The sequence below is a fragment of the Diaphorobacter sp. MNS-0 genome (assembly GCF_019602835.1).
In the GTDB taxonomy this organism is placed as follows: Bacteria; Pseudomonadota; Gammaproteobacteria; order Burkholderiales; family Burkholderiaceae_C; genus Diaphorobacter; species Diaphorobacter nitroreducens.
The window spans coordinates 1-55,474 of the sequence record NZ_CP080761.1 but is presented as its reverse complement, the minus strand read 5'-3'; the positions used below and the strand labels follow the sequence as shown (position 1 = coordinate 55,474).

Here is a 55,474-nt window from a genome sequence, read left to right as displayed (position 1 = left end):
CGTCCTGCAGGCCATGCAGCGCACCCGGCGGGGTGGGAAACAGCGGCGCATCACGCCAGGCGTTGAGCGGATACACCAGCAGCAGCAGCGCCAGCGGCAGCAGCCAGCCCCAGGCCGGTAGCGCCACCGCGCCGCCCAGTGCCGCCGACAAGGGAAAGCCCAGCGCGATCAGGCCGCGGCGCCACCAGCCCTGCGCCAGCAGGCTGCCCGCCACACCCACGGCGCAGGCCAGCCCGAGCGCCGCCAGCGGGGCCACGCTGCCACGCAAGCCCGCGAACAGCAGCCACGCCGCCGCCCACACCAGCACCGCCGGCAGCGGCCAGGGCAGGACGATGCGCCGCGGCGGCGGCGCGTGCAGATGATGGAGTCGGCGGGGCCGGCGCGGCATGGGCACGGGCCGCAACGATGCGGCGTCAGCCGCCGCGCAGGCGCTCGATGAGGCCGTTGAGCGCCTCCAGCGAGCCGAACTGGATGGCCAGCTCGCCCATCTCCTCGACCCGGCTGCCGCGCTTGACGCGCTTCTTGACGCGCACCTCGACCTCGGCCATGAGCAGGTCGGACAACTCTTCCTCCACGCGCTTGAGGTCGCGCGACTTGTCCTTCTTGGGCTTTTGCGGCGTGAGGGCGAACTCCGCACCCAGCTTCTTGACGAGGCTCTCGGCCTCGCGCACCGACAGCTTCTTCGCCGCGATCTGGTTGCCCGCGGTGATCTGCGCCGCGCGCTCCAGCGACAGCAACGCGCGCGCGTGGCCCATGTCGATGTCGCCGGCCATGAGCATGGTCTGCACCGGCTCGGCCAGGTTCAAAAGGCGCAGCAGGTTGCTCGCCGCGCTGCGCGAGCGCCCCACGGCCTGCGCCGCCTGTTCGTGGGTGAGGCCGAACTCGCGGATCAGGCGCTGCAGGCCCTGGGCCTCTTCCAGCGGGTTGAGGTCTTCGCGCTGGATGTTCTCGATGAGCGCCATGGCCGCGGCCGCCTCGTTGGGCACGTCGCGCACCAGCACCGGCACCTCGGCCAGGCCCGCCAGGCGTGAGGCGCGAAAGCGCCGCTCGCCCGCGATGATTTCGTACAACGGCCCACTGGCGCTGAGGGCACCCATCGCTGCCGAAGCCCCCTGCGATGCACGCTCCTGGCGGCGCTGTTGCGCCTGTTCGTCGTCAAGGCGACGCACAAGGATCGGCTGCATGATGCCCTGGGCCTTGATGGATTCGGCCAGTTCGTACAGCGCGCCCTCGTCCATGCGCGTGCGCGGCTGGTAGATGCCGGGCACGAGACGGTCCAGGGCCAGCGTGCTCACCGGCCCGTCTGCCGCACCCGCTGCGTTGGCGCCGGCGGGCGCCTTGTCGGCCACCTTGGGGCCCAGCAGTGCTTCCAGGCCGCGTCCCAGGCCCTTGGGTTTCTTGGTGACCATGTGTCTTCAGTCCTTGTTCATCAATGCGCGCAGCAGTGCGTGCCCTTCGGGCCATTCGCCCAGGTCGGAATCGGCGTTGATATGGCCGCGGGGCCCGCAGTCCACGAAGCGTGCGCCCCACGCACCGGCCAGCGTCTGCGCACGCTCAAAGCTGCAGTAGGGATCGTCCTGGCTGCCCACCAGCACGGCCGGAAAGGGCAGCACCTGGCGTGCGATGGGCGCCCAGCCGGGGATCTGCGCGGCCAGGTCGGGCCGCTCCACATCGCCCGGCGCCACCAGCAGCGCACCGCGCACCTTGTGCGCGTAGCGGGTGTGCGCCGCCCACCACGCGGTGAGGATGCACCCCAGGCTGTGCGCGGCCAGCACCACCTCGCCCGGCGCATCGGCCACGACCTCTTCCAGCCGCGCGGACCAGTCGCCGCGCAACGGACGCATCCAGTCGTGCTGCTGCACGCGCTGGTAGCCATGCAGCCGCTCCCACTCGGTTTGCCAGTGGCCGGGGCCGGAGTTCTGCCAGCCGGGCAGGAGGAGGATCTGCGAGGGGTTCATGCGGCGTTACTATTATTTATATAGCTTATAGCGCTTATCCAATAAGCCTTGGAGGCTATTTTGACCGGTAAGACCTTGGCCAGGCATCACATGCGCTTCACGCGCTCCACCATCTCGCGCGCGAACTCCAGAAAAGCCTGGCTGCCCTTGGCCGCGGGATCGAACACCACGCCGGGCAAACCGTAGCTAGGCGCCTCGGCCAGGCGCACGTTGCGCGGGATCACGGTGTCGAACACCTTGTCGCCGAAGTGGTCCTTGAGCTGCTCGCTGACCTGGCTTTGCAGCGTGATGCGCGGGTCGAACATCACGCGCAGCAGGCCGATGATCTGCAGGTCGGGGTTCAGGTTGGCATGCACCTGCTTGATGGTGTTCACCAGATCGGTCAGGCCCTCCAGCGCGAAGTACTCGCACTGCATCGGCACGATGACGCCGTGGGCGCTGCACAGGCCGTTCAGCGTGAGCATGGACAGGGAGGGCGGGCAGTCGATGAGCACGAAATCGTAGTCGGAATCCACCGCCGCCAGGGCGGCTTTCAGGCGGCGTTCGCGCTGTTCCAGCGGCACCAGTTCCACCTCTGCCCCGGCGAGTTCGCGGTTGGCGCCCAGCACGCGGTAGCCGCACTGCTCCGACAGCACGGCGGCCTCCGGCACCGAAGCCGACTCCAGCAGCACGTCGTACACCGACAGCTCCAGCGCGCGCTTGTCCACGCCCGAGCCCATGGTGGCATTGCCCTGCGGGTCCAGGTCCACGAGCAGCACGCGCTGGCCGATCTTGGCCAGGCCCGCGGCCAGATTGACGGAAGTGGTGGTCTTGCCGACCCCACCCTTTTGGTTGGCAATGCAGAAGATCTTGGCCATGCGGGGCAATTCGCTATTACTTGGAAATGGCCAGCTTGACGCCGAAGCCGATGAGGAACACGCCCGCCGTTTTCTCCAACACGCGCGCCACCGTGGGGTTGGCGCGCATGCGCTCGGCCAGGAAGTGCGTGAGCAGCACCACAACCAGGCTGTACAGGAAGGTGAGCGTGGCGATGGTGGCGGCCATGGCGGCGAAGGTGACCAACCCGCGGTGCGTGGCCGGGTTCACGAACAGCGGGAAGAAGGCCATGTAGAACACGATGGCCTTGGGGTTGAGCAGCGTGATGACCGCCCCCTGGCGGAAGTAGTGGCGCGGCGCAATGTTCAGCACGGGAACATCCCCCGGCTTGGCGGTGAGCATCTTGTAGACCATCCAGCCCAGGTAGACGGCGCCCAGCCATTGCACGGCATGGAATGCCGCCGGATACGCGGCCAGCAGGCCCGCCACGCCCGCCACCGCCATCCACATGAGCACCTGGTCGGCGGCGATCACGCCCATGCAGGCGGCCATGCCGGCGCGCACACCGCCCTTGCCGGTGGAAGTGATGAGCGCCAGATTGCCCGGCCCCGGGATGGCGAGGAACAACACGATGGCGGCGACGAATGCGCCGTAGTCTGCAATGCCGAACATGGGAGCGCCTTGCGAAGCGGGAGGGGGCTTGAGTTTACGCGACGGGGCGCAGCCAGAGGATGCAGCGTTCGGCCTGCAGGCCCGGCACAGTGAGTTGTTCCACGTGAAACACGCTTACGTCCGCCGGTAGCGCGGCAATCTCGTCGTGCGGGTGCTTTCCCTTCATGGCCAGCCACACGCCGTGCGGTGCCAGTGCCTGGCGCGACCAGGCGGTGAAGTCCGCCAGCGCGGCAAAGGCGCGGCAACTGACCACATCGAACGGACCGGCCAGCGTTTCCACGCGCGCATGGATGCCACGCAGGTTGGACAGACCGAGGGTGCCCGCCGCCTGCTGGATGAACGCTGCTTTCTTGGCCACGGTGTCCACGCAACTCACATCCACTTCCGGGCAACAAATGGCGAACACCACGCCAGGCAGTCCCCCGCCTGATCCCACATCCAGCAGCCGTGCGCCCGGGCGGGCCGCACTGCCCTGCGCCGTTTGCGCGACATGGCGGCGCAGCGGCGGGACGGCAGCCAGGCTGTCCAGCAGGTGGTGCGTGAGCATTTCCTGCGGATCGCGCACCGCCGTGAGGTTGTAGACCTTGTTCCACTTTTGCAGCAGCGCCAGGAAGTCCAACAGCTGCGTGATTTGCGCTTCCGATAGATCCAACCCCAAGGCGTTGGCGCCCTCACGCAGGGTGAACTCAAGGCTTGTGTTCGACACCACGCTCATGCGACCGTCTCCACCCCATCCGCCGGCTGCGGGGCAAACCCTTTGAAACCGCCCTTCTTCAAGTGGACCATCAGCAGCGAGATCGCCGCCGGTGTCACCCCGGAAATGCGTGACGCCTGGCCCAACGTCTCCGGCCGGTGCTTCTGCAGTTTTTGCCGCACCTCGATCGACAAGGCCGCCACCTGCATGTAATCCAGATCTTCAGGCAGACGCAGCTTCTCGAAGTGCGCGGCGCGCTGCACCTCATCCCGTTGGCGGTCGATATAGCCCGCGTACTTGGCGGCAATCTCGACCTGCTCGATCACGGGTGCGCTCAGCTCGCCCAACGTTTCACGTGAAACAGCCTCGCTTGCATACTTGCCGCCATCCATGGTCGTCAGTGCGTCGTACCCCACGTCCGGACGGCGCAACAGGTCGAAGAGGTTGTATTCATGTTCGATGGCTTTACCCAGCACGCGCTCGGCCTCCACCGTGGGCAGGTTGCGCGGGTTCACCCATGTCGATTTCAAGCGCTCTGTTTCACGTGAAACCGCATCGCGCTTGCGGCTGAAAGCGTCCCAGCGCGCATCATCCACCAAACCCAAGCGACGCCCCGCCTCGGTCAGGCGCATGTCGGCGTTGTCCTCGCGCAGCTGCAGGCGGAACTCGGCGCGGCTGGTGAACATGCGGTAGGGCTCGGTCACGCCCTTGGTGATCAGATCGTCCACCAACACGCCCAGATAGGCCTCGTCGCGCGCGGGCACCCAGGCACCCTCCCCTCGGCATTGCAGCGCGGCGTTGATGCCGGCGAACAGGCCCTGCACCGCCGCCTCCTCGTACCCTGTGGTGCCATTGATCTGGCCTGCGAAGAACAGGCCCTGGATCTGCCGCGTCTCGAAACTGCTCTTGAGCGAACGCGGGTCGAAGTAGTCATACTCGATGGCGTAGCCCGGCCGCAGGATGTGCGCGTTCTCCAGGCCGCGCATCGAGCGCACCAGGTCGTACTGGATATCGAACGGCAGGCTGGTGCTGATGCCGTTGGGGTAGAACTCGTGCGTGGTCAGCCCTTCCGGCTCCAAAAATATCTGATGGCTTTCCTTGTCGGCAAAGCGGTTGATCTTGTCCTCCACGCTGGGGCAGTAGCGCGGGCCCACGCCTTCGATCTTGCCGGTGAACATGGGACTGCGGTCAAAGCCGCTGCGGATGATCTCGTGCGTGCGCGCGTTGGTGTGCGTGATCCAGCAGGGCACCTGGCGCGGGTGCATGGCCGCCCCACCGTACGCATGCGCCATGAAGCTGAACACCGGCACAGCATCCTCGTTCACGCCGCCGGGCATGCCATCGCCGGGCTGCTCCTCACACTGGCTGAAGTCGATGCTGCGCCCGTCGATGCGCGGCGGCGTGCCGGTCTTCAAGCGCCCCTGGGGCAGCTGCAGCTCCTTCAGACGTGCCGACAGGCTTACGGCCGGCGGATCCCCCGCGCGGCCGGCCGCGTAGTTGTTGAGGCCCACGTGGATCTTGCCGTCCAAGAAGGTGCCCGCCGTCAGCACCACCGTGCGACTGCGAAAGCGGATACCCACCTGCGTGACGGCGCCCACCACGCGGTCGCCCTCCACCATCAGGTCGTCCACCGCCTGCTGGAACAACCACAGGTTGGGCTGGTTCTCCAGCATGCGGCGGATGGCCGCCTTGTAGAGGATGCGGTCGGCCTGCGCGCGCGTGGCGCGCACGGCCGGGCCCTTGCTGCTGTTGAGAATGCGGAACTGGATGCCCGCCTCATCGGTCGCCAGCGCCATCGCGCCACCCAGCGCGTCCACTTCCTTCACCAGGTGGCCCTTGCCAATGCCGCCGATGCTGGGGTTGCAGCTCATCTGCCCCAGCGTCTCGATGTTGTGCGTGAGCAGCAGCGTGCGGCTGCCCATGCGTGCGGCGGCCAGCGCGGCCTCGGTGCCGGCATGGCCTCCGCCAACGACGATGACATCGAAATCCTGGGGGTACAACATGGTGGGGTGCTCCGGGCCCGCTGCGGCCCTGTCAAACGGTGAACAAGCCCGGCTTTCACGGCGCCGGTACCGCCCCACCCTCGCGCCTGCGCTGCCGGCCCGGCGGGGACCCGTGATTTTCCCATCTTTGCCACCCCGATGCGCGGCGGGGTTTGTTTCACGTGAAACCGCGCAGGAAAAGTGTGCCCGGCCTGTGCTCCAATCCCGCGCATGAAGTTCCTCGTGTTCGCGGGCAGCACCCGCACCCAATCATTCAACCGCCGTCTGGCCGCCGTGGCCGCACACATGGCGCGCGACGCCGGCGCCGACGTCACGCTGCTGGAGCTGGCCGACTTCGACATCCCCCTCTACAACGCCGACCTGGAGACCGCGGGCACCCCGGCCGACGTGATCCGGCTGAAGGAAGCGCTGGACGCCCACCCCGCCTGGGTGATCTGCTCGCCCGAATACAACGGCAGCTACACCGGCCTGCTCAAGAACACCATCGACTGGGCCTCCAGCCCCGTGGCCGGACACGCGGAATGGAGTGATGGCACTCGCCCGTTCGCGGGCAAGGTGGTGGGGATGCTCAGCGCGTCCAACGGCGCACTGGGCGGCCTGCGGTCGCAAAGCCACCTGGCGCCGCTGCTGCTCAACCTGGAATGCTGGCTGGCGCCGCGCCATTTCGCGCTGCCGCGCGCGGCCAGTGCCTTCGACGCCCAGGGCCAGCTGGTCGACGCAAGCCAAGCCGCCCACGTGCGCGGCGTGGTGGAGCAGGTCCTGTGGGCTGCCGGGCGGCTGCACGGCACCGCGTGACAGAAGCAAAAACCGGTACCAGCGCATATCCAGCAAGCGCTGACAGCTATGAATTAAATAGCGCCATGGATTGCCGCCCCGGCTGCGGCGCCTGCTGCACGGCGCCGTCGATCTCCTCGCCCATTCCCGGCATGCCGCACGGCAAGCCGGCCGGCATGCGCTGCGTGCAACTGGACGACGACGCACGCTGCCGCATCTTCGGCCGGCCCGAGCGCCCCACGGTGTGCGCCTCGCTGCGGCCCAGCCCCGCCATGTGCGGCGACAGCCGCGCGCACGCGATGCGCTGGCTGGCGTTCATGGAACAGGCCACACAGCCGTCCACGCCCCGCTGAGGCCGCCTTGCCCACCAGGCGCAGCGCCGCGGGGAAACGCCCCCACAAAGGCCTTGGCATGGCAGACCCGCGCAGGTCGGCATAGCATGCGCTGCGGAGATTTTCTTCATCACTCTCTTGAAAGGACAAGACCGCATGAAGCTCTACTACTCCCCTGGCGCCTGCTCGCTCTCCCCGCACATCGTGCTGCACGAAGCCGGCTTGGCCCACACCTCGGTGCTGGCCAGCACCAAGAGCCACAAGCTGCAGGACGGCACCGACTACTACACCATCAACCCCCTGGGCTACGTGCCGGTACTGGAGCTGGACGACGGCACGCGCCTGCGCGAAGGCCCCGCCATCGTGCAGTACCTGGCCGACCAGGCGCCGCACAAGAACCTCGCCCCCGCCAACGGTACGCTGGCGCGCTACCGTCTGCAGGAGTGGCTGACCTTCATCGGCACCGAGATCCACAAGGGCTTCACCCCCCTGTTCAAGCCCACCACCCCCGCAGACTACAAGCCCCTGGTGCATGAGCAACTGCTCAGCCGCCTCAAGTGGGTGGACGGCGAACTGGCCCACAAGCCCTACCTCATGGGCGAGCACTTCAGCGTGGCCGACGCCTACTTGTTCACGGTGACCAACTGGGCCCCCGCCGTGAGCCTGGACATCTCCGCACTGAAGAACCTGGCGGCCTACCGCGAACGCATCGCCGCCCGCCCCGCCGTGCAGGCCGCCATGAAGGCCGAGGGCCTGCTCAAGTAAGGCCCACATGGCCGCGCCCGGCATCTGCGGGGCGCGGCTTGTGCGCGCCGGCGCCTCACCGCAAAAAATCCCCCCGCACGCCGCACGCCCGGCGCCATCCAGGGCCGCCAGCCGGCCCCACCGCCGTACCCCCTCCCTGTTTGACGTAGCACAGAACCCGTGGTTCTGCAGCGCCTGGGTGTACTGCACGCCCTGAGCGATACCGGTAACCTTTGATGCGTGCCGCACCTCCCGCGGTCCGCTTTGCAAGAAGGTACTGAAGTCGCATGACCACTCTGTTCGATCCCATCCAGGCCGGTGACCTGCACCTGGCCAACCGTATCGCCATGGCGCCGCTGACGCGCAACCGCTCGCCCCGGGCCGTGCCGCGCGACATCACCGCCACCTACTACGCCCAGCGCGCCAGCGCCGGGCTGCTGATCACCGAGGGCACGGCCATCAGCCACCAGGGCCAGGGCTATGCCGATGTACCAGGGCTGTACGCCACCGAGCAGCTCGATGGCTGGAAGCGCGTCACCGCCGCCGTGCACGCACGCGGCGGCCGCATCGTGACCCAGCTCTGGCATGTAGGTCGCGTATCGCACCGCGCGCTGCAGCCGGGCGGCGCAGCCCCCGTGGCGCCCTCGCCCATCGTGGCCAAATCCAAGACCTATCTGGTCGACCCCGAGACCGGCGCCGGCCGGTTCGAGCCCACCTCCGAGCCGCGGGAGCTCGACGCCAGCGAACTGCCCGGCATCGTGCACGCCTTCGCCGCGGCGGCGCGCAATGCGGTGGAAACGGCAGGCTTTGACGGCGTGGAGATCCATGGCGCCAACGGCTACCTGCTGGACCAGTTCCTCAAGACCGGCGCCAACCAGCGCACGGACGACTACGGCGGCAGCATCGAAAACCGCGCCCGCCTCATGCTGGAGGTAACACGCGCCGTGGCCGATGCCGTAGGCCCGGGTCGGGTGGGCCTGCGCCTGTCGCCCGTCACGCCGGCGAACGACATCGTGGACGCCAACCCGCAGCCGCTCTACGAGTACCTGGCCCGCCAGCTTGCGCCGCTGGGCCTGGCCTATGTGCACGTGATCGAGGGAGCAACGGGCGGTCCGCGCGAGGTGGAAGGACGCCCATTCGACTACGCCGCCTTCAAGGCCGCCTACCGCGAGGCTGGCGGCCGGGGGGCATGGATGGTGAACAACGGCTACGACCGCGACATGGCCCAGGAGGCGCTGGCCAGCGGCCGCGCCGACATCGTGGCCTTTGGCCGCGCGTTCATCTCCAACCCCGACCTGGTGGAGCGCCTGCGGCGGGGCGCCCCGCTCAACGCCTGGGACCAAACCACGTTCTACGGCGGCGGCGAGCACGGCTACATCGACTACCCCGCGCTGGAGCAGGCCCCGGCCTGACGCAGGCGGCCCGCCAAGCATCACGCCCGGCGCCGGGCGTGATGCTTCATGGATGGATATAAAAACCGGCCCCAGCGCTGATGGGCAAAGCGCTGGCAGCTATCAAAACAAAAGCGGGTACACCCATGGACCCGCGGGCAGCAGGGAGACATGCATGGAGACACCGGCCATCCTCGTCCTGGGCGCCGTCGTGGCGGGCTTCGTGCAAGGCCTGTCGGGCTTTGCGTTCAGCATGGTGGCCATGTCGTTCTGGGTCTGGGTGCTGGAGCCACACCTGGCGGCGGCGCTGGCGGTGTTCGGCTCGCTCACCGGCCAGGTGCTGGCTGCGGTGACCATGCGCCGCGGCTTCAATGCCCCCCTGCTGTGGCCGTTCATTCTGGGCGGTCTGGTGGGCGTGCCCGTGGGCGCCAGCCTGCTGCCCCACCTGAACGCCCATTGGTTCAAAGCACGCTGCTGGTGTGCTGGTGCCCCGCCATGCTGATGGCGCGCAGCCTGCCGCGGGTGCGTTGGGGCGGGCGCACGGCCGACGCCGTGGTGGGCCTGTGCGGCGGCGTGATGGGCGGCATTGGCGGCTTCACGGGCGTGCTGCCCACGCTGTGGTGCACGCTGCGCGGCCTGCCCAAGGACACCCAGCGCGCCGTGGTGCAGAACTTCAACCTGGCGATGCTGGCCGTGGCCATGGCCACCTATCTGGCCAAGGGTCTGGTCACGCGCGACATGCTGCCCGCCTTCGGCATCGTGGCTACGGCCGTGCTGGTGCCGGTGCTCCTGGGTACGCGGCTGTATATCGGCATCAGCGAGGTCCGCTTTCGCCAGATCGTGCTGGGCCTGCTCACGCTGTCGGGCGGTGCGCTGCTGGTGGCATCCGTGCCGCGCCTGCTGGCATCGGCATAAAAATCGGCTCTAACTCCCGCCCAGTAAGCGCTAGCAGCTACTTATTAAATAGCAATCTGCTAACTTCCTTGCGCGCCATCACAGGCCGCAAAACCAAGGGGCAAAAAAAACGCACCCGAAGGTGCGCAAGGAGGGTTTGTTGAAAACTGGCGGCGGCGCCCGGCCGCCGCGTGCGTCATGCAGCGCTCAAGCGGCGCTCAGGCGCGGCGTGTCGCCGCCCCGCAGCGCGGGGGCCGGCGCGCCGGTGCGCGTGAAGGCCGCTGGCGCGTGGCCGTCGTCGGCCAACTGGAACTGGCTCACCACCTGCGACAGGCGGGCGGCCTGCTCGCGCAGCGACTCGGCCGCCGCGGCGGACTCTTCCACCAGCGCGGCGTTCTGCTGCGTCATGCGGTCGATCTCGCCCACGGAGGCGTTGACCTCGCCAATGCCGCCCGCCTGCTCGGAGGCGGCGGAGTTGATCTCGCCAATGATGTCGGTCACGCGCTGCACGCTGGACACGATTTCCTGCATGGCCTTGCCGGCATCTTCCACGTGGCGCACGCCGCCGTCCACGGCCGTCACGCTGGAGCTGATCAGGCCCTTGATCTCGCTGGCTGCGGCCGCGCTGCGCTGCGCCAGGCTGCGCACCTCGCCCGCCACCACGGCAAAGCCGCGGCCCTGCTCGCCCGCGCGCGCGGCTTCCACGGCCGCGTTCAGCGCGAGGATGTTGGTCTGGAAGGCGATGGAGTCGATCAGGCCGATGATGTCGCCGATCTTGCGGCTGGAGGAGGAGATCTCGTGCATGCTGTTCACCGCCTGCTGCACCACCTGGCCACCGCGCGTGGCGATGCCCGAGGCCGAGGTGACGAGCTGGTTGGCCACCTGCGAGGACGACGCCGTCTGCTGCACCGTGGCGGTGAGCTGCGAGAGCGCGGCCACGGCTTCCTGTGCGTTGCTGGCGGTCTGCTCGGTGCGGGCGGACAGGTCCTGGTTGCCGGTGGCGATCTCCTGGCTGGCCGTGGCGATGTTGCTGCTCGCGTCGCGCACCTGCGCCACCATTGCGCCCAGGCCGTTTTGCATGTCCAGCAGCGCGCGCTGCAGGTCGGCCGCCTCGTCACGGCCTTCCACGTGGATGCGCTGAGACAGGTCGCCCCCGGCGATCGCCTGTGCCATCGCGCGGGCCACTTCCAGCGGGCGGCAGATGGACACCATGTTCAGCAGCGTGAGCGGCACCACCACCACCACAGTGATCAGCACCGCCAGGGCGAACAGCCACTTGGTCTGGTCGGTGACGCGGTCCTGGTGCGCAATGGCGCTGTCCACCTCGGCGGCCAGGCGCTTGTCCAGCGCGGCCACCTTGTCGGTGGCGATGTTGAACTGCTCCACCGCCTTACCACTCATGCGGTTGGCGATCGTGGCGGTGTCGTAGCCGCCAGCCTCCAGCTGACGTGCCACGTGCGCAAACTGCTCGCGGTAGGCCACCAGGTGCTTGGCGACGTCCTTCGCCTCGGCCAGGTCCTCGCCCTGCCAGATCTGGCCCAGCGTGGCCGTGACCTTGCCCGCACGGTCCAGCGACGCCAGCCACCGGTCGTGCGCGGCGCGCACCGACTCGGGGCGCTCGTAGTGGATGATCATGTCCTTCTCGTGCTGGCGGATCTCACCCATCTCGCTGCGCAACTGGCCCATCAGCTTCACCGCGGCATGCGGCTGGCTGATGAAGTCCTGGGCCAGCCCGTGGATGCGGAACATACCCAGCATGCCGGCACCGCCCAGCAGGCCCAACAGGCCCAGTACCACGCCAATGGCGCCGATCATTCGCAGGCGGATCGTGAAGAGCCGCATGAGCGCGTAAATATTCATCACCGTTTCCTTGTCGTGTGCAGCCCCCGGCGGGCCACCCTCCCATGATGTGCGTCGCGCAATCCGTCACCCTGTCAGGCGATGGCTTGCGCGTGACTTACGAACGAAGCCGCGCGCCAATATGCAACAAAACGTTGCAGTTTGCCAGAGAAATAAGAATCCTTTTGTCTCGTTTATCCCGCAATCACCCCCGCCAACGCTTGAGCAACAACGCATTCGTCATCACGCTGACCGAACTCAGCGCCATCGCGGCCCCCGCGACCACGGGACTCAGGTAGCCCAGCGCCGCCAGCGGAATACCGGCCACGTTATATGCAAAGGCCCAAAACAGGTTCTGGCGGATCTTGGCCACCGTGCGCCGCGAGATGTCCAGCGCCGCCGCCACCAGCTGCGGGTCCCCGCGCATCAGCGTGATGCCCGCCGCGTGCATGGCCACGTCGGTGCCATTGCCCATGGCCATGCCCACATCGGCCGCGGCCAGCGCGGGCGCGTCATTCACGCCGTCGCCCACCATGGCCACGACATGGCCCTGCGCCTTCAGCGCATTCACCGCCGCCGCCTTGTCGCCGGGCAGCACCTCGGCCATCACCTCGCCGGCCTCCGGCTGCAGGCCCAGGCGGCGGGCCATGGCCTCGGCCGCACCGCGGTTGTCGCCAGAGATCATCACGCAGCGCACGCCCTGATCGCGCAGTTGCGCCAGTGCCTCGCGTGCGCCGGGCTTGGGCTCATCGCCAAAGGCCAGCAGCGCGCGCAAGACATAGTGCGCCCCCGCGCTCGGCACTATCGTGTCCTCGCTGCCCCCCAAGGGAGTGCTCGCGGCGTCGGGCGACCGTGCGCCGCTCGGATCCTGGGCGACCCGCTCGGCCACCGCGGACACGGTGGCGCCTTCGGCCTGCAGCGTGGCCGCACGATCGGCCAGCGGGCCCAGGTCCACGCCCAGCTCCTGCATCCAGCGCAGGCTGCCGACCAGATAGCTGCGCGCTGCCACCTCGCCCTCGGTGCCGCGGCCGGGCACGGCGCGCACTCCGTCGGGCGCAGGAACAGGCAGGCCACGCTCTTGGGCGGCGCTCACCACGGCGCGTGCGAGCGGGTGCTCACTGCCGCTCTGCACCGCGGCCACAGCCGACAGCAGTGCCGCCTCATCCACCCCTGGTTCCACGTGAAACGCCGTCAGGCGCGGCCGGCCCACGGTCAGCGTGCCGGTCTTGTCAAAGGCCACGGTCTGCACGCGGTGGGCGGTTTCCAGCGCCTCGGCATCCTTGATGAGGATGCCGTGCCTGGCCGCCACGCCGGTGCCCGCCATGATGGCCGCCGGCGTCGCCAGTCCCAGCGCACAGGGGCAGGCGATGACCAGCACCGCCACGGCATGGATCAGTGCAGCCTCCACGCCCGCGCCCGCCCACAGCCAGCCCAGCAGCGTGACGATGGCAATCGCCAGCACCACCGGCACGAAGACGGCCGACACCTTGTCCACCAGCCGCTGGATGGGCGCCTTGGCCGCCTGCGCATCCTCCACCAGGCGGATGATGCGCGCGAGCACCGTCTCCCCCCCCACGGCCGTCACCTGCATCACGATGCGCCCATCGCCATTGATCGAGCCGCCGGTGAGCGCCCCGCCCTCCGGGCCATCGGCGCTGCGCGCCACGGGCAGCGGCTCGCCGGTCAGCATGGATTCGTCCACCTGCGTGTGCCCTTCCACCACCGTGCCGTCCACGGGGATGCGCTCGCCCGGGCGCACCACCAGCCGGTCACCCACCATCACCTCGGCAATCGGCACGTCCACCTCGCCGTCCCGGCCCAGCAGGTGGGCCACCTCGGGGCGCAGCGCGTGCAGCGCGCGGATGGCGGCCGTGGTCTGGCGCTTGGCACGCGCTTCCAACCACTTGCCCAGCAGCACCAGCGTGATCACCACGGCCGATGCCTCGAAGTACAGGTGCGGCGTGTGCCCTGCGCCATGGGTGGATTCGGCCGTGGCCCACAGCCACAGCGACAGGCCGTAGCCCGCGCTGGTGCCGATGGCCACCAGCAGGTCCATGTTGCCCGTGAGCGCCTTGGCGGCATGCCAGCCCGCCTTGTAAAAGCGCGCGCCCAGAATGAACTGCACCGGTGTGGCCAGGATGAACTGCACCCACGCCGGCAGCATCCAGTGCAAGCCGAACAGATCGCCCAGCATGGGCAGCACCAGCGGCGCCGATAGCAGCAACCCCACCGCCACCGGCGTGAAGCCTGCCCAGGGCGACTGCGCGCCCTCCTCACCCGCTTCCTGCTCCTCCACGCTGCGCGGCTCGTAGCCGGCATTGCGCACGGCGCGGCGTGCCAGCGCCTCTATGCCCCCGCCGCTGGCGGCGTCGAACACGATGTGCGCGCGCTCGGTCGCCAGGTTCACCGTGGCGTCCTGCACGCCCGGCACCTTGCGCAGCGCACGTTCCACCCGGCCCACGCAGCTCGCGCAGGTCATGCCGGCAATGCCCAGGTCCAGCGTGCCCGCGGGGGCGTCGCCCGATGCGGCAGGGGAAAGGGAAGCAGAAGTCATGAAAGCCACCTTGGAATCGATACAGGGCGCACCTTAAACCCTGACATGCTGGCAAGGTCAAGCGGTAGGCGCGTGTGTCCCCGCTTGACTTTGACACCATGTCAGGCTTCATGATGCAGCTGTCGGGCACCCGCTGGCCCGCAACCCATCCACCGCCCTTTGATCGAGAGGACCATCATGCAATACACATTTCAAGTCCAGGGAATGACCTGCGGCCACTGCGAACGCGCCGTGGTGCACGCGGTGCGCCAAGTCGACACCGACGCCCTCGTGAAGGTAGACCTGCCCACCGGCCAGGTCATCGTGGAGAGCGACAAGTCGCGCGAGGCGCTGGCCAACGCCATCCAGGAAGAAGGCTACAAGGTCGCCGCATGAGCACCGCGCCGCGGCGCCCTGCCCACCGCGTGCCCAGCGACGGCGCTGGGCCCGTGGTCGCGCTGGACTGGCCCGTGGCCATCGGCACCGCCGCCGAGCGCGCAGGCGTCTCGGCGCGCATGCTGCGCCACTACGAATCACTGGGCCTGCTGACCGGCGTGGCGCGCACCGACAGCGGCTACCGCCAGTACACCGAGGCCGATGTGCACACCCTGCGCTTCATCCGCCGCGCGCGCGACCTGGGCTTCTCGATGGAGGAGATCGCCACCCTGCTCGGCCTGTGGCAGGACAAGCAGCGCGCCAGCAGCCAGGTCAAACGCATTGCCCAGGCGCACATCGACAATCTGAGCGAGCGCATCGCCGCCATGCAGGCCATGCAGCGCAGCCTGCAGGCGCTGGTGCACTGCTGCCACGGCGACGACCGGCCGGACTGCCCGATCCTGGACGATCTGGCCATGGCCGGCATCCCGAATAGCGGCGCCGCCGACGTCGCTATTTAATTCATAGCTGCCAGCGCTTGTGAACAGGGCGCTGGATGCCTAAAACACCCCAAACCAACCCGCCGGCCGGGCCACAATGGCCGCCTTGACACACCCTGCAGGAGGCATGCCATGGCACACCCTTTCAAGGTGGGCGACCACGTCAGCTGGAACTCCGAGGCCGGCCGCGTCAGCGGGCGCATCACCGCCGTCCACACCCGCGCGCTGCAGTGGAAGGGCTACACCCACCACGCCAGCGCCGAAGAGCCGCAGTACGAGATCCAGAGCGACAAGACCGACCATGTCGCCCTGCACAAAGGCAGCGCGCTGCACCGCCTGGCCCGCTGAGCGGCACACGCCATGGCCGCGCCGCCGCTCTACACCATCGGGCACTCCACGCTGGCGGTGCAGGACTTCATCGCGCTGCTGCAGCGCGAAGGCGTGACACGGGTGATCGACGTGCGCGCCATCCCGCGCTCGCTGCGCCAGCCGCAATTCCACGAGGACCGGCTGCCCGGCGCGCTGGCCGCGCAGGGCATCGCCTACACCCACATGCCGGCGCTGGGCGGGCGCCGCCCCCTGCAGCGCGGCGTGCCGCCCACCACCAACGGCTACTGGGACAACCGCAGCTTCCACAACTACGCCGACTACGCGCTGCAGCCCGCCTTTCGCGCCGCGCTGGCCGCGCTGCGCACGGCCGCTGCACGCGAGCCCTGCGCCATCATGTGCGCCGAGGCCGTGTGGTGGCGCTGCCACCGCCGCATCATCACCGACCACGTGCTGGCCGCCGGCGGCGCGGTGCGCCACATCCTGGGCGCGCGCACCGAGAGTGCGACACTCACCCCGGCCGCACAGGTCCACCCGGACGGTACGGTCACCTATCCACCTCCAACCACCGTATCTGCCCCATGACCCACCGCGAAGTCTTCGTCGTCAGCACCGCACGCACCGCCATCGGCACCTTCGGCGGCAGCTTGAAAGATGTGCCCAACACCCAGCTTGCCACCACCGCCGTGAAGGCCGCGATTGCGCGCGCCGGCATCGCGCCCGATGCCGTGGGCCACGTGGTCATGGGCAACGTGATCCCCACCGACACCAAGGACGCGTACCTTTCCCGCGTGGCGGCGATTGACGCTGGCTGCCCCATCGAGACGCCTGCCTTCAACGTCAACCGCCTGTGCGGCTCGGGCCTGCAGGCCATCGTCAGCGCGGCGCAGGCCATTGGCTATGGCGACTGCGACGTGGCCGTGGGCGGCGGCTCGGAATCCATGAGCCGCGGCCCCTACTTCGACCAGGGCGCGCGCTGGGGCCAGCGCATGGGCGACAGCAAGAGCATCGACTACATGCTCGGCATCCTGCACGACCCCTGGCAAAAGATGCACATGGGCATCACCGCCGAGAACGTGGCCGAGCGCTACCAAATTTCGCGCGAGATGCAGGACCAACTCGCCCTGGCCAGCCAGCAGCGCGCCGCCGCCGCCATCGCGGCGGGCTACTTCAAAGAGCAGATCGTTCCGGTGGAAATCGCCACGCGCAAGGGCACCGTGCTGTTCCAGGAAGACGAGCACGTACGCGCCACTACCACGCTGGACGTGCTGGCCGGCATGAAGCCCGCGTTCAAGAAAGAAGGCGGCACCGTGACCGCTGGCAACGCCTCGGGCATCAACGACGGCGCTGCCGCCGTGGTGCTGGCTGCGGGCGACCGCGTGGCGGCCCTGGGCCTGAAACCCCTGGCGCGCCTGGTGGGCTACGCACACGCCGGCGTGGACCCGGCCTACATGGGCATCGGCCCCGTGCCCGCCACGCAGAAGGTGCTGCAGCGCACCGGCCTGAAGGTGCAGGACATGGACGTGATCGAGGCCAACGAGGCCTTCGCCGCCCAGGCCTGCGCCGTGGTGCAGGAGCTGGGCCTGGACCCTGCCAAGGTCAACCCCAACGGCTCGGGCATCTCGCTGGGCCACCCCGTGGGTGCCACGGGCGCCATCATCACCACCAAGGCGATTGCCGAGCTGCACCGCACGGGCGGGCGCTACGCGCTGGTGACCATGTGCATCGGCGGCGGCCAGGGCATCGCGGCGATCTTCGAACGGGTTTGAGTCGTTCTGGCCTTCAGCGCTTGTCCATCAAGCGCTGCTAGCTCCTGATTAAGTAGCAACCAAACGATCCAGCACCTTCCTCACGGCCGATCAGAACGCCGTCTGCACCTCTTGGAGCGGGCCAATGAACCAGCGGGTGCCCACCCACCAGCCACCCGGCGGGACCGGGTGGCTTTTTTATGCCGCGGCTTCCGGCTTGTAGAACACCTCCACGCTGCCCTTGAGGGTGATGAGCAGCGGCCGGCCCTTGCGGTCCAGTGTCTTGCCGGCAGGCACCTTGATCCAGCCCTCGCTCACGCAGTACTCCTCCACGTCGACACGCTCCTTGCCGTTGAAGCGGATGCCGATGTCCGCCGCCTGCTGGAACACGGCCGCCACATGGTGCGGGCTGCGCGGGTCGATGGCCAGGCGGTCGGGCAAGGGGAGCAGGGCGGAGTCGGTCACAGGGAAAGGTCTCGGAAAGCAGTAAAGGGCCTGCATTGTCCCGCAATCCCGGGGCGGCTGTGGCCTGCATCGCAGTACCACGTCTCCATCGCTCCTGAAAAAGGAGCTGCTAACGCTGTTTCAGCCTTCGCTTGCGCCGTTTTTGCTCGGCAGTCTTCCCCGGAAGGGCGCCTTGTGGATAAGTCTGCGGAGCGTTCTGGCACAACTGGCCAGTTATGCACAGGTGCGGGGCGCATCTGGGGCTTGTCCCCATTTGCGGTACAGCAGGCGCCTGCAGCCGTCCCCATGCTTTGGCGCAGCGCAAGTGCTTGATCTGTCAAACAAAAATCGGCTTGCCCACAGGCCGGGCCGCCCTCTACTACTACGACTATTCTTTATAAGAACTACAAAGAACAACCCGTGGCAAACCGCAGCGCCGCACAAAACCCCTTTCTCGGCCCCGGATTGAGGAGGCTTCGGCGTAAAAAAAGCGCCTTGTCAGGCGCTTTTTTGGGAAAGAGGGAAGGTTGCGGTCAGCGCAGCAGCGCGTAGCCCACACCGATCGCGGCCAGCAGCCCCACGGCATCGGCCACCAGCGCGCAGGCCAGTGCGTGGCGTGTGTGCTTCACGCCCACGCTGCCGAAGTACACGGCCAGCACGTAGAAGGTGGTCTCGGTGGAGCCCTGCACGATGGCGGCCAGGCGCCCCACGAAGGAATCCACGCCATGGGTTTGCATCACGTCGATCATCAAACCCCGTGCGCCGGCGCCCGAGAGCACCTTCATCAACCCCACGGGCAGGGCCGGCAGGAAGTCGGTGTTCCACCCCAGCGCCGCCACCCCCGCGCCGATGGCCGCCAGCAGCGCATCCATGCACCCCGCGGCGCGGAACACGCCGATGGCCGCCAGGATGGCCACCAGGTACGGAATGATCTGCACCGCCACGCCAAAGCCCTCCTTGGCGCCGTCGATGAAGGCGTCGTACACGTTCACGCGGCGCCAGGCCCCGGCCAGCAGGAACAGCGCCACCACCCCCAGGATCACGCCCGCGCCCGTGGCACCCGCAATCTGGGCGGCTTGCTCTGCGGGCAGTTGCGCCAAGCCCGCCACCGCCGCCGCCAGCACGCCGCCCACGGCCAGCAAAGGCAGCAGCAAGCGCGCGCGCCAGATCGGCAGGCGCTGAAAGAGCGCCACCGCCAGCACGCCCGCCAGCAGCGAGGCGAAGGTGACCAGCAGCGTGGGCAGGAAGATGTCGGCCGCGTTGAATCCCGCGCCCAGGCCCTGCTTCAGCGCCACGCTCTGGCGGATGGCGATGACGGACGTGGGGATCAGCGTCAGCCCCGCCGTGTTCATCACCACGAACATGATCTGCGCGTTGCTGGCCGTGCCCGCCGGTTCGCGGTTGAGCGTCTGCAACTCCTGCATGGCCTTGAGGCCCAGCGGCGTGGCCGCGTTGTCCAGCCCCAGCAGGTTGGCGCTGATGTTCATGGTCATCGCGCCCTGGGCGGGGTGGCCGGCGGGCACGGCGGGAAACAGCCGCGTGAGCAGCGGCCCGGCCAGGCGCGCCAGCAGCTCGACCATGCCCGCGCGCTCGCCCACGCGCATCAGGCCCAGCCACAGGGCCATGATGCCGGCCAGGCCCAGCGAGATCTCGAAGCCCGCGCGTGCGCCGTCGAACAGCGCCGTCAGCAGGGCCTGGAAGATGCCTGCCTCGCCCAGCAGCCAGCGCACCACGGCGGTGGCGAACGCCACGATGAAAAACCCCGTCCAGACCCAGTTGAGTGCCATGGAACTCGATGGTAGCGGCTGGCCCCATCCGTGCGCCGTGGCAGACTGCACCCCATGCCGCCCCCCACCCTGCTCGTTGCCGACGACCACCCGCTGTTCCGCGCGGCGCTGATCCAGGTGCTGCACGAGCGCTTTGCGCCGCTGCAGACGCTGGAGGCCGCCAGCGCCGCCACGCTGGGCCAGGCGCTGCAGGACCACCCCGAGGTGGAGCTGGTGCTGCTGGACCTGGCCATGCCCGGCGCGCGGGGCTTCTCGGCCCTACTGCACGTGCGCGGGGAGTACCCGCAGGTGCCGGTGGTGGTGATCTCGTCCAACGACCACCCGCGCGTGATCCGCCGTGCGCAGCAGTTCGGCGCGGCGGGGTTCATCCCCAAGTCGGCCCCGGCCGAGGACATGGGCGCGGCCATCCGGGCCGTGCTGGACGGCGGCAGCTGGTTTCCGCCCATGGCGGCCGAGCGCTCCGAGGCCGACGCTGCGCTGGCCGCCAAGCTCGCGCAGCTCACGCCGCAGCAGTTCCGCGTGCTGCTGTGCCTTGCCGATGGCCTGCTCAACAAGCAGATCGCGCACGAGCTGGGCCTGGCCGAGAACACCGTCAAGGTGCATGTGACGGCCATCCTGAAAAAGCTGGAGTGCTACAGCCGCACCCAGGCCGCGGTGCTGGTGAAGAGCCTGGAGACGGAGCCGGAAGCCGCGCCCTGAGCGCAGTACCCTGCCGGCACAAGTTTCAAGCCAAATCGGCCTCTAGCGCTTGTCTGACAAGCGCAAGCAGCTACTGTTTGCGTAGCATCATCTGGCTGATGAGCGCGCGCAGTGCGGACGGGCGCACGGGCTTGAGCAGGTAGCCCCAGCCGCGCTCGGCCGCCTGGCGGCGCAGGGTGCTGCTGCGCTCGGCCGTCACCAGCACCACCGACGGTGCCTGGCCCCACACGGTGCACAGCCGGTCGTACAGGTCGGGGCCGTGGAAGGGCCCCATGCGCACGTCCAGCAGCACCAGCTGTGGCGCGTTGCCGGGCGCGGCCAAGTCCAGGGCCGACTGCGGGCCGCCCGCCAAAGGCACTTCGCAGCCCCAGCGGCGCAGCAGCGCGCCGGTGGCCTCGCAACTGGGCGCGTCGTCATCGATGTACCAGGCCGTGGTGCCCTGCAGGGGCTGGTCGCCCTCGGGCGGGGCGGCTGCGCCCGCGGCGGCGGGGCGGGGTGCGGCGGCGGCATCGGCCAGCGGCACGCACACCCAGAACACGCTGCCGCGCCCCAGTTCGGAGCGCAGGCCAATCTCGTGCCCCAGCAGCTTGCCCAGGCGCTCGACGATGGCCAGCCCCAGGCCCGCACCCCGGTCGCCGTCCTGGCTGTGGCCCTCGCCCAGGCGGCGGAACTCCTCGAAGATCTCGCGCTGCAGGCTCTCGGGAATGCCGGGGCCCTGGTCGTGCACCTCGATGCGCAGGTACCGGCCGCGGCGCCGGCAGCCGATCAGCACGCGCCCGCGGGGCGTGTAGCGGATGGCGTTGGACACCAGGTTCTGCAGGATGCGCCGCAGCAGCGCCTCGTCGCTGCGCACCGCGTAGCGCGTGCCTACGGTGCGCAGGCGCAGGCCCCGGCTGGCGGCGATGATGCCGAAGTTGTGCTGCATCACCTGCAGCAGCGGGCCGAGCGCGAAGTCGCGCACATGCACTTCCAACTGGCCCGATTCCATGCGCGAGATGTCCAGCAGGCTGTTGAGGATGCCGTCCTGCGCGGCCAGCGCGCCGTCGATGCTGTCGGCCACCTGGCGTCCGGCGGCGTCGTGCAGGTGGCCGCGCAGCAGCGAGGCGAACATGCGCGCCGCATTCAGCGGTTGCAGCAGGTCGTGCACCGCGGCGGCCACAAAGCGGGTCTTGTAGCGGTTGGCGGCCTCGGCCTCGCGCCGGGCGGCGTCCAGATCGCGCGTGCGTTCGGCAATGCGCAGCTCCAGCGCGTCGGCCAGCGAGCGCAGCTCGCGCGCGGCGTTCTTGTAGCTGGTGATGTCGGCGTAGCTGGTGACGAAGCCGCCGTCGGGCAGCGGGTTGCCGCGGATCTCCAGCACCGTGCCGTCGCTCTTGGCGCTCTCATGCAGGTGGGGCTTGCCGCTGCGCAGGTGCTGCAGGCGCCGCTGGATGGCGTCCTCGGTGGGCGTGGCGCCCAGCAGGCCGCGGCGCGCGTTGTGGCGGATCAGCGCCTCCACCGGCGTGCCCACGCGCATCAGCTCGGGCGGAAAGCGAAACAGTTCCACGTAGCGCGAGTTCCACGCCACCAGGTTGAGGTCGCGGTCGATCACCACCACGCCCTGGGGCAGGTGCTGCAGGCTGCGCGACAGGCCGGTGTCGGCCTCGCGCGCGGCCTGCACGATGCCGTCCTGTGCGGTGCGCAGCTCCTGGGCATGCTGGCGCAGCACGGTCTCCAGCTCCTGGCGGCTGCGCTGGCGCAGCAGGGCCAGGCGCTGCCGCTGGCGCACGAACAGCACCAGCAGTGCCAGGGCCAGCCACAGGCCCGCGGCCGCACCGGCCGCCCAGCGGCGGGCCTCGATGGCGCTGTCCGCGTGGTGCAGCAGGTGCAGTTGCCAGCCGGCGCCCGCCAGCTCCTGCGTGTGCCACAGCAGCGGGCCGGGCAAGGGGGGCTCCTGCGCGCGTGCCAGCACCGTGCCTTCGTCCACCCGCCGCTCCACCTGCAGGCCCAGCGGCGTGAGGGGCTGGCCGGTGTACTGGCGCGTGGCCTCCAGCTCCTGGCGCGCCTGGGGCGTGAGGGGTGCCAGCAGCCGGTAGCGCCAGGCGTCGCGGCTGGCGAGGAAGACCACGCCGTGCGCGTCCGAGGCCAGCACCACGTCGGGGCTCTGGCGCCATTCGCGTTCCAGCTCGGTCAGCAGGATCTTGATGGCCACCAGGCCCAGCGTTTGCCCGTCATCACCACGGATCGCCGTGGACAGGAAGTAGCCCGCCTCCCCCGTGGTCAGGCCGATGCCGTAGAACCGCCCGTGGCCCTGCGCCAGCGCCTGCTGCACGTAGGGGCGGAAGTGGTAGTCCTCTCCCACGTTGTTGGGGGTGTCGCGCCAGTTGCTGGCGGCGATGGCGCGGCCTTGCAGGTTGATGAGCGTGAGCGTGGACGAATGGCTGGCGCCGTTGGCCTGCTCCAGCTTGCGGTTGAGCACGTCCACCTCGGCGGGCGTGAGCGGGTGGGTCAGCGCGTCCCTCAGTTGCGCGTCCAGCGCCAGCACCTCGGGCAGGGTGCGAAAGCGGTCGATGCGCTGCTCCAGCGCCTGGCCGTACAGCGTGAGCTGGCGCCGCACCCCCTGGCTTTCGTCGTGCAGCGCACGGCGCTGCGCGTACTGGCTGGCCAGCAGCATGCACACGGCCATGCCCGCCAGCACGAACAGTGCGACAAGCGCGGTGAGCAGCGGGCGGCGGCGACGTAGCGGCATGGGCGGAGTGTCTCTGGGTTTGGTGTCCGCGGGCGGGGCGGGCGCGGCGTCTAATACCAATAGGTTATCGGCGCGGCGGCGATGCAGGGGTACAACCGCGGACTTCCAAAGATGCGCGGCATTGCACGGCCCTGGCGCGTCTTTTTTTCGACCTCCGGAGACACGCCGCATGCATGCCATTTCCTCTGCCGCCCCCGCGCCGTCGGTGCGGCTTCCGTTCTATCGCCAACTGTATTTCCAGGTGGTGTTCGCCATCATCATCGGCGTACTGCTGGGCCACTTCCAGCCAGAGTACGGCGCGGCGATGAAGCCGTTCGGCGATGCCTTCATCAAGCTCATCAAGATGATCATCGCGCCGGTGATCTTCCTGACCATCGTCACCGGCATCGCCAGCATGAGCCACCTGAGCGCCGTGGGCCGCGTGTTCGGCAAGGCCATGGCGTACTTCCTCACCTTCTCCACGCTGGCGCTGGTGGTGGGCCTGGTGGTGGCCAACGTGATGCAGCCCGGCACCGGCATGCACATCAACGTGGCCGAGCTGGACCAGACCGCCGTCAAGGGCTACGTGAGCAAGTCGCACGAGATGACGCTCACCGGCTTCGCGCTGGACATCATCCCCAAGACGCTGATCAGCCCCTTCGTGGGCGACAACATCCTGCAGGTGCTGCTGGTGGCCGTGCTGTTCGGTGTGTCGCTGGCCATGGTGGGCGATGCGGGCAAGCCCATCCTGGACTTCCTGGACGGCCTGACCAAGCCCGTGTTCAAGCTGGTGAACATCGTCATGAAGGCCGCGCCCATCGGCGCCTTCGGCGCCATGGCGTTCACCATCGGCAAGTTTGGCCTGGGCTCGCTGGTGAACCTGGCCGAGCTGGTGCTCACCTTCTACATCACCTCGGCGGTGTTCGTGCTGGTGGTGCTGGGCGCGGTGGCACGGGCCTGCGGCTTCTCGGTGCTCAAGCTGATCCGCTACCTGAAGGCCGAGCTGCTGCTGGTGCTGGGCACCTCCTCGTCCGAGTCCGCCCTGCCCTCGCTGATGGAAAAGATGGAGAAGGCCGGCTGTGCTAAGTCCGTGGTGGGCCTGGTGGTGCCCACGGGCTACTCGTTCAACCTGGACGGCACCAACATCTACATGACGCTGGCCGCGCTCTTCATCGCGCAGGCCACCGACACGCACCTCACGCTGGGCCACCAGATCGCGCTGCTGCTGGTGGCGATGCTGTCGTCCAAGGGCGCGGCCGGCGTGACCGGCGCGGGTTTCATCACCCTGGCCGCCACCCTGGCCGTGGTGCCCGAGGTGCCGGTGGCCGGCATGGCGCTGATCCTGGGCGTGGACCGCTTCATGAGCGAGTGCCGCTCGCTCACCAACTTCATCGGCAACGCCGTGGCCACAGTGGTGGTGTCGCGCTGGGAAAACGCGCTGGATGCCGACCGCCTGCACCGCGTGCTGGATGGGGAGGCCGAGTTTCTGCCCGAGCCCGAACGGGCGGTGGAACCCGTCGTGCTGGCCCGCCACCGGGCCTGATCCGGCAGCGGCCTTCAAGCCAGGCCCCAAGCCCATGCACCGGCAACGGCGCGTGGGTTTTTTTTCGTCAGAACGGCGCGTCGTCGTCGGGGCCGCTGGCCGCGGCATGCAAGGCCCCGGCGGTTGGTGCGGGGGCGGCAGCAGCGCCCCCCAGGCTCGTGCGCCCCTCGCCGCCCAGCGCCGCGATCAGGTCGGGAATCAACTGCGACAGCTCGCCCGTGGCGATCGCCACGTCGGCATCGAAGCCGCCATCGTCCTGCGCCTGGCCCTCGAACACCGTGTCCAGGAACGCCACCTTCTTGAGCTGCAGCCCCTCGGTCAGCACGAAGCTCACGCGGTCGTCCCAGCTCATGGCGAGCTTGGTGGGCAGCTTGCCCGCCTCGATGTGGCCCTGCACTTCCTCGATGTCCAGCGGGTGGCGGGCGTAGCGCACCACGGCCTTGGTCTCGTCGGGCGCCTTCAGCTCGCACTCGCGGTCGATGGAAAAGCCCGCCGGCGGCTCCTGCTCCTTGAGCCACAGCGCCATCGCCGCCTGAGGGCTGGTCTGCGTGTCCAGCAGCGCCAGCGACAGGCCGGGCAGGTGCTCCACCAGCAGGCTCACCACCTCGTCGGCACGGCCTTGGGCGCCGGTATCCAGCACCAGCAAGTGCGCCTGTGGGTCGATCCATACCCAGGTGCCGCCCTGCTTGGTGAAGGCCATGGGCAGCAGGTCCAGCTTGGCCTCTTCCTTGAGCTCCTTGGTTTCCTTCTTGCCGGGCTTGCGGCCGGTCTGCTGCTCGATCTGCGCGGCCTTTTCCTTCACCTTGCGCGCCAGCACGGTGGCCGGGAGCATCTTGGCTTCCCATTGAAAGCGCAGCATCCAGTGGCCGCCCACGCTCTCGGCCAGCAGCCCATGGGCCTCGCCGCGCGGGGGCACCCAGCCGCTGGACTTTTCCTGCGTGGCGCCGCACTCCTGGAAAGGCGCCTTGGCCAGCGCTTCCTCCAGCTGGGTCAGCTCCACCTGCCACTCGGGGGCAATGCGGTACACGATCATGTTCTTGAACACGGGGAGATTCCTTTTGAAATGCCGGCCCCGCGCCAGGGCTGCACGACGGGCGGGGCGGTGAATGGTCCTGATTTGATAGCTGTCAGCGCTTATTGGATAAGCGCTGGAGGCACTATTGGCATAAAACGACTGTAGCCGGCATGGTGGCGCATGCCGGGTGAATAGCAGAACTTTACACAGGCGCAGAATTCGCTCACGGGCGCGTTACACACGCGGCGCACACTGCTTTGCAAGCGCAGGGTGCAGTGTCCCCCATTCGGGTGGACCACCAGGCGCCCATCACTTCCTGTGTGAAGCAAGAAAGGAAACACCATGGCCCGTTTCAAGATCACCCAGCGCCTGGCCGCCACCGCCGTGGCGGCCGCTGTGCTCGCCGGCATGGCTGTGCCCACCCTGGCGCAACCCGGCCCCGGCCCAGCTGCCACCGAGCAAGGCGCATCCCAGGCGCAGCAGCGTCCGCGCCAGCGCGCCCTGACGCCCGAGCAGCGCGAGCAGTACATGGCCCAGCGCGCCGAGGCGTTCAAGCGCAAGCTGCAGCTCACGCCCGAGCAGGAGCCCGCATGGAACAGCTTCCTGCAGTCCATGAAGCCCGACGCCGACGCACGCAAGGCGCGGCTGGATTGGCAAGGCATGGACCAGCTCACCACGCCCGAGCGCATTGACCGCATGCGTGCGCTGCGCTCCCAGCGTGCGGCCGAGATGGACCGCCGCGGCGACGCCGTCAAGGCCTTCTATGGCACCCTGACGCCGGCGCAGCAAAAGACCTTCGACGCCGAAGGCAAGCGCATGTACCGCCACTGGGGCGGCGACCACCACCCCATGGGCAAGCGCTGGGGCAAGGACGGTGCGCGGGGCGACTTCCGCGGTGACGGTCGCGGCATGCGCCACCAAGGCCCTGGCCCGGGCGCAGGCGCTGCTCCCGGCGCGCCGCTGACGCCGCAGTAAGCCGGCCCAGGGCCGGGTGCGCATCCGCTGCGCCGGCCGCGGGCTGCGGGCTGCGGCTCCGGCCTACAGGGCGGCTGGGCAGTGGGGGGCTGCAGGGGTTATATAGTTATATATTCAGGTAACAACAACACCTCGCAACCATGCCTACCATCGCCCGCCGCAGCGCCTTTTTCCGGCGCACCGCCCTTCTCTCCCCGGTGCCTTTTCTCGCGGCCGCCGCCGCGTGCCTCACGGCCCCACCGGCCCTGGCGCAGCCGTCAGAGGACCGGGCCTACGCCCCTTCGGTCTACGTGCAGGGCGAATGGGCGCGGCGCCAGACGGATGCCATCACCATCGGCGCCACCCTGCCCTGGGGCACCTGGCGCCGCCCGCTGTGGGGCGGCGAGCTGCGCGGCCATTGGGATGTTTCACTCAGCCGCTGGTCCTTTGATGGCATCGGCGGGCACAACAGCGCGGTGGTGGTGGGCGTGGCGCCCACGCTGCGCCTGCGCCCCGACGAGGGCCGTTCCCCCTGGTTCTGGGAGGCCGGCATCGGTGCCACCGTGGCCAGCCACCGCTACCGCGTGCAGGACCATGAGTTCAGCACCCGCTTCAACTTTGCCTCGCACCTGGGCCTGGGGCGCAACTTCGGCGCACAGCGCCAGCATGAACTGATGCTGAGCGTGCAGCACGTGTCCAACGCCGGCATCAAGAGCCCGAACCCCGGGGAGAACTTCCTGCAACTGCGCTACGCGTTGCACTTCTGAGCGGCCTGTGGACAAGCCTGGGGATGCGGCGCTGGTCATCTGCGCCTTGTCCACAGCACCCGTCCCACCGGCGCAGTTGTACCCATTTCAGGCCGGACTTGACCCGGTGCCGGGACACAGACTTTGCAGTAGCGCAAGTACGCGCCGCCATTCAGAAAAAGCGGCTTGTCCACAAAATGGCGCGGGCTCTACTACTACCACTATCAAGTAATAGACACATTCATGAATAACCGGAGCGATGGCCGCGTGGGTCAGGCCGTCGGCCGGTGTGCTTCATTATTGATAGCTGCCAGCGCTTGCCCATCAAGCGCCAGCAGCCATTTTTCCTGCAAGCCGGGTTATTTGGCCAAGCCAAGCTTCTCGATGATGACCTTCTCGGTCTTCATGGTGTCCAGCGCGTACTGCTTGTAGGTGGCGCTGTCCATGTAGTAGGTGTCCATGTCGAACTTCGCCAGGGACTCCTTGTAGTTGGGCATCTCCATGGCCTTCTTGAAGGCGTCGTGCAGCACCTGGGTGATCTTCGGGTCCGTGCCCTTGGGCACCACCAGGCCGAACGGCGAGGTCTGCACCAGGTTGATGCCCACTTCCTTGAGCGTGGGCACGTTGGGGAAGCGGGCCGAGCGCTTGTCCCCCCAGACCGACAGCACGCGCAGCTTGCCCTGCTCCACGTACGGCGCCCAGCCGGGCGTGTCGGCAATCGACATCACATGCCCGCCCAGCACGGCCTGCAGCGACTCGGAGTTGCCCTTGTAGGGAATGTGGTTCAGCGTCACGCCGGCCTGCAGGGCGATGTTCTCCATCGTCAGGTGCAACGTGGTCAGCGCACCGGGCGTGCCGTAGTTCAGCTTGCCGGGGTTGTTCTTGGCGTAGGCGATGTAGTCCTGCATGGACTTGATGGGCGAGTCCGCGGGCACCACCAGGCCGAAGGCGTAGCCCGCCAGGCCGATCACGTATTGCAGGTCGGTGGCCGGGTTCCAGTTGATCTTCTGCGTGTAGGGCAGGCGGAACACCGGCAGCGGCACCTGTGCGAGCGTGTAGCCGTCGGCCGGGGTGCTCTGCATCATCTGCGCGGGCAGCACGCCGCCGGCGCCGGGCTTGTTCTCGATGATCACGGGCTGGCCCAGGATCTTGGAGGCGTTCTCCGCCAGCACGCGGAACGGCACATCGGTCGAGCCGCCGGCGGTGAAGCCGATCAGCACCTTGATCGGGCGGCTGGGAAAGCGCTCGGGTTGCGCCAGCGCGGGGCCGGCCACGCAGCCGGCGGCCAGCAGCAGGGACAGGGTGCGGCGGTTGAGCAAAGCATGGGTCATGGAGGGAGTCCTTGGGTCTATGGCCTCCGGCGCTGCGATCAACCCGCTGTGCAGGCCGTGTGCTGTGGAGGCCTTCAGGTAGCGTGGTTTCTCTGTGCGAAATTCATGGAGGCACGGGAGAAGTGGCGTGATTTCAGTATCCCCCTGATGAAAAACCCTTCTCGCTAGGGAAATCCATGAGTCGGTGCAGAAAAGTTGCGATGAAATAATTCCGCTAAGAGAAATTTACCTGGAGAGTGGGAATGGCGCGCACACGGAACATCGACTTCGACGAAGGCGCGGACAGCCGGCGATTCGTGACCGCGCTGGCCCGGGGGCTGGACGTGCTGGCGTGCTTCCAGGTGGACGAAAAATGGCTCACCAATGCCGAGATCGCCGCGCGCACCGGCCTGCCCAAGCCAACGGTGGTGCGCCTGGCCTACACGCTGTGCGTGCTGGGCTACCTGCGCCATTCGCGCGACAGCGGCAAGTACGCGCTGGGCGACAGCCTGGCGGCACTGGGCATCACCATGGTGTCCAACCTGCGGCTGCGGCGCATTGCACGGCCCTACATGCAGGACTTCGCGGACCGCTACGACATCTCGGTGTCGCTGGGCATCCGCAACGGGCTGTCGGTGCTGTACGTGGAAAACTGCCGCTCGGGCACGCCGCTGTCGCTGGGACTGGACCTCGGCGCGCGCCTTCCGGTGGCGGAGACGGCCATGGGCCACGCCTTGCTGGCCGTGATGGAGCCGCGCGAGCGCGAGCGGCTGCTGGCCGAGATCCGCCAGGCCGAAGGCGAGCGCTGGCCGCAATTGCGCCAGGCCATCGAGACCGGGTGTGCCCACTGGCGGGCGCGTGGCTTCACGGTGGTGGTGCGCGACTGGCAGACGGACATCGCGGGCGTGGGCGCCGCCATCCGCCAGCCCGACGGCCGCGTGATCAGCTTCAACGCGGGCGGCTCGGCCAGCAAGTTCCCGCGCGCGCTGCTGGAGCAGGAGATCGGCCCGCAGTTCGCACGCATGGTCAAGGGGCTGGAGCCGTTCGTGCGCAGCGAGGAAGCGTAAGCTATCGATTAAATAGCTGTTAGCGCTTGCTGGACAAGCGTTACAGGCCAATTGGGCTTAAAGAGACGGCGTGCGGGCTGCGGCGATGTGGTCGTGCAGCAGTTGCTCCAGCAGATCCAGCGGCAGCGGCCGGCTGAAAAAGTAACCCTGGTACACCGCGCAGCCTGCGTGCGCCAGCCAGTCGCGCTGCGCGCTGGTCTCCACGCCCTCGGCGATCACCTCCAGGCCCAGGCTGGCGGCCAGGCCGATGATGGTGCGCACGATGGCCGCGTCGTTGGGGTCCGTGAGCAGGTCGCGCACGAAGCTCTGGTCGATCTTGAGCTGCCCGAGCGGCATGCGCTTGAGGTAGGCCAGCGACGAGTAGCCGGTGCCGAAGTCGTCCAGCGAAAAGCCCACGCCCAGCGCGCGCAGCGCCGCCATGGTGGCAATGGTGGCGGCCAAGTCTTCCACCAGCAGGCTCTCGGTCAGTTCCAGCTTGAGCTGGGAGGCCGGCGCGCCGGTGGCGGCCAGCACGCCCGCCACGTCGTCCACGAAACCCGCATCGCGGAACTGGCGCGAGCTCACGTTCACTGCCATGGTCAGCGGCGCCAGCGCCGGCACCCGCTGCCAATCGGCCAGCACCGAGCACGCCGTGTGCAGCACCCAGTGCCCCAGCGGCAGCACCAGGCCGGTCTCCTCGGCCAGCGGAATGAACTGCCCGGGCGACACCATGCCGCGCCGCGGGTGCGCCCAGCGCAGCAACGCCTCCACGCCCACGATCGCGCCCCGCGCGTTGATCTGCGGCTGGTAGTGCAGCAGAAACTCTTTCTGCGCCAGCGCGTTGCGCAGGTCCGCCTCGAGCGAGGCACGCTCGGCCACGGCATGCTGCATGCTCGGGTTGAAAAAGCGCAGCGTGTTGCGTCCCGCGGTCTTGGCCTGGTACATCGCCAGGTCGGCCTGCTTGAGCAGTTCGCCCACCGTGGTGGGCGCGTGGTTGAACAGTGCGATGCCGATGCTGGGCGTGCTGCGGTACTGGTACCCGGTGAGCGCATAGGGGGCGCTGAGCACGGCGAGGATCTTCTCGCCCACGGCGCCCGCCTGCTCCGCCAGCGTGTCGCTGTGCGCGCTGAGCTGCTCCACCAGCACCACGAATTCGTCGCCACCCAGGCGCGCCACCGTGTCTGCGCTGCGCACGCAGGTGTTCAGCCGCTGCGCCACGATCTGCAGCAGCTCGTCCCCCTGGTCATGGCCCAGCGTGTCGTTGAGGGTCTTGAAGTTGTCCAGGTCGATGAACAGCAGCGCCCCGCCCTGCTCCAGGCGCTGCGCCTTGGCCAGGGCCTGGTCCACGCGGTCCAGCAGCTGCACGCGGTTGGGCAGGTGGGTGAGCGGGTCGAAGAAGGCCAGGCGCTGGATCTCGCGCTCCTGGTGCTTGCGCGTGCCGATGTCGGCGTTGATCGCGAGGACCGACTCGGGCTCGCCGCGGTCGTTGCGCACCAGCGTCCAGCGGCCTTCGGCTTCGAGGGTGCGGCCCGCGCGGTCGCACTGCAGGATCTCGCCGCTCCACACGCCGTGCTGCATCACGTGCTGGGTGGCGCGCAGGAAGTCCTCCGGGTTCTGATACAGCAGCGTGGCGATGGAGCGGCCGAGGACCTCCTCGCGCGACCAGCCGTACATGCGCTCTGCGCCCTCGTTCCAGAACGTGATGCGGTGCTCCAGGTCGCGCACGATGATGGCGTCGCGCGCCTTGTCCAGCAGCGATGCCTGCTGGCGGATGCGCTGGTCGTCCGTCTGGCGCTGCAGTTCGGCGGCCGCGCGCGCGGCGAAGATCTGCAGCGTGTTGCTGACGAACCGGCTGCGCTCCAGCGTCTGGCGGAACACCACGAAGATCATGCCGATGGGCGTGCCGTCGCTGGCCGTGAGCTGCTGGCCCACGTAGCTGCGCGCGCCCGTGCGCGCGAGCACCGGCGCCCGCGGGAACCGCTCGCGCGCACGGTCGCGGATGACCAGCGAGCGCTGGGTCAGCAGCCGCTCGCTCGGCGTGCCTTCCAGTACGTATTCGGCATTGGGCTGGGCCACGCCATCGACCACGTGAGACAGCGCCACCGCCCGCCGCGCCTGCCCGGGGGCGGCCGGCAGGAAACGGCCCACGCAGGCCACCTGGGCGCCCAGCGCCTCGGCCATGTGCTGCGCCAGATGGTCGAAGAACGCCGCGCCCACGCCGGCCGAGACGGCGGTGGCCACCTTGACCAACGTGGCCTGCAGGCGCTGCTGCTCCGCGCGGGCACGCAGGTTCTCGATGCCGAACGCGAGGTCGGCGGCCATGGCCTCCAGCAACTGCGTCTCCTGCACCCCCAGGTGCAGCACCTCGGGCGCATACAGGTACAGCAGGCCGAAGGTGCGCTCGGCGTTGCGCAGCGGCAGGCACACCACGGCGTGAAAGCCCAGCTGGGCCATGCGGTCCGCCAGGTGGCTGAAAGCCGGGCTGTGGTGCACGTCGTGCACGATCACCGTGCGGCCGCTGCGCACGCACACGCCTGCCGGGCCGTTGCCGCCCGGCTCCTGCACCGACCAGCTCAGGTGCAGGTGTTCGGTGTAATCATGGGCTTGGGCGACGCCCGCGTGCGCCACGGGCTCGATGCGCCTGTGCGCATCGTCGCGTGCCATGCCCACCCAGCCCATGCGGTAGCCGCCGATCTCCACGGCCACGCTGCACACGGCGTGCAGTAGATCGGACTCGCTGGTGGCACGCACCAGTGTCTCGCTGCAAGCGCCGCGCATGCGCTTGGCCCGGTTGACGCGCGCCAGCTCGTCCTCGATACGGCAGCGCTCGGTCACGTCGCTGGCCAGCATCTGCCACGCCGGGCGCCCGCCGAAATCCGTGTCGCCCACGACGACTTCCACGTCCAGGGCGGCGCCGTCCTTGCGTGCGTGGCGCCACAGCCGTGGTGCGGACGCGGGAGACCCGGGTGCATGGGCCTCGCGGCGCAGCATGTCGAGTGCGCAGGTGGCCGCGTCCTGGTTCTCCGCGGACCAGAGCGCGCGCAACTCCATGCCCAGCAGCTCCTGCTCCGCATGGCCGTAGTGGCGGACCATGGCGTGGTTCACCGCCAGCAGACGCAGGCTGTCGCGGTCGCAGACCCACATGGGCTGCGGATGTTCGGCAAAGAGCGTGCGGTACTGCTGCTCGGACGCACGCAGCTGCGCGTCCACGCGCCGCAACTGCAACATGGCGCCCAGCGACTCGGCCAGGATGCGCAGGTGCAGCAGATGCTGCGCATCCAGCGCTGCGCCCTGGGGCACCCTCACCTGGAGCAGGCCCGCGAGCAGCGCGCCGCTGCCCAGCGGCATGCTGACCCGCCGGTGGGGAGGTTGCGCACTTCCCACATCCTGCGCGGGGGCGTCCGTGGCTGCCTGTAGGCCCGCGCGTGCGGCTTGCTCCATGCCCTGCCAGGATGCGCAGGCGTCCAGCGGCACGCGGGTGCCGATCGCCGGCAGGGGCGGCGCACCCACGCTGGCGCGCACGGCCAGCGCATCGTTTTCGCGCAACGCGATCATTGCCCCGACCGCGCCCGTGATCGCGCAGGCGGCTTGGGCGGCCTGCGCCAGGACGTGCTCCAGGGGCAGCTGCAGGTCTGTGATCAGTTGCTGGAGCTGCAGCAGGAGTGCATGCGCCGCTGCCTCGTCGTGCGCCGGCACCGCTGCGGCCCGGCCTCCTGCCTCGGCCGGGTGGGCTGACGGAGTTCCGGTGGAATCGCTGATAGGCATGGCGCGCTGCGTGTCATGCCCACGCGCGGCCGGGATGGCGCTGCGGGAAGGAGCGAGAGGCGGCCCGGGCCATGGCGCGCGTCAGGAGCCGCCCAGGCTGGCGCCGGCCAAGGGGCTCGGCGGTGGCGCGGCGGGGTGTCGGAAGAACATGGCGGACGCTTGTGGCCCGAAAGGCGGGCGGATGTGACTGATGGTACATGGGCGCCCTCCTTCTTTTCTGCCGCGACGGCGCCGGAGCGTGTCAGCCGCGCGTGCGGCGTTCGCGCACCGCCGCAGCCAGCTGCTGCAGTACCGGCACGGTCTGTGCGAAGCTGATGCAGGCGTCGGTGACCGACACGCCGGGTGTGAGCGGCTGGCCGTCCACGATGTCCTGGCGGCCCTCCTGCAGGTGGCTCTCGATCATCACGCCGGTGATCCGCGCATCGCCCGCGGCGATCTGCTGGGCCACGTCCTGCGCCACGTCGATCTGGCGGCGGTGCTGCTTGCTGCTGTTGGCATGCGACAGGTCGATCATCACCTGCGGGCGCTGGCCGGCCTTCTCCAGCAGCGCGCAGGCGGCCTGCACGTCGGCCGCGCCGTAGTTCGGGGCCTTGCCGCCGCGCAGGATCACATGGCAGTCGTGGTTGCCGCGCGTCTCGAAGATCGCCGCCTGCCCCATCTTGGTCATACCCATGAAGGCATGCGGTGCCTGCGCGGCCTGGATGGCGTCGGCTGCCACCTTCACGCCGCCATCCGTGCCGTTCTTGAAGCCCACGGGGCAGGACAGGCCGCTGGCCAGTTGCCGGTGGCTCTGGCTTTCGGTGGTGCGCGCGCCGATGGCGCCCCAGCTCACCAGGTCGCTGATGAACTGCGGCGACAGCAGGTCCAGGAATTCCGTGCCCACGGGCAGACCCAGCGCCAGCACGTCCAGCAGCAATGCGCGGGCGCGCTCCAGGCCTTCGTTGATGGCGAAGCTGCCGTCCAGGTGCGGGTCGTTGATGTAGCCCTTCCAGCCCACGGTGGTGCGGGGCTTCTCGAAGTACACGCGCATCACGATGAGCAGGTCCTGCGCCAGCGCATCCGCCTGCTCCTTCAACAGGCGCGCGTACTCCATGGCCTGGTCATGGTCGTGGATGGAGCACGGCCCCACCACGACGATGAGGCGGTCGTCCTGCCCGTGCAGCACGCGCGAGATGGCCACGCGGCTGCTTTCCACCAGCGTCTGCGCCGCATCGGGCGCGGGCTGCCATTCCTGCAGCAGCGCGGGCGTGATGAGCGGGCGCACGGCTTTGATGCGCAGGTCGTCGATGCGCGTGGTGTCGTGGGTGGTGAGCGGGGATGCGAGGCGTTCGGTCAGGGTCATGGTGCCCCGATTGTCGCGCTACCCGCGTGAGAGCCTGTCCTGGGAGTCCGCCGCCCTGCCCCGGCGGCAGGTGGCGGTGAAGGAAGGTAACACCGCCTGTGGCCGCCGCAAGCGGCGCCGTGGAAGTTCAGGGGCGCCGGAAGCTCGCGAACTGTTGCGACCAGTAGCGCGACTGCAGGTGGTCCAGGCGCACCGTGCCGCCGCTGGACGGCGCATGTACGAAGCGCCCCTCCCCCACGTAAATGCCGGCATGCGTGGGCCGGCCGCGGCCGAACACCACCAGGTCGCCCGTGCGCAGCTCGTCCGCGTCGATGGACTGGCCGAAGCCGCTCAACTGGGCCACCGTGCGCGGCGGGGCCACGCCCGCGCGGCTGGTGTACACGTAGCCGATGAGGCCGCTGCAGTCAAAGCCGCTGTCGGGCGTATTGCCGCCGTAGCGGTAGGGCGTGCCCACCAGTCCCAGGGCATGGATGGCGATGTCGCTCGACTGCTCGGGCGACAGGCGGGAATAGGCGGCGTTGCGCGAGGCAGAGGTGGGCGGCGTGGTGCCGCAGCCCACCACCAGCAGGCTGGCCGCGAGCGTCAGGACGGGAAGGGCAAAGGCGCGCATGGGGGTCAAGCGTAGCAGCCGCGGCGCGATGGCGCAGCCAACACCCCGCGCCCAGACGCGCTTTCTCCTACTTTTGCAACGTTTTTTGGGGTCATTTTTTGCACTTTTCTTGCGGCGCCTCGCCGTGGGTGCATGCGCGAAGGGTGTGGGGCGCGATTGCAGCGACTGAGCCGCGCAGTACAAAAATTTGTACTAGTACAAACAATACAATGTGTGCATGCCATCGTTGTCTGTAGAAGGAAGCAATGCCAAAGACATTGCGGCAAGCCTTGAATATGCCATGCGCCGCGGCGCTCTGCCAAGTGGCGCCGCCCTGCCCTCGGTGCGCCATCTGGCCGCAGAACTGGGGGTGAATCCCAACACCGTCGCCGCCGCTTATGCGCGGTTGCGCAGCGCGGGCCGCGTGGTCACTGCGGGGCGCCGCGGCACCCGCGTAGCGGGCGAGCCGCCCCACCCTGCCCCGTCGTTCGCTCCGCCCGAGGGCCTGCGCGACCTGGCCAGCGGCCAGCCCGATCCTGCGCTGCTGCCGCGTCCCCGCGGCGCGGCCTGGGCCGCTGCGCTGGGGCAGCCGGCAGCGGTGCCGCATGCGCCGCAAGCGGTTGCGGAGGCGCTGCTGTCGCAGGCGCGCCCCTGGCTGGAGAGCCAGGGCCTGCCTGGCGATGCCGTGGGGGTCTTCTCGGGTGCGCTGGATGCGATCGAGCGCGCCCTGCGCCAGCATGCGCGCCCCGGCGACCGCGTGGCGGTGGAAGACCCGGGCTGGCCACCGCTGCTGGCGCTGCTGTACAGCCTGCGCCTGCAGCCCGTACCCCTGGCCGTGGACGCGCAGGGGCTGTGCGTGCCGGCAGCGGGCGTGTTGGCGCAGTGCTGCGCCGTGGTGGTTACGCCGCGCGCGCACAACCCCACGGGCGTGGCCCTGGGTGCGGCCCGCTGGAAGGCGCTGCGCCGCCAATTGCGGGCCCATCCGCACACGCTGCTGATCCTGGATGACCATTGGGGCCTGCTGAGCCACGCGCCCCTGGCGATGGCCGGGGCCCTGCCGCCGCTGTGGCTGCATGTGCTGAGTGTGAGCAAGGCGTTGGGCGCAGACTGCCGCGTGGCCCTGGCCGCGGGCACGCCGGCGCTGGTGCAAGGGATGTGCGCACACCAGGCGCTGGGGCCGCGCTGGGTCAGCCACTGGTTGCAGGGGCTGGTGGCGCAGTTGTGGCGGCAGGCGGCGCAGGGACGTGCGCGGGGCTCATGGCGCCATGCCGCGGCCCAGTACGCGGCCCGCCGCGCGGCGCTGGCGGGCGCGCTGCGCGGCCACGGGGTGGCGGCGCCCTGGCTGGAAGGCGAGGGCCTGCACGCCTGGGTGCCCGTGTCCGACGAAGCCGCGGCGGTGCAGGCCCTGGCGGCCGCGGGCTGGGCGGTGCAGGCGGGCGCGCCGCTGCGGCTGCGCAGCGGGCAGGGTGTGCGCATCGGCCTGGGCGCCGTGGGCGTGCGCGATATGGGCCGGCTGGCGCGCGACCTGGCAGGGGCGCTGCGGCCTGCGGTGCGGGCGGTGTTTTAACGAACGCGAGCGCGCCGCGAATACGGCAGCGCTCCCGTGCTGCATGCCGCCCGTGGGGGGAATGTTGTCAAAGTCCGCTTCTTGAGATCTCGCTTCTTGCGGAGGGAGGCGGTCCTTGGAACTGCCGCCACGTGGTCTGTGGTTGGCCTCTTTGCGGGCGACGGGCTACCTGTGGCGGGGCACGCCGCGGCTTGCGGCGCCCGCTCTCCGCTCCAGCAACGCGCGCTGGCAAGACAGACGCTCCTCGCGCAAAGTGCCCCCGCGCGGGTTGGGCGCGCCGTCAATCCAGCGACAGCTCGCGGTGCTCGCCCAGCGGCTTGGGCTGCTCGCCGGTCAACGCGGCGGTGGCCAGTTGGTAGAGCTGGGAGAGCTTGCTGTCCTTCACGTCCCAGTATTCCGCATGCTCGATGCGGACGGCCAGCAGCACCAGATTGGGGTCTGTGGGACCGTCGGGGAACCAGGCCTTGGCCAGCGGCGTCCACAGTGCTTCCTTGCGCGCGGGGTCCTCGATGAAACCGGCCGTGCCCGACAGCGACACGTAGCAGTCTTCGCCCGGGTCGGCGTAGCTCAAATGCACCTGGCTGTCGGCCTGCAGGCGGCTGTGCAACTCGCTGCCGCGCGGGATGAAGAAGAACAGTTGACTCTGTGCATCGATGTCCTTGTTCAGCGTGGTCAGCGGGTGGGCATGCAGCCGGCCGTCGGCTGCGCGGTGGGCGAGCATGGCAAAGCGGATGTCCTTGATGCGGTTCCACAGCGTGGCGTGGGGGGAATCGTCGGGCATGGACATGGGAGAACCTCCGTGGGATGTAGGTAGGACGCAACGGCGCGGTGCGTCACGCACGCGCCGGGACGGGCATGCAACGCACTGTAGGGTGCGCTCGAGGTGCGCGGCGTCGGCCCCGGTCACGCCTGGATGTGCGCGCAATCCGACGCGCGGTATGAGTGGGAGAAGGATGAAAAATGCCCTGTAGCGCCCGCAACAAGGGCGGGGCAGCTACCCCATTTGCAACGCCGTTGGCGGCTGTTCGGCTGGCGCGGCCTGGCGGTGGTGCTGCAGCAGCTTGCCGATGGCAGGGCGTGCGCAGCGCTGCAACTGCATCAGCAGCGCGTGGTCCGGCCAGGCCAGGCCGAAGCGTTGGCACAGGTCACGCTGCATACAGGCCAGCAGCGCAGCGGCCATTTCCGCATCGGCCAGCGCGCGGTGGGCGCGTCCGGCGCGCGGCAGGCCGAGGTGGTCCGTGAGGCGGCCCAGGCTGTGGCTGGGCGCGTCGGGGTATACGCGGCGCGACAGCAGCACGGTGCAGGCGAACGGATGAGGCGCGCCGAGCCCGGCGTACTGCAATTCCGCCTGCCAGAACTTGCGGTCGAATGCGGCGTTGTGGGCCACCATGGGCGCGTCGCCCACAAAGCGCGCGGCCTCGCGCATCACTGCGGCGGCATCGGGGGCGGCTTCCACCATGGCATTCGTGATGCCGGTGAGCTGCGTGATGAAGGGCGGGATCCGCACGCCCGTGCGCATCAGGCTCTGGTAGCGGTCCACCACGCGGCCGCCTTCCATGAGCACGATGGCCACCTCGGTGGCGCGTGCACCCCGGGCAGGCATCATGCCGGTGGTTTCGAAATCGATGACGGCGATGGGGGCGGACGGCATGCGGGACGGCAGGAAACCGGCCCCGCGCACCCCGTGCGATAGGCACGGGCCACCGGCACCGGTGCGTAATCGTAGCCGCCACGCACGAAGCGCCGCCGCCCCCAAAAGTGTGGGGTGTGGGGCCAAGCAGGCCCCTGAAGGCCGGGCTCAGCCCGCGCCGCCCTGGTTCTTGCTGCCGCGGCGCGACTGCGCCTGGTTGCCGCTGCCCACCTGGTCCGTGCGGTCGCTGCGGCTGTCGGGCGTGCGACGCGCCTGGTTCAGGGCCGTGGGGGGCTGGTGCCCCTGCTGGTTGTGGTCGTTGGCCACCTTGTCGGTGGCGCCCGAGTTGTCGTTGGTGCGCTTCATGGCGGGCCTTTCAGAGATCGGTCCAGTCCACTCTAGGCAGCACGGCAGAGCGCGGGCGTCGGCGATGGGCCTGCCCGCCTGTGGGACGCGGCCCGACAGGCGATGCGGGAAGGGGTTAATGGTCCAATCGGGCTCCAGCGCTTATCCAGCAAGCGCCAACAGCTATACCCATAGGAGCAATCGGTCACCCTGCGGCCCGGCGCGCCAGCGTGAACGGCGGCAAGCCCTGCAGCAGGCGCTGGCCGTAGCCGGTGCGCACCAGGCGCTTGTCGTAGCAATACACGTGGGCGCGGTCTTCCTCGGTGCGGATGGCGCGGCCCACCCACTGCGCCAGGCGGATGGCGGTGGCGGGCACCACCAGTTCGCTGAACGGGTCGCGCCCGGCGCCGCGCAGCCATTCGGCGCGGGCCTCGCCCACAGGGTCGTCGGGCGGGGCGAAGGGCAGCTTGGTGATGAAGAGCGATTCGCACAGCCTGCCGGGCAGGTCCAGCCCCTCGCCGAAGGATTGCATGCCGAAGATGATGGAGGGCTGGCCTTCGGCCACGCGCTCGCGGTGGCGCGCCAGCAGCTGTGGGCGGGGCAGGGTGTTCTGCACCAGCACGGCGCTGCGCATGGCGGTGGGCAGCATGTCCACGGCCTGGCGCATCTGCTCGCGCGAGGTGAACAGCACCAGCGCGCCAGCCTCGACCAGGGCCAGGTCGGACAGCAGCGCGTCCACCATCTCGGCGGTGAAGGCCTGCGCATCGCGCGGCTCGGCGCGGGTCTCGGTGGCCACCAGCGTGCCCTGCAGCGCGTAGTCGAACGGGCTGGGCACGGCCAGCGTGGTGACGGCTTCGTCGCCGAACAGGCCCGATTCGCGCAGAAAAAAGTCAAACTGCCCGCAACTGGTGAGCGTGGCCGAGGTCAGCACCGCGCCGCGCACGGCGGACCACAGGTGGTTGCGCAACGTATTTCCCGGCAGCACGGGGCTGGCATGCGCGCGCACGACGATGAAGTCGCCCTCGACCTCCAGCGTGAACCACTTGGCGGCCGGCACCGCGCCCTCGGGCGCGTCCTGCAGCAGCAACTGGGCGCCCGCGTGCACGGCCTCCAGCCGCGGCGCCAGCACGCCGATCTGCGCATACAGCTGCGACAGGCGCCGCGCCTCATCGGGCTTGTCGCGCATTTCGCTGCGCAGGGCCTTGGAAATGGCGCGCAGGGCGTTCAGGAAGCCCTCGGCGTGGTGCGCGGCCTGGCTGAAGGGCTCCACCAACGCTTCGGGCAGCACACCGCCGGCCACGCGGGCGCGCGTGGGCAGGCTGGATGCGAACTGGCGGCGCCCCGGCACGGGCGCACGCAGTTGCTCGCCATACACGTCCATCACCAGGCGCGCGGCATCCTGCAGCGCGGCGCGCAGGCGCGCGGCGTGGTTGGGAATGTCGGCAATTTCCTCGACCTCCACCAACTGGCCGATGCGCAGCGCGCGGCTGGCCAGGCGGTCGATCCAGGTCAGGCGCGAGAGGTCGGCCTCGCAGGCGAACTGGTCGAGCGCGGTGGCGGGCAGGTGGTGGGCCTCGTCGATCACCAGCAGGCAGTTGTCCAGCTCGGGCAGCAGACGCGCGCCCAGGGACGACAGCAGCAGGTCGTGGTTGGCCACGATGACCTGCGCGGCCACGAGCTGCTTGCGCCGCTCGTAGTAGGTGCACTGGTTGAACACCGGGCAGTGCTTGCCGGTGCAGGAACTGGCCTCGGCCGCCACGGGACTCCAAGCCTCGGGCTCGGGCGGCGTAGCGAGCGTGTCGCGGTCGCCGTCCCATTCGCTGGTCGCCAGCGCGTCGGCCATGCTGGCGTAGAACTTCATGCGCGCCTCGGACTCGTGGCGCGGGCGCTTGCCGCGCTGCTCGGCCTCCTCGTCGGCGAACAGGTCGTCGTCGGGCAGGTCGCCGTCACCGCCCGGGCCGGCCGCGCCGCCGCCGGCCAGGCGCTCCAGCTTGAGCTTGCACACGTAGCGCCCGCGCCCCTTGGCCAGCGCGAACTGGAAGGGTTGCTCCATGCGTGCGGCCAGGGCCGGTAGGTCCTTGTGCACCAGCTGCTCCTGCAGCGCCACGGTGGCGGTGGAGATCAGCACCCGCGTGCCGCGCGCCAGCGCCATCGCGATCGCGGGCACGCTGTAGGCCAGCGACTTGCCCACGCCCGTGCCGGCCTGCACCACGGCAATCGCGCGCTGGGGCAGGGCATCGTCGTCCTCCAGCTTGCCCAGCTGCGCCTGGCTGAAGGTCTGGGCCACCTGCTCGGCCATGCGCCGCTGGCCCTCGCGCACGCGAAAGCCGGCCGTGGACTGGACCACCGCCTCGAACGATTGCAGGGCCTGGGCGGCCCACTCTGTGGAAGACATGGAAGGGGAGATCAGGCGCGGGACCGGCTTTGCAGTGCGTGCCACTGTAAATGCATAAGGGGTATCTATTTAGCTCCAGTGACGTGAGAATAGCTGGATGGAAACCCAGATGCTAACGCCAACTCCTGGACGGGACTACCCCCGCACCTGGAACGAATTTCTTGACTGGTTTGCCACCGAAGAGGCTTGCCAGGCGTTCCTGGAGAAGCTTCGGTGGCCCCAAGGCTTCGTCTGCCCGCGTTGCGGCAACGCTGGCGATGTGTACCGCGCCAGCCGCACCCGCCTGATGTGCCGCTCATGCCAGTACCAAGGCACAGTGACATCTGGAACCATCTTTGACAAGACGCGCACACCGCTGCGTGTCTGGCTGGCTGCAGCTTGGTACCTGACCAATCAGAAACAAGGCGTGAGCGCCCTGGGGCTGCAGCGCGTATTGGGTTTGGGGAGCTACCAGACCGCCTGGACCATGCTGCACCGGTTTCGACGTGCCATGGTCCGCCCGGGCCGGGACAAGCTCAAGGGGCTTGTGGAGGTGGATGAAACGTACCTGTCCATCACGGATCGCAAGAATCCCGCCACCCCTGCAGGGCGCAAGAGCAGCACCACCAAAGTGTTGATGGTCATGGCGGTGGAGATCGTGGAGCCCAAGGGGTTTGGGCGCATCCGGTTACGCCGCATTGACCGAGACGCCGCCACCCACGTAATCCCCTTTGTGCAGGAGGTGGTCGAGCCTGGAGCCCAGGTACGCACGGATGGTTCGGCGGCATACCGCGCTCTGGGAGAACTGGGTTACACCCACCAGCGCACCGTCATGCTCGGCTCAGGCGTACCTGCCCATGTCTCCATGGCGGGAGTGCACCGGGTCGCCTCACTGGTACAGCGCTGGGTGCTGGGAACACATCATGGCTCTGTACAGCCAGACCACCTGGACGCCTATCTCGATGAATTCGTGTTCCGTTTCAACCGGCGCACATCCAGCTCACGCGGGATGCTGTTTTACCGCTTGCTGCAGCAAGCGGTGGTTACGCCGCCAGTGACGTATGGGGATGTCGTGAGCAAGAACACCGGGGAGAGCCAATCGGATACCATTGCTGGATGAAATCACAGTATCAATGGGGCTGCTGGAGCTAAATAGATACCCCTTAAATGCATCCAGGCATGTTAGCCGAAGCAGGCTGGGCACTGCTCAGGGGCGGCTATACACCCCTGGCCGAGCACCCAGGCAATGTCTGGTCGCCCGTGCGCCCAACGCTGATGCCGTCGTCCGCCCCCGGCCTACGCGGAACCGGACGGGGTCTGCCTAGCATGGGGCGATCTGCCTTGCAGGCAAACGAGAGGTTCCCCATGCCATCCCATCGCGATACCCCGTCCCCTTCCAATGCCCCGGGCGCCGCGCCACCGTCGCCGGACGAGCACACCGATGTCCACGAACAGGGCGTGGACCTGCAGACCCCGCCCCAGCAGGAACGCGCCGCCGGCACCCCCGCCGCGCCCAAGCTGCCGCACGAGCGGGACCAGTCCGTCACCATGACCGGCGGCGAGCGCCATCCCGAGGTCGAGCAAGCCCACCGCGACGTGGAACGCGGCCTGCAAGACACCGACCGTGGGCCGCCCGCCGACCGCACCTATCGCAAGCTCAAGGACTCGGAATAGCTATTAAAAACGTAGCTGTTAGCGCCTGATGGTAAAGCGCTAGCACCTGTTTTTATTGTTCATCCGTGAGGGCGCTGCACAGCTCCACGCGCAGCCGCCGCACCTGCGCACCCGTGTACGCCTGCAAATGCGCCGTGGCCTCTGCGGCCAGCGCATCGGGCGTCGGCGCGGTGAGCAGCAGCAACTCGGGCGCTCCGCCCGGTGTGGCGGGTGCCGCCCACGTGCGGCGCCGCACCCTGACGCCCTCGCGCGCCAGCGCCCGTAGCACTGCCGTTTCGCACAGGGCCGCACCGGGCAGCAGGCGCAGCAGGTGCGGGGTCTTCACTGGGGCCATCGGCAGTACGGCGGGGGCGTCGCCCGCGCGGCGGTGGGTGCCCAGTGTGGGCACGCCAGGGCCCGTGGGTGCCGCGGAAGAAACGGCCGGCAGGCGCGCCAGGTCGATCAGGTCCGCCAGCACGGCGCTCGCCGTGGGCTCGCCGCCGGCGCCCGCGCCGCTGAAAAAGGCGCTGCCGGCTGCGTCGCCGCGCACCAGCAGCCCGTTGGTCGCGCCGTCCAGCAGCGCCAGCGAATGCCGCGCGGGCACCAGGGCCGGGTGCACGCGCAGCTGGATGGCCACGCGGCCCTCGCACTCCTGCTGCTCGGCCACGGCCAGCAGCTTGACGGCGTAGCCCAGATGCGCGGCGGCGGCCACGTCGCCCCGCTGCAGGTCGCGGATGCCCTCGACATGCACGGCGTCCAGCCGCACCGGCATGCCGAACGCGTTGGCGGCCAGCAGCGCCAGCTTGTGCGCGGCGTCGGTGCCGTCCACGTCGAAGGCCGGATCGGCCTCGGCATAGCCCAGTGCCTGGGCTTCGGTGAGCGCGGCGGCAAAGCCGAGGCCCGCCGCCTGCATGCGCGTGAGGATGTAGTTGCTGGTGCCGTTGAGCACGCCTGCCAGCGCGGTGATGCGGTTGGCCGCCAGCCCTTCGCGCAGCGCCTTGATCACGGGTACGCTGCCGGCCACGGCCGCTTCATAGGCCAGCACCCGGCCGTGGCGCGCGGCAGTCTGCGCCAGCGCCTCGCCGTGCGTGGCCAGCAGGGCCTTGTTGGCGGTCACCACATGCTTGCCATGCACCAGCGCGGCCTGCACCCAGTCGCGTGCGGCGCCGGTGCCGCCGGCCAGCTCCAGCACCACGTCCACACCGGGGTCGGTGGCCAGTTGCAGCGGGTCGGCCAGCAGGCGCACGCCGGGCGCGCCGTCCAGCGCCGTAGCGGCACGCGCGGTGTTGCGCGCGGCGACCGCGACGATCTCGATGGCGCGCCCGGCGCGTGCGTTGATGAGGTCCCGGTTGCGCCGCAGCACCCGCCACACGCCGCTGCCCACGGTGCCGGTGCCGATCATGCCCACGCGCAGGGCAGGGGGCGGGGCCGGGGCGCGGCGCGCACTGGCGTGCACCTCGGGCGAGGGGCTGAGCTGGGGTTCTACGAACATGTCTTTCTCCAAACACGGGCTGCAAAAGCCCACAAAAAAACCCAGCGGCCGGGGCTGGGTTTCGTTCGGAGGGGGAAGAAGACACCAGGGGGCCGCCGGTGCGGCCACCCTGCGCGTGCGCTAGGTCGCCGCGGTGGTCATGGTGGTAATCATTCGTGCGTTCACGCCCGATGCGCAGGCCCGCGCCGCGCCGGTGGCGGGGGTGCGTGGGTCAGAGCAAAGCAGTGTGAACAGCATGCGTGCAGTGTAGCGCAGGTGACGGTGCAGCGTGCTTTACTATTGTTTTGATAGCTGCTAGCGCTTGATGGACAAGCGCTAGAGGCGGTTTTGGTTTGAATGCCTAGGGATAAGAATCAGCAGCCGACGGCCTGGCCGTCGCGCCGGTGGTCGGAGCCCGCGGCGTAGGCGAAGCCGGTGCCGGGCGTGGCCTCCAGCCGGCGGATGATCTGTGCGCTGCCGAATTCCAGGCTGCCGGGCGCGGCCACCTGCGGGTCGTGCCCCAGCGCGCGCAGGCCCTCGACCACGGCGGCGGGCACGGTGTGTTCCAGCGTGAGCGCGCCCGCGTCGTTGATGCGCCAGCGCGGCGCGTCGGAGCAGGCCTGGGGGTTCAGGCCCTCCACGGCCTCGCGCAGCACCATCTGCACATGGCCCTGGGCCTGCATGTTGCCGCCCATCACGCCAAAGGCCATGTGGGGCTGTCCGCCGCGTGTGACGAAGGCCGGGATGATGCTGTGCATGGGCCGCTTGCCGCCCGCCACTTGGTTGGGGTGGCCCGGCGTGGTGACGAAGCCCATGCCGCGGTTGTGCAGCGCGATGCCCGTGCCCGGCACCACCACGCCCGAGCCGAAGCCCTTGAAGTTGGACTGGATGAACGACACCATGCGCCCCTCGCTGTCGGCTGTGCACAGGTACACCGTGCCGCCGCTGCCGGGCTGGCCGGCGGGGTACTGGCCGGCGCGCTGCGGGTCGATGAGCGCGGCGCGCTGGCGCAGGTAGGCTGGGTCCAGCAGCTGCGCGGGTGTGAGGCGCATGTGGTCCGGGTCGGCCACGTGGGCGTACAGGTCGGCAAAGGCCACGCGCATGGCCTCGATCTCCAGGTGCATGCGCGCGGCCGAGCCCGCTGCGGTGCTGCGGTAGGGCAGATGTTCCAGCAGGCCCAGCGCCATCAGCGCGGCGATGCCCTGGCCGTTGGGCGGGATCTCATGCACCGTGCGGTCGCCAAAGGGCACGCTGATGGGCTGCACCCATTCCACGGCGTGCGCGGCCAGGTCCTCCAGCGCCAGGCCTGCGCCGTGCTGGCGCGCGTAGTCGGCCATGGCCTGCGCCAGCCGGCCGCGGTAGAACGACGCGCCGCGCGTGCGGGCGATGTCCGCCAGCGTGTCCGCCTGGTCGGCAAAGCGCCAGATCTCGCCCGCCTGCGGCGCGCGTCCGCCGGGCGTGAAGGCCTCGAAGCCCGGCTGGCCCTTGAGGTCGATGGCCGCTTGCGCCCACTGGCGCGCGATCACCGGGCTGACGGGAAAGCCGTCGCGCGCGTGGCGGATGGCGTCGGTGAACAGGTCTTCGAAGGGCAGGGCGCCAAAGCGCTCGGACAGCGCCACCCAGCCCGCCACGCCGCCGGGCGTGGTCACCGTGTCCCAGCCGATGCGCGGCATTTGCGGCAGGTGGGCAAAGCGTTCGGCCGACCAGGCGCGCGGCGCGCGGCCCGAGGCGTTCAGGCCGTGCAGCGCGGCGCCGTCCCACACCAGCGCGAAGGCGTCGCCGCCAATCCCGTTCATCACCGGCTCCACCACCGTGAGCGTGATGGCCGCGGCCAGGGCCGCGTCGATCGCATTGCCGCCGCGCGCAAACGCCGCCGCGCCGGCCTGCGCGGCCAGCGGCTGGGAGGTGGAGACCACGTTGCGCGCCAGCACGGGCTGGCGGCCGGAGGGGTAGGGGAGTTGCCAAGTCATGGAAGCCGATCTGGAAGGGAAAGGAATGCCTGTTCGATTGTGCCGCCGTGAAGGCGCCGCCCTACTGCGTGGAATTGCGCACCATGCGGATCGCATCGAACGGGCAGCGCAGCGCACACAGCGCGCAGCCGGTACAGCCCGGCGCGTCATGCAGCACCGAGCGTTTGGGACCGAAGCGCTCCGGTCCCTGCACCTGCAGCGACAGCACATGCGGCGGGCACACGCCCACGCACCAGCCGCAGCCGGTGCAGCGCTGCGGGTCGATCGTGGGCAGGGCCTTGCGCGGGGCGGTCATCGGCGCAGCATGCCACGGCGGGCGCTACAGTGCGGGGCTTATGGCTGAATCCGCTGCTTCCATCACCCGCCACCTGCGCATCCACGGCCTGGTGCAGGGCGTGTACTACCGCAAGTCCATGACCGAAGCCGCGCGCCGCCTGGGCGTGCAGGGCTGGGTGCGCAACCGCCAGGACGGCACCGTGGAAGCGCTGGCCAGCGGCGCCGCGCCGGCCGTGCAGGCGCTGATCGACTGGGCCCACGAGGGTCCGCCCGCCGCGCGGGTGGAGCGTGTGGAGGTGGCAGAGGCGCCCGCCTGCGACGCCCAAGGGTTTGAGCAGCGCGAGACGGTTTAAGCCAAATCGGCATCTAGCGCTTATCCAGCAAGCGATTGCAGCTATGAAAACAGGAGCTTGCCGGCGGCGGCCGTTCCGGCTGGGCGTCAGGCGAGCTGCCGCAGCAATTCCAGCGCGCCGGCCGGTGCCCGCTCCTTGGCGCCGTTGATGAAGTACACGAAGGCGTCGCGCGGCCGCTCGCCGCCGGTCCAGGCGCGCACACCGGCAGCCCATTGCGCGATGGCCTCGGGCGTGTAGCCGGTGGGGATGTCGGCCTGGCTGCGCATCAGCCGCAGGTAGGCAAAGTCGGCCTCGGCGTCGGCCATCGCGGGGAATTTCTCGGAGTCCGTGCACACCGGCACGCAGCCGTAGCGGCGTGCCAGGGCGATGAAGGCCGGCGTGGCGAAGCTCTCGTGCCGCACGTCCAGCGCATGGCGCAGGCGGCGCCCATCCACTTCGCGCGGCAGCAGCGCCAGGAAGGCCTCGAAGTCCGCTTCCTCGAACCGCTTGCTGGGCATGAACTGCCAGACGATGGGGCCGAGCTTGCCCTGCAACTGCGCAATGCCGCTGCCCACGAAGCGCGCGATCGCATCACCCGCCGTGGCCAACACCCGGCGGTGCGTCACCAGCCGGTGGGCCTTGAGCGAGAACATGAAGCCGTCGGGCGTTTCGTCGTGCCACTTGGCGAAGGTGGCGGGCTGGAAGGTGCTGTAGAACGTGCCGTTGACCTCGATGGCCGTGAGCTGGCGGCTGGCGTAATGCAGTTCCTTGGCCTGCGCCAGGCCCGGCGGGTAGAAACTGCCGCGCCAGGGCGCGAAGGTCCAGCCGCCGATGCCGACGCGGATGTGCGGGCGGCCGGTGGCGGTGTCCACGGCAGCGCCGCTCACTGCACCAGCGTGGCGCTGAGCGTGATCTCCGGCACCGCGGCCAGTGCCTTGGACAAGGGGCAGTTGGCCTTGGCGTCGGCGGCCAGCTTCTGGAAGGTGGCCTCGTCCATACCCGGCACCTTGGCCTTCAGCGTGAGCGCGATGCGGTCGATGAGAAAACCCTCGCCCTGCTGGGTCAGACGCACGCTGGCCGTGGTGTCGACGCGCTCGGTGACGAAGCCGGCCTTGTCCGCCGCGAACGAGAAGGCCATCGTGAAGCAGGCGGCATGCGCCGCGCCCAGGATTTCCTCGGGATTGGTGCCCTTGCGGTCGTCGCCAAAGCGGCTGGCAAAGCCATAGGGGTACTTCTGCAGCGCTTCGGTCTCGGTGCTGATCTGGCCCTGGCCGGCCTTGCCGCCGCCTTCCCAGTGAACGCTGGCCTTCTTCTCGGACATGGGAACCTCCACAGTGTGCAAAGACGCCCATGACACCATGCCGCGCGCGCGGCGCAGGTGGGCGGCCGCTGGCTTGCGGCGTGGGCCGCGTCCTACAGCGTGGTGGTCAGCCGCGGCGCTGCCGCTCGCGCGCGCCGTAGGCGCAGTAGCCGGGCTTGGGGCTTTTCTTCTGTGGGTGCAGGCGGCAGGTCTCGGGCCGCTGCTCGTACACGGTGCACAGGCGCGTGGCGGCGTCCAGGAACTGGCAATCGCCGCTGGCGCGCCGGGCCAGGGTGAAGAGGGTGTTCTTGTGGTTGAAGTGGTCGATCAGCCGCGCCTTCTGCAGCCGTTTGGCGATGTGGCGGGGCTCTTCATGCTCGGCCTCGAAGGCGTCCACCAGGCCCAGGCGCACCAGGTCGGACAGGTGCACTTCCAGCGGCATGGTGCAGCAGTTGGCCGCGCAGCTCTCGCACAGGCCCGCGCGGTAGCGGGTCCAGGTGTCGACGCGGTCGACGTCGACGATGGCGATGGGGGATCTCATGGCGCGGGCGTGCAGGGCTGCGGGGCCAGCGGCCGGGCCTGCGCCGCCAGCGCGTGCAGCTCGTCGCCCGTGAGGCGGTAGCGGATCCATTCGCTCTGCGGGCGCGCGCCCAGGCTGTCGTACAGCGCGATGGAGGGTGTGTTCCAGTCCAGCACGCTCCACTCGAAGCGCCCGCAGTCGTGGTCCACGGCGATGCGGGCCAGTTGCCGCAGCAGCGCCATGCCTGCGCCCTTGCCGCGGTGCTCTGGCGAGACGTACAGGTCTTCCAGGTACAGGCCGTGGCGGCCCTGCCAGGTGGAGTAGTTGAAGAAGTACACCGCGAAGCCCACGGCGGTGCCGCCGGCCTCGCAGATCAGGCCGTGCACCTTGGGGTTGGCGCAGAACAGCGTGCGGTGCACGTGCGCGGGCGTGGCCAGCGCCTCATGCTCCGCTTTTTCATAGATCGCCAGTTCTCGCACGAAGTGCAAGATCAGATCGGTGTCGTCAATGGTGGCGGGGCGGATGGTCAAGACGGTCATAACTGCCAACGGCTTTGGTGCAGCAGAAGTTCATTAAAAACGCAATGGTGTGAAGGGCTGCAACCGATGCATTGCTGCCGGTTGCTTTTTGATAGCCATGACCTGCCATGCAGCGGTGGTGTTCTTCACGGTAGACAATAACAACTCAAACGCTGAAATTCCTCAAAAAATGATCGATTGGGTCCCTGTAATCTTCATTACGTTCAAGGTGCTCGTCTTTGGCACGTGCATGTTCTTTGCCATCAAATGGCATTACGACCAGGGGAACAAGGGAACGGACAGGCGCGCGCTGCTGCGCACGAGTGGCAAGGTCGTTGCCGTCTTCATGCTGGCGCTGCTGGCGGTATTGCTCTTCACCTTCGGCCTTTCCAAGATGCTCGGTATGGACTTGCGCCTTCCGTGACGGCAACGACTGGCACGGCAGTCGGGATTGCCTTGCGGGGTGACCGATAAAAACGTCTTGTCTCCAGCGATGAAAAGCCATGGATGTTGGTCCATGGCTTTTTCTCACTGACGGCGCCCCAATCGTCGGGGGATGGGCCCTTTACAGCAACGATCAAACGTCGATATTGCCCGCGCGCAGCGCATTGGTCTCGATGAAGTCGCGGCGGGGCTCAACCTCGTCGCCCATCAGCATGGTGAACACGCGATCGGCCTCGATGGCGTCGTCGATCTGCACGCGCAGCAGGCGGCGCACCTCGGGGTCCATGGTGGTTTCCCACAGCTGCTCGGGGTTCATCTCGCCCAGGCCCTTGTAGCGCTGGCGGCTGGTGGTGCGCTCGGCTTCGCTGATCAGCCAGGCCATGGCCTGGCGGAAGTCGCCCACCTTTTCCTCCTTGGCCTTCTCGCCCTCGCCACGCGTGACCTTGGCGCCTTCCTGGATCAGCCCGCGGAAGCTCTCGGCGGCCTGGGCCAGGGCGGCGTAGTCGTCGCCGGCCACGAAGTCCTGCGTGATCAGGCTGCTCTTGATGTTGCCATGGTGGTGGCGGCTGATGCGCAGGATGGGCTTGTCGGTGCGCGGGTCGATCTCGCCCGCCACATCGGCGGGCACGCCGTTGGTGTTGAGTTCGCGCAGCTTGGCCTGCAGCTGCACGGCACTGGCCTCGGCGTCCTGCAGGGTGTCCAGGTTGAAGACCACGCCGTCGGCCACGGCGCGCAGCGCCTCGGCATCCATGAAGGCGGACAGGCGCGCGATCACCTGCTCGGCATGCTGGTGCGTGCGCGCTAGCTGGGCCAGTTCGTCGCCGGCCAGCGTGCGGGGCTGGTCGCCGCCGGTGGTGATGCTGGCGTGGTTCAGCGCCACGCGCAGCAGGAAGGTGTCCAGCGCCGCGGCGTCTTTCAGGTACAGCTCTTCCTTGCCGTTCTTCACCTTGTACAGCGGCGGCTGGGCGATGTAGATGTGGCCGCGCTCCACCAGCTCGGGCATCTGGCGGTAGAAGAAGGTCAACAGCAGCGTGCGGATGTGGGCGCCGTCCACGTCCGCGTCGGTCATGATGATGATGCGGTGGTAACGCAGCTTGGCCACGTCGAAGTCGTCAGCGCCGCTCTTGCCCGATTCCACGGCGGCCTTGCCGATGCCGGTGCCCAGGGCGGTGATGAGGGTGACGATTTCGTTGCTGGACAGCAGCTTCTCGTAGCGCGCCTTCTCCACGTTCAGGATCTTGCCGCGCAGCGGCAGGATGGCCTGGAACTTGCGGTCGCGCCCCTGCTTGGCGGAGCCGCCGGCGGAGTCGCCCTCGACGATGTAGATCTCGCACAGCGCCGGGTCTTTCTCCTGGCAGTCGGCCAGCTTGCCGGGCAGGCCCATGCCGTCCAGCACGCCTTTGCGGCGTGTCATCTCGCGTGCCTTGCGCGCGGCCTCGCGCGCACGCGCGGCCTCGACGATCTTGCCGCAGAGGATCTTCGCGTCGTTCGGTTTTTCCTCCAGATAGTCGGTGAGCGCCTTGGCGACGATGTCCTCGACCGGCGCGCGCACTTCGGAGCTGACCAGCTTGTCCTTGGTCTGGCTGCTGAACTTGGGTTCGGGCACCTTCACGCTCAGGACGCAGCACAGGCCTTCGCGCATGTCGTCGCCGCTGACCTCGACCTTGGCCTTCTTGGCCAGCTCGTTCTGCTCGATGTACTTGCCGATCACGCGCGTCATCGCCGCGCGCAGGCCGGTCAGGTGCGTGCCGCCGTCACGCTGCGGGATGTTGTTGGTGAAACAGAGGACTTGCTCGTTGTAGCCGTCGTTCCACTGCATGGCCACTTCGACGCCAATCTCGGTGCCGGGGATGCCGCCGTAGGTCTCGGCCGGGCGTGAGCCCGTGGCGTGGAAGGCCGTGGGATGCAGCACTTTCTTGGTGCCGTTGATGAATTCCACGAAGCCCTTGACGCCGCCGGCGCCGGAGAAGTCGTCTTCCTTGCCGGTGCGCTCGTCGATGAGGCGGATGCGCACGCCGTTGTTCAGGAACGAGAGCTCGCGCAGGCGCTTGGCGAGGATCTCGTAGTGGAAGTCGTTGTTTTCCTTGAAGATCTCGGTGTCGGGCAGAAAGCGCACCTCGGTGCCGCGCTTTTCCGTGGGGCCGATGACCTTCATAGGCGAGACCTCGACCCCGTCCACGACCTCGATGAGGCGGTTCTGCACCACGCCCTGGGCGAATTCAAGCTGGTGTGTCTGCCCGTCGCGGCGCACGGTCAGGCGCAGTTTCTTGGACAGCGCGTTCACGCAGGACACGCCCACGCCGTGCAGGCCGCCCGAGACCTTGTAGCTGTTCTGGTTGAACTTGCCGCCGGCGTGCAGTTCGGTCAGCGCGATCTCGGCGGCCGAGCGCTTGGGCTCGTGCTTGTCGTCCATCTTCACGCCGGTGGGAATGCCGCGGCCGTTGTCCACCACGCTGATGGAGTTGTCGGTGTGGATGGTGACGACGATGTCGTCGCAGTGGCCGGCCAGGGCCTCGTCGATGGAGTTGTCCACCACCTCGAAGACCAGGTGGTGCAGTCCGGTGCCGTCGGACGTATCGCCGATGTACATGCCCGGACGCTTGCGCACGGCCTCCAGGCCCTCCAGGATCTGGATGGCGCCCTCGCCGTAGCCGTCGCTGCCGGCGACCGATGCGACGGGCTGCTCGGCCGGGGCGGAAATGGGCTGTTCGGGGGCGGGCTGCGATTGCTCTGCGGTCATGAAAGGGCTGCCTTCGGTCCAGGCGCACCGGCACGGCGTGCCGGCGGCCTTATAGGAATCAAATGTGCCGCTAGCGCCCATCCATCAAGCGCTAACAGCTATCAAAATAATAGTGTGTCAGATGCGCATGGGCATCACGACGTACTTGAAGTGCTCGTTGTCGGGGATGGTCATCAACGCGGAGCTGTTGCCGTCGGCCAGGTCGACCTTCACCATGTCCTGGCCCATGTTGGCCAGGGCGTCGATGAGGTAGCTGACGTTGAAGCCGATCTCGATGGCGTCGCCGCCGTAGTCGATGTCGAGTTCGTCCACCGCCTCTTCCTGCTCGGCGTTGTTCGACGCCACACGCAGCAGGCCGGGTTCGATGTTCAGGCGCACGCCCTTGAACTTGTCGCTGGTCATGATGGCCGTGCGCTGCAGGCTGGCCAGCAGCGGGGCGCGGCCCAGGGTCACGCTGTTGTGGTGGTTCTTGGGAATCACGCGGTTGTAGTCGGGGAACTTGCCCTCCACCAGCTTGGTGACGAACTCCATGCCGCCGAAGCTGAACTTGGCCTGGTTGTTGGCGAACTGCATCTCGATGGCGCCGTCGGCATCCGACAGCAGACGCTGCAGCTCCAGCACGGTCTTGCGCGGCAAGATGACCTCCTGCTTGGGCACTTCCACGTCCAGCTGCGCGCTGGCGAACGCCAGGCGGTGGCCGTCGGTGGCGACCAGCGAGAGCGTCGTACCCTCGGCCACGAACAGGATGCCGTTCAGGTAGTAGCGGATGTCCTGCACCGCCATGGCGAACGACACCTGCCCCAGCAGGCTCTTCAGGACCTTCTGCGGCACGCTGAAGGCGGGGCCGAAGCTGGCGGCTTCCTGCACCAGCGGGAAGTCCTCGGCCGGCAGCGTCTGCAGTGTGAAGCGGCTCTTGCCGCCCTTCAGGATCAGCTTGGACTGGCTGGACTCCAGGCTCACCGTCTGGTCGGAGGGCATGGTCTTCAGGATGTCGATGAGCTTGCGCGCACCCACCGTGGTGGTGAAGTCGCCCGTGTCGCCGCCCAGCTCGGCCGTAGTGCGGATCTGGATCTCCAGGTCGCTGGTGGTGAGCTGGATGGCATTGCCCGTCTTGCGCAGCAGCACATTGGCCAGGATGGGCAGCGTGTGGCGGCGCTCGACGATGCCGGCAACCGATTGCAGAACGGCGAGAACCTTGTCTTGTGTGGCCTTCAGGACAATCATGTCGTCAACCTTTGGTGGTTTTTGGGGATAGGTGCGCAGACGGCGGCATGGGCAGTGCCCCCTCCCGGGCCGTCCAACGCGCCATTTTGCCCGCGAACGGGCGTGCTTTTGCGGGGGGCGGTCCTTTTCGCTCCATGGGGCGCGTCAACCCTTCAGCGTCTGTTCCAGCACGTGCAGCTGCTGGTTGAGTTCGGTGAGCTGCTGGCGTTCGGCGCCAATCTTGCGCACCGCGTGCAGCACCGTGGTGTGGTCGCGCCCGCCGAACAGCTCGCCGATCTCGGGCAGGCTCTTTTGCGTGAGCTCCTTGGCCAGGTACATGGCGATCTGCCGCGGGCGGGCGATGCTGGCTGGACGCTTCTTGCTGTACATGTCCGCGACCTTGATCTTGTAATAGTCGGCCACGGTCTTCTGGATGTTTTCCACCGAGATCTGCCGGTTTTGGATCGACAGCAGGTCGCGCAGCGCTTCGCGCGCGAGTTGGATGGAAACTTCCTTCTGGTTGAAGCGGCTGTAGGCCAGGATCTTGCGCAGCGCGCCTTCGAGTTCGCGCACGTTGGAGCGCACATTCTTGGCCACGAAGAAGGCCACCTCTTCGGGCATCTCCGACCCTTCGGCGCGCGCCTTGTTGATCAGGATGGCCACGCGCATTTCCAGCTCGGGCGGCTCGATCGCCACCGTCAGCCCAGAGTCGAAGCGCGAGACCAGCCGCTCGTGGATGTTGGCCAGACCCTTGGGATAGGTGTCCGAAGTCATCACGATGTGGCTCTTCTTGGCCAGCAGCGCCTCGAAGGCGTTGAAAAATTCTTCCTGCGTGCGGTCCTTGTTGGCAAAGAATTGCACGTCGTCGATCAACAGCAGATCGAGCGAGTGGTAGCGCTCCTTGAAGTCGTCGAAGGTACGGCGCTGGTATGACTTGACCACATCCGAGACGAACTGCTCCGCATGGATGTAGAGAACCTTGGCGTCGGGACGGTCCTGCAAGAGCTTGTTGCCCACGGCATGCACCAGGTGGGTCTTGCCCAAGCCCACGCCGCCATAGATGAACAGCGGGTTGTACAAGTGGCCGGGCGAGCCGGCCACGTGCATCGCCGCCGAGCGCGCCATGCGGTTGGCCGTGCCCTCCACCAACGTCTCGAAGGTCAACGCCGGGTTCAGGCGCGTGCGGAAGGCGCCGGCAGGCGCCTCGTCGGCCGTGGGGTGGGCGGACGGTGCATCGCCGGTGGCGGGGGTCTCTGGCGCCGTGGGACGGACGTAAGTCCTGACAACGGATTCCCGCTGAGCAAGCGCTAACTCCAGGGTGACCGGTTGGCCGTACAGACCTTCGAGCAAGGCCGAGATGCGGCCGGCATACTGCGCGCGGATCCAGTCGAGCTTGAAGCGGTTGGCCACCAGCAGGGTGACCTTGGAAAAATCGGGGGCGACCTGGGCCACCAGGGGCTTGATCCAGGTATTGAACTGCTGTTCCGGGAGGTCCTGCGCCAGTTGCTCGGCACAGGCCTGCCACAGACCCTGGCCGGCGCTGGCGCCGTCGCTGTCGTGGCTGGAGGAGTGAAGTCCCTCGTTCAT

At 68.7% G+C, this 55,474-nt stretch carries 50 protein-coding genes and 1 pseudogene (1 of these 51 cut by a window edge); 20 read left to right on the top strand and 31 right to left on the bottom strand.

What is annotated here, in order from left to right; translation table 11 throughout:
* From K2L43_RS00255 to mnmG, 7 genes are all read right to left on the bottom strand, one after another.
* Positions 1-388, bottom strand: partial view of a trans-aconitate 2-methyltransferase gene (locus K2L43_RS00255; protein ID WP_110012162.1) — the 5' end (the start) only. 410 nt of this gene lie to the left of the window's left edge; the window shows 388 of its 798 coding nt (coding positions 1-388); it begins with the start codon at positions 386-388; its stop codon lies off the left edge, out of view.
* A 25-nt stretch (positions 389-413) separates the two neighbouring features.
* Positions 414-1,409: a ParB/RepB/Spo0J family partition protein gene (locus tag K2L43_RS00250; RefSeq protein WP_011803503.1), complete on the bottom strand. Its 996-nt coding sequence runs from the start codon at positions 1,407-1,409 to the stop codon at positions 414-416.
* 6 nt (positions 1,410-1,415) lie between these two features.
* The gene (locus tag K2L43_RS00245) at positions 1,416-1,958 is read right to left on the bottom strand and encodes an alpha/beta hydrolase (RefSeq protein ID WP_012655165.1); all 543 of its coding nucleotides are present in this window, start codon (positions 1,956-1,958) and stop codon (positions 1,416-1,418) included.
* 86 nt (positions 1,959-2,044) lie between these two features.
* The gene (locus K2L43_RS00240; protein ID WP_011803501.1) at positions 2,045-2,815 is read right to left on the bottom strand and encodes a ParA family protein; all 771 of its coding nucleotides are present in this window, start codon (positions 2,813-2,815) and stop codon (positions 2,045-2,047) included.
* 16 nt (positions 2,816-2,831) lie between these two features.
* Entirely contained in the window at positions 2,832-3,446 is a 615-nt protein-coding gene (locus tag K2L43_RS00235; protein WP_220638243.1) for a LysE family translocator, read from the bottom strand.
* Between the two features lie 34 nt (positions 3,447-3,480).
* Positions 3,481-4,161, bottom strand: a complete 681-nt coding sequence (gene rsmG / locus K2L43_RS00230) for a 16S rRNA (guanine(527)-N(7))-methyltransferase RsmG (protein WP_220638242.1) — start codon at positions 4,159-4,161, stop codon at positions 3,481-3,483.
* On the bottom strand, positions 4,158-6,143 hold the full coding sequence (mnmG, locus tag K2L43_RS00225) for a tRNA uridine-5-carboxymethylaminomethyl(34) synthesis enzyme MnmG (protein ID WP_220638241.1): 1,986 nt from the start codon (positions 6,141-6,143) through the stop codon (positions 4,158-4,160). The genes rsmG and mnmG overlap by 4 nt, the downstream gene beginning before the upstream one ends.
* Positions 6,144-6,353: 210 nt before the next feature.
* Between mnmG and K2L43_RS00220 the strand changes: the two genes are divergently transcribed.
* From K2L43_RS00220 to K2L43_RS00200, 5 genes and pseudogenes are all read left to right on the top strand, one after another.
* Positions 6,354-6,938, top strand: a complete 585-nt coding sequence (locus K2L43_RS00220; RefSeq protein ID WP_220638240.1) for an NADPH-dependent FMN reductase — start codon at positions 6,354-6,356, stop codon at positions 6,936-6,938.
* A 65-nt stretch (positions 6,939-7,003) separates the two neighbouring features.
* The gene (locus tag K2L43_RS00215; protein ID WP_041835834.1) at positions 7,004-7,270 is read left to right on the top strand and encodes a YkgJ family cysteine cluster protein; all 267 of its coding nucleotides are present in this window, start codon (positions 7,004-7,006) and stop codon (positions 7,268-7,270) included.
* A gap of 135 nt (positions 7,271-7,405) precedes the next feature.
* Positions 7,406-8,014 (top strand): glutathione transferase GstA, encoded by a 609-nt coding sequence (gene gstA / locus K2L43_RS00210; protein WP_220638239.1) that lies wholly within the window; start codon positions 7,406-7,408, stop codon positions 8,012-8,014.
* Positions 8,015-8,280: 266 nt separating this feature from the next.
* Positions 8,281-9,405, top strand: a complete 1,125-nt coding sequence (locus K2L43_RS00205) for an alkene reductase (RefSeq protein ID WP_220638238.1) — start codon at positions 8,281-8,283, stop codon at positions 9,403-9,405.
* Between the two features lie 154 nt (positions 9,406-9,559).
* Positions 9,560-10,299, top strand: a pseudogene (locus tag K2L43_RS00200) (sulfite exporter TauE/SafE family protein).
* A gap of 186 nt (positions 10,300-10,485) precedes the next feature.
* On the opposite strand, the gene K2L43_RS00195 reads toward K2L43_RS00200, so the two are convergent.
* Together K2L43_RS00195 and K2L43_RS00190 are read right to left on the bottom strand one after the other, a co-directional pair.
* Positions 10,486-12,138, bottom strand: a complete 1,653-nt coding sequence (locus tag K2L43_RS00195) for a methyl-accepting chemotaxis protein (RefSeq protein WP_220638237.1) — start codon at positions 12,136-12,138, stop codon at positions 10,486-10,488.
* A 184-nt stretch (positions 12,139-12,322) separates the two neighbouring features.
* The gene (locus K2L43_RS00190) at positions 12,323-14,671 is read right to left on the bottom strand and encodes a cation-translocating P-type ATPase (protein ID WP_220638236.1); all 2,349 of its coding nucleotides are present in this window, start codon (positions 14,669-14,671) and stop codon (positions 12,323-12,325) included.
* A 177-nt stretch (positions 14,672-14,848) separates the two neighbouring features.
* Between K2L43_RS00190 and K2L43_RS00185 the strand changes: the two genes are divergently transcribed.
* The 5 genes from K2L43_RS00185 to K2L43_RS00165 all read left to right on the top strand — a co-directional run bounded on the left by K2L43_RS00185 (position 14,849) and on the right by K2L43_RS00165 (position 17,621).
* Complete coding sequence (locus K2L43_RS00185; protein ID WP_011803490.1) at positions 14,849-15,046, top strand: heavy-metal-associated domain-containing protein; 198 nt, start codon at positions 14,849-14,851, stop codon at positions 15,044-15,046.
* A complete protein-coding gene (gene cueR, locus K2L43_RS00180) occupies positions 15,043-15,546 on the top strand; it encodes a Cu(I)-responsive transcriptional regulator (protein ID WP_220638235.1) in 504 nt (167 codons plus the stop codon). The genes K2L43_RS00185 and cueR overlap by 4 nt, the downstream gene beginning before the upstream one ends.
* 111 nt (positions 15,547-15,657) lie before the next feature.
* Positions 15,658-15,873, top strand: coding sequence for a DUF2945 domain-containing protein (locus K2L43_RS00175; protein WP_011803488.1), 216 nt, complete (start codon positions 15,658-15,660; stop codon positions 15,871-15,873).
* Positions 15,874-15,885: 12 nt separating this feature from the next.
* A complete protein-coding gene (locus K2L43_RS00170; protein ID WP_047350749.1) occupies positions 15,886-16,437 on the top strand; it encodes a DUF488 family protein in 552 nt (183 codons plus the stop codon).
* The gene (locus tag K2L43_RS00165; RefSeq protein WP_220638234.1) at positions 16,434-17,621 is read left to right on the top strand and encodes an acetyl-CoA C-acyltransferase family protein; all 1,188 of its coding nucleotides are present in this window, start codon (positions 16,434-16,436) and stop codon (positions 17,619-17,621) included. The genes K2L43_RS00170 and K2L43_RS00165 overlap by 4 nt, the downstream gene beginning before the upstream one ends.
* A gap of 177 nt (positions 17,622-17,798) precedes the next feature.
* Here the strand turns inward: K2L43_RS00165 and K2L43_RS00160 are convergent, their stop codons facing one another.
* Together K2L43_RS00160 and K2L43_RS00155 are read right to left on the bottom strand one after the other, a co-directional pair.
* Positions 17,799-18,101, bottom strand: a complete 303-nt coding sequence (locus tag K2L43_RS00160; RefSeq protein ID WP_012655148.1) for a DUF3297 family protein — start codon at positions 18,099-18,101, stop codon at positions 17,799-17,801.
* 476 nt (positions 18,102-18,577) lie between these two features.
* Entirely contained in the window at positions 18,578-19,831 is a 1,254-nt protein-coding gene (locus K2L43_RS00155) for a nucleoside recognition domain-containing protein (RefSeq protein WP_220638233.1), read from the bottom strand.
* Positions 19,832-19,885: 54 nt separating this feature from the next.
* Here K2L43_RS00155 and K2L43_RS00150 point away from each other — a divergent pair, with 54 nt between their 5' ends.
* Positions 19,886-20,530, top strand: coding sequence for a response regulator transcription factor (locus K2L43_RS00150; protein ID WP_011803483.1), 645 nt, complete (start codon positions 19,886-19,888; stop codon positions 20,528-20,530).
* A 70-nt stretch (positions 20,531-20,600) separates the two neighbouring features.
* Here K2L43_RS00150 and K2L43_RS00145 read toward each other — a convergent pair whose 3' ends face one another.
* Positions 20,601-23,255, bottom strand: coding sequence for a PAS-domain containing protein (locus tag K2L43_RS00145; protein WP_220638232.1), 2,655 nt, complete (start codon positions 23,253-23,255; stop codon positions 20,601-20,603).
* Between the two features lie 169 nt (positions 23,256-23,424).
* Between K2L43_RS00145 and K2L43_RS00140 the strand changes: the two genes are divergently transcribed.
* Positions 23,425-24,777, top strand: coding sequence for a dicarboxylate/amino acid:cation symporter (locus tag K2L43_RS00140; protein WP_011803481.1), 1,353 nt, complete (start codon positions 23,425-23,427; stop codon positions 24,775-24,777).
* A 67-nt stretch (positions 24,778-24,844) separates the two neighbouring features.
* Here K2L43_RS00140 and K2L43_RS00135 read toward each other — a convergent pair whose 3' ends face one another.
* Positions 24,845-25,822, bottom strand: coding sequence for a recombination-associated protein RdgC (locus tag K2L43_RS00135; protein WP_220638231.1), 978 nt, complete (start codon positions 25,820-25,822; stop codon positions 24,845-24,847).
* Positions 25,823-26,134: 312 nt separating this feature from the next.
* On the opposite strand from K2L43_RS00135, the gene K2L43_RS00130 reads away from it, so the two are divergent.
* Together K2L43_RS00130 and K2L43_RS00125 are read left to right on the top strand one after the other, a co-directional pair.
* A complete protein-coding gene (locus K2L43_RS00130) occupies positions 26,135-26,767 on the top strand; it encodes a Spy/CpxP family protein refolding chaperone (protein ID WP_220638230.1) in 633 nt (210 codons plus the stop codon).
* A 140-nt stretch (positions 26,768-26,907) separates the two neighbouring features.
* Positions 26,908-27,513: an acyloxyacyl hydrolase gene (locus tag K2L43_RS00125; RefSeq protein WP_011803478.1), complete on the top strand. Its 606-nt coding sequence runs from the start codon at positions 26,908-26,910 to the stop codon at positions 27,511-27,513.
* Between the two features lie 338 nt (positions 27,514-27,851).
* On the opposite strand, the gene K2L43_RS00120 is transcribed toward K2L43_RS00125, so the two are convergent.
* Positions 27,852-28,823 carry a tripartite tricarboxylate transporter substrate-binding protein gene (locus K2L43_RS00120; RefSeq protein ID WP_011803477.1) on the bottom strand — a complete coding sequence of 324 codons (972 nt, stop codon included), beginning with the start codon at positions 28,821-28,823 and terminating at the stop codon, positions 27,852-27,854.
* A 242-nt stretch (positions 28,824-29,065) separates the two neighbouring features.
* Here K2L43_RS00120 and K2L43_RS00115 point away from each other — a divergent pair, with 242 nt between their 5' ends.
* Positions 29,066-29,869, top strand: a complete 804-nt coding sequence (locus tag K2L43_RS00115; protein ID WP_012655140.1) for an IclR family transcriptional regulator — start codon at positions 29,066-29,068, stop codon at positions 29,867-29,869.
* 57 nt (positions 29,870-29,926) lie between these two features.
* On the opposite strand, the gene K2L43_RS00110 is transcribed toward K2L43_RS00115, so the two are convergent.
* The 3 genes from K2L43_RS00110 to K2L43_RS00100 form a co-directional block, all read right to left on the bottom strand.
* A complete protein-coding gene (locus tag K2L43_RS00110; RefSeq protein ID WP_220638229.1) occupies positions 29,927-33,613 on the bottom strand; it encodes an EAL domain-containing protein in 3,687 nt (1,228 codons plus the stop codon).
* 241 nt (positions 33,614-33,854) lie between these two features.
* Complete coding sequence (locus K2L43_RS00105) at positions 33,855-34,955, bottom strand: 3-deoxy-7-phosphoheptulonate synthase (protein WP_172204945.1); 1,101 nt, start codon at positions 34,953-34,955, stop codon at positions 33,855-33,857.
* 127 nt (positions 34,956-35,082) lie between these two features.
* Positions 35,083-35,565, bottom strand: coding sequence for a C40 family peptidase (locus tag K2L43_RS00100; RefSeq protein WP_220638228.1), 483 nt, complete (start codon positions 35,563-35,565; stop codon positions 35,083-35,085).
* Positions 35,566-35,782: 217 nt separating this feature from the next.
* Here K2L43_RS00100 and K2L43_RS00095 point away from each other — a divergent pair, with 217 nt between their 5' ends.
* On the top strand, positions 35,783-37,111 hold the full coding sequence (locus K2L43_RS00095) for an aminotransferase class I/II-fold pyridoxal phosphate-dependent enzyme (protein ID WP_220638227.1): 1,329 nt from the start codon (positions 35,783-35,785) through the stop codon (positions 37,109-37,111).
* A gap of 280 nt (positions 37,112-37,391) precedes the next feature.
* Here K2L43_RS00095 and K2L43_RS00090 read toward each other — a convergent pair whose 3' ends face one another.
* The 4 genes from K2L43_RS00090 to dinG all read right to left on the bottom strand — a co-directional run bounded on the left by K2L43_RS00090 (position 37,392) and on the right by dinG (position 41,481).
* A complete protein-coding gene (locus K2L43_RS00090; RefSeq protein WP_011807235.1) occupies positions 37,392-37,898 on the bottom strand; it encodes a pyridoxamine 5'-phosphate oxidase family protein in 507 nt (168 codons plus the stop codon).
* Positions 37,899-38,105: 207 nt separating this feature from the next.
* Positions 38,106-38,762: a PolC-type DNA polymerase III gene (locus K2L43_RS00085; RefSeq protein ID WP_047349205.1), complete on the bottom strand. Its 657-nt coding sequence runs from the start codon at positions 38,760-38,762 to the stop codon at positions 38,106-38,108.
* 147 nt (positions 38,763-38,909) lie between these two features.
* The gene (locus K2L43_RS00080) at positions 38,910-39,107 is read right to left on the bottom strand and encodes a hypothetical protein (RefSeq protein ID WP_011807233.1); all 198 of its coding nucleotides are present in this window, start codon (positions 39,105-39,107) and stop codon (positions 38,910-38,912) included.
* 184 nt (positions 39,108-39,291) lie between these two features.
* Positions 39,292-41,481 carry an ATP-dependent DNA helicase DinG gene (gene dinG / locus K2L43_RS00075; RefSeq protein WP_220638226.1) on the bottom strand — a complete coding sequence of 730 codons (2,190 nt, stop codon included), beginning with the start codon at positions 41,479-41,481 and terminating at the stop codon, positions 39,292-39,294.
* Between the two features lie 97 nt (positions 41,482-41,578).
* Here dinG and K2L43_RS00070 point away from each other — a divergent pair, with 97 nt between their 5' ends.
* Both K2L43_RS00070 and K2L43_RS00065 read left to right on the top strand, forming a co-directional pair.
* Positions 41,579-42,580: an IS1595-like element ISCsp2 family transposase gene (locus K2L43_RS00070; RefSeq protein ID WP_011805960.1), complete on the top strand. Its 1,002-nt coding sequence runs from the start codon at positions 41,579-41,581 to the stop codon at positions 42,578-42,580.
* Between the two features lie 245 nt (positions 42,581-42,825).
* The gene (locus tag K2L43_RS00065; RefSeq protein WP_220638225.1) at positions 42,826-43,134 is read left to right on the top strand and encodes a hypothetical protein; all 309 of its coding nucleotides are present in this window, start codon (positions 42,826-42,828) and stop codon (positions 43,132-43,134) included.
* A gap of 52 nt (positions 43,135-43,186) precedes the next feature.
* Here K2L43_RS00065 and K2L43_RS00060 read toward each other — a convergent pair whose 3' ends face one another.
* The 3 genes from K2L43_RS00060 to K2L43_RS00050 form a co-directional block, all read right to left on the bottom strand.
* Positions 43,187-44,605: a homoserine dehydrogenase gene (locus tag K2L43_RS00060; protein ID WP_220638224.1), complete on the bottom strand. Its 1,419-nt coding sequence runs from the start codon at positions 44,603-44,605 to the stop codon at positions 43,187-43,189.
* 353 nt (positions 44,606-44,958) lie between these two features.
* The gene (locus K2L43_RS00055) at positions 44,959-46,554 is read right to left on the bottom strand and encodes a gamma-glutamyltransferase family protein (RefSeq protein WP_220638223.1); all 1,596 of its coding nucleotides are present in this window, start codon (positions 46,552-46,554) and stop codon (positions 44,959-44,961) included.
* Positions 46,555-46,615: 61 nt separating this feature from the next.
* On the bottom strand, positions 46,616-46,849 hold the full coding sequence (locus tag K2L43_RS00050) for an ATP-binding protein (RefSeq protein ID WP_220638222.1): 234 nt from the start codon (positions 46,847-46,849) through the stop codon (positions 46,616-46,618).
* A gap of 40 nt (positions 46,850-46,889) precedes the next feature.
* Here K2L43_RS00050 and K2L43_RS00045 point away from each other — a divergent pair, with 40 nt between their 5' ends.
* Positions 46,890-47,183: an acylphosphatase gene (locus tag K2L43_RS00045; protein WP_011807227.1), complete on the top strand. Its 294-nt coding sequence runs from the start codon at positions 46,890-46,892 to the stop codon at positions 47,181-47,183.
* A gap of 86 nt (positions 47,184-47,269) precedes the next feature.
* On the opposite strand, the gene K2L43_RS00040 is transcribed toward K2L43_RS00045, so the two are convergent.
* From K2L43_RS00040 to K2L43_RS00025, 4 genes are all read right to left on the bottom strand, one after another.
* Positions 47,270-48,034 (bottom strand): DUF72 domain-containing protein, encoded by a 765-nt coding sequence (locus K2L43_RS00040; protein ID WP_220638221.1) that lies wholly within the window; start codon positions 48,032-48,034, stop codon positions 47,270-47,272.
* Between the two features lie 11 nt (positions 48,035-48,045).
* Positions 48,046-48,483 (bottom strand): OsmC family protein, encoded by a 438-nt coding sequence (locus K2L43_RS00035; protein ID WP_135148357.1) that lies wholly within the window; start codon positions 48,481-48,483, stop codon positions 48,046-48,048.
* Between the two features lie 106 nt (positions 48,484-48,589).
* Positions 48,590-49,003: a YkgJ family cysteine cluster protein gene (locus K2L43_RS00030; protein WP_220638220.1), complete on the bottom strand. Its 414-nt coding sequence runs from the start codon at positions 49,001-49,003 to the stop codon at positions 48,590-48,592.
* A complete protein-coding gene (locus tag K2L43_RS00025) occupies positions 49,000-49,521 on the bottom strand; it encodes a GNAT family N-acetyltransferase (RefSeq protein WP_011807223.1) in 522 nt (173 codons plus the stop codon). The genes K2L43_RS00030 and K2L43_RS00025 overlap by 4 nt, the downstream gene beginning before the upstream one ends.
* Before the next feature lie 169 nt (positions 49,522-49,690).
* Here K2L43_RS00025 and K2L43_RS00020 point away from each other — a divergent pair, with 169 nt between their 5' ends.
* Positions 49,691-49,924, top strand: coding sequence for a hypothetical protein (locus K2L43_RS00020; RefSeq protein ID WP_135148360.1), 234 nt, complete (start codon positions 49,691-49,693; stop codon positions 49,922-49,924).
* A 153-nt stretch (positions 49,925-50,077) separates the two neighbouring features.
* On the opposite strand, the gene gyrB is transcribed toward K2L43_RS00020, so the two are convergent.
* The 3 genes from gyrB to dnaA form a co-directional block, all read right to left on the bottom strand.
* Positions 50,078-52,684, bottom strand: coding sequence for a DNA topoisomerase (ATP-hydrolyzing) subunit B (gyrB, locus tag K2L43_RS00015; RefSeq protein WP_220638219.1), 2,607 nt, complete (start codon positions 52,682-52,684; stop codon positions 50,078-50,080).
* Between the two features lie 117 nt (positions 52,685-52,801).
* On the bottom strand, positions 52,802-53,908 hold the full coding sequence (gene dnaN / locus K2L43_RS00010; RefSeq protein WP_123675434.1) for a DNA polymerase III subunit beta: 1,107 nt from the start codon (positions 53,906-53,908) through the stop codon (positions 52,802-52,804).
* 144 nt (positions 53,909-54,052) lie between these two features.
* The gene (dnaA, locus tag K2L43_RS00005) at positions 54,053-55,474 is read right to left on the bottom strand and encodes a chromosomal replication initiator protein DnaA (protein WP_012655123.1); all 1,422 of its coding nucleotides are present in this window, start codon (positions 55,472-55,474) and stop codon (positions 54,053-54,055) included.

Excerpts from the sequence above, each read along its gene's own strand:
- K2L43_RS00165 (WP_220638234.1), top strand. The coding sequence starts at position 16,434 with ATGACCCACCGCGAAGTCTTCGTCGTCAGCACCGCACGCACCGCCATC.
- K2L43_RS00105 (WP_172204945.1), bottom strand. The coding sequence starts at position 34,955 with ATGACCCTGACCGAACGCCTCGCATCCCCGCTCACCACCCACGACACC.
- cueR (WP_220638235.1), top strand. The coding sequence starts at position 15,043 with ATGAGCACCGCGCCGCGGCGCCCTGCCCACCGCGTGCCCAGCGACGGC.
- K2L43_RS00055 (WP_220638223.1), bottom strand. The coding sequence starts at position 46,554 with ATGACTTGGCAACTCCCCTACCCCTCCGGCCGCCAGCCCGTGCTGGCG.
- K2L43_RS00060 (WP_220638224.1), bottom strand. The coding sequence starts at position 44,605 with ATGTTCGTAGAACCCCAGCTCAGCCCCTCGCCCGAGGTGCACGCCAGT.
- K2L43_RS00205 (WP_220638238.1), top strand. The coding sequence starts at position 8,281 with ATGACCACTCTGTTCGATCCCATCCAGGCCGGTGACCTGCACCTGGCC.
- gstA (WP_220638239.1), top strand. The coding sequence starts at position 7,406 with ATGAAGCTCTACTACTCCCCTGGCGCCTGCTCGCTCTCCCCGCACATC.
- K2L43_RS00080 (WP_011807233.1), bottom strand. The coding sequence starts at position 39,107 with ATGAAGCGCACCAACGACAACTCGGGCGCCACCGACAAGGTGGCCAAC.
- dinG (WP_220638226.1), bottom strand. The coding sequence starts at position 41,481 with ATGTCTTCCACAGAGTGGGCCGCCCAGGCCCTGCAATCGTTCGAGGCG.
- rsmG (WP_220638242.1), bottom strand. The coding sequence starts at position 4,161 with ATGAGCGTGGTGTCGAACACAAGCCTTGAGTTCACCCTGCGTGAGGGC.
- K2L43_RS00125 (WP_011803478.1), top strand. The coding sequence starts at position 26,908 with ATGCCTACCATCGCCCGCCGCAGCGCCTTTTTCCGGCGCACCGCCCTT.
- K2L43_RS00235 (WP_220638243.1), bottom strand. The coding sequence starts at position 3,446 with ATGTTCGGCATTGCAGACTACGGCGCATTCGTCGCCGCCATCGTGTTG.
- K2L43_RS00100 (WP_220638228.1), bottom strand. The coding sequence starts at position 35,565 with ATGCGCGCCTTTGCCCTTCCCGTCCTGACGCTCGCGGCCAGCCTGCTG.
- K2L43_RS00240 (WP_011803501.1), bottom strand. The coding sequence starts at position 2,815 with ATGGCCAAGATCTTCTGCATTGCCAACCAAAAGGGTGGGGTCGGCAAG.
- K2L43_RS00130 (WP_220638230.1), top strand. The coding sequence starts at position 26,135 with ATGGCCCGTTTCAAGATCACCCAGCGCCTGGCCGCCACCGCCGTGGCG.
- K2L43_RS00175 (WP_011803488.1), top strand. The coding sequence starts at position 15,658 with ATGGCACACCCTTTCAAGGTGGGCGACCACGTCAGCTGGAACTCCGAG.
- gyrB (WP_220638219.1), bottom strand. The coding sequence starts at position 52,684 with ATGACCGCAGAGCAATCGCAGCCCGCCCCCGAACAGCCCATTTCCGCC.
- K2L43_RS00065 (WP_220638225.1), top strand. The coding sequence starts at position 42,826 with ATGCCATCCCATCGCGATACCCCGTCCCCTTCCAATGCCCCGGGCGCC.
- K2L43_RS00195 (WP_220638237.1), bottom strand. The coding sequence starts at position 12,138 with ATGAATATTTACGCGCTCATGCGGCTCTTCACGATCCGCCTGCGAATG.
- K2L43_RS00215 (WP_041835834.1), top strand. The coding sequence starts at position 7,004 with ATGGATTGCCGCCCCGGCTGCGGCGCCTGCTGCACGGCGCCGTCGATC.
- K2L43_RS00050 (WP_220638222.1), bottom strand. The coding sequence starts at position 46,849 with ATGACCGCCCCGCGCAAGGCCCTGCCCACGATCGACCCGCAGCGCTGC.
- K2L43_RS00115 (WP_012655140.1), top strand. The coding sequence starts at position 29,066 with ATGGCGCGCACACGGAACATCGACTTCGACGAAGGCGCGGACAGCCGG.
- K2L43_RS00150 (WP_011803483.1), top strand. The coding sequence starts at position 19,886 with ATGCCGCCCCCCACCCTGCTCGTTGCCGACGACCACCCGCTGTTCCGC.
- dnaA (WP_012655123.1), bottom strand. The coding sequence starts at position 55,474 with ATGAACGAGGGACTTCACTCCTCCAGCCACGACAGCGACGGCGCCAGC.
- K2L43_RS00025 (WP_011807223.1), bottom strand. The coding sequence starts at position 49,521 with ATGACCGTCTTGACCATCCGCCCCGCCACCATTGACGACACCGATCTG.
- K2L43_RS00090 (WP_011807235.1), bottom strand. The coding sequence starts at position 37,898 with ATGTCCATGCCCGACGATTCCCCCCACGCCACGCTGTGGAACCGCATC.
- K2L43_RS00020 (WP_135148360.1), top strand. The coding sequence starts at position 49,691 with ATGATCGATTGGGTCCCTGTAATCTTCATTACGTTCAAGGTGCTCGTC.
- K2L43_RS00160 (WP_012655148.1), bottom strand. The coding sequence starts at position 18,101 with ATGCAGGCCCTTTACTGCTTTCCGAGACCTTTCCCTGTGACCGACTCC.
- K2L43_RS00140 (WP_011803481.1), top strand. The coding sequence starts at position 23,425 with ATGCATGCCATTTCCTCTGCCGCCCCCGCGCCGTCGGTGCGGCTTCCG.
- K2L43_RS00170 (WP_047350749.1), top strand. The coding sequence starts at position 15,886 with ATGGCCGCGCCGCCGCTCTACACCATCGGGCACTCCACGCTGGCGGTG.
- K2L43_RS00110 (WP_220638229.1), bottom strand. The coding sequence starts at position 33,613 with ATGCCTATCAGCGATTCCACCGGAACTCCGTCAGCCCACCCGGCCGAG.
- K2L43_RS00220 (WP_220638240.1), top strand. The coding sequence starts at position 6,354 with ATGAAGTTCCTCGTGTTCGCGGGCAGCACCCGCACCCAATCATTCAAC.
- K2L43_RS00045 (WP_011807227.1), top strand. The coding sequence starts at position 46,890 with ATGGCTGAATCCGCTGCTTCCATCACCCGCCACCTGCGCATCCACGGC.
- K2L43_RS00035 (WP_135148357.1), bottom strand. The coding sequence starts at position 48,483 with ATGTCCGAGAAGAAGGCCAGCGTTCACTGGGAAGGCGGCGGCAAGGCC.
- dnaN (WP_123675434.1), bottom strand. The coding sequence starts at position 53,908 with ATGATTGTCCTGAAGGCCACACAAGACAAGGTTCTCGCCGTTCTGCAA.
- K2L43_RS00095 (WP_220638227.1), top strand. The coding sequence starts at position 35,783 with ATGCCATCGTTGTCTGTAGAAGGAAGCAATGCCAAAGACATTGCGGCA.
- K2L43_RS00190 (WP_220638236.1), bottom strand. The coding sequence starts at position 14,671 with ATGACTTCTGCTTCCCTTTCCCCTGCCGCATCGGGCGACGCCCCCGCG.
- K2L43_RS00030 (WP_220638220.1), bottom strand. The coding sequence starts at position 49,003 with ATGAGATCCCCCATCGCCATCGTCGACGTCGACCGCGTCGACACCTGG.
- K2L43_RS00145 (WP_220638232.1), bottom strand. The coding sequence starts at position 23,255 with ATGCCGCTACGTCGCCGCCGCCCGCTGCTCACCGCGCTTGTCGCACTG.
- K2L43_RS00250 (WP_011803503.1), bottom strand. The coding sequence starts at position 1,409 with ATGGTCACCAAGAAACCCAAGGGCCTGGGACGCGGCCTGGAAGCACTG.
- K2L43_RS00245 (WP_012655165.1), bottom strand. The coding sequence starts at position 1,958 with ATGAACCCCTCGCAGATCCTCCTCCTGCCCGGCTGGCAGAACTCCGGC.
- K2L43_RS00155 (WP_220638233.1), bottom strand. The coding sequence starts at position 19,831 with ATGGCACTCAACTGGGTCTGGACGGGGTTTTTCATCGTGGCGTTCGCC.
- K2L43_RS00120 (WP_011803477.1), bottom strand. The coding sequence starts at position 28,823 with ATGACCCATGCTTTGCTCAACCGCCGCACCCTGTCCCTGCTGCTGGCC.
- K2L43_RS00085 (WP_047349205.1), bottom strand. The coding sequence starts at position 38,762 with ATGCCGTCCGCCCCCATCGCCGTCATCGATTTCGAAACCACCGGCATG.
- K2L43_RS00070 (WP_011805960.1), top strand. The coding sequence starts at position 41,579 with ATGGAAACCCAGATGCTAACGCCAACTCCTGGACGGGACTACCCCCGC.
- mnmG (WP_220638241.1), bottom strand. The coding sequence starts at position 6,143 with ATGTTGTACCCCCAGGATTTCGATGTCATCGTCGTTGGCGGAGGCCAT.
- K2L43_RS00185 (WP_011803490.1), top strand. The coding sequence starts at position 14,849 with ATGCAATACACATTTCAAGTCCAGGGAATGACCTGCGGCCACTGCGAA.